General features: G+C 45.9%; 40 protein-coding genes (1 of these 40 only partly in view). 27 read left to right on the forward strand and 13 right to left on the reverse strand.

What is annotated here, in order from left to right; genetic code table 11:
• Window positions 1–715: 715 nt before the first annotated feature.
• The 4 genes from GKS34_RS15320 to GKS34_RS15335 all read left to right on the forward strand — a co-directional run bounded on the left by GKS34_RS15320 (window position 716) and on the right by GKS34_RS15335 (window position 4374).
• On the forward strand, window positions 716–1045 hold the full coding sequence (locus tag GKS34_RS15320; RefSeq protein ID WP_163385859.1) for a hypothetical protein: 330 nt from the start codon (window positions 716–718) through the stop codon (window positions 1043–1045).
• A gap of 288 nt (window positions 1046–1333) precedes the next feature.
• The gene (locus GKS34_RS15325; protein ID WP_163385860.1) at window positions 1334–1549 is read left to right on the forward strand and encodes a hypothetical protein; all 216 of its coding nucleotides are present in this window, start codon (window positions 1334–1336) and stop codon (window positions 1547–1549) included.
• Between the two features lie 140 nt (window positions 1550–1689).
• Window positions 1690–1992 (forward strand): hypothetical protein, encoded by a 303-nt coding sequence (locus GKS34_RS15330; RefSeq protein ID WP_163385861.1) that lies wholly within the window; start codon window positions 1690–1692, stop codon window positions 1990–1992.
• Window positions 1993–2478: 486 nt separating this feature from the next.
• Entirely contained in the window at window positions 2479–4374 is a 1896-nt protein-coding gene (locus GKS34_RS15335) for a beta-N-acetylhexosaminidase (RefSeq protein ID WP_163385862.1), read from the forward strand.
• Between the two features lie 464 nt (window positions 4375–4838).
• Here the strand turns inward: GKS34_RS15335 and GKS34_RS15340 are convergent, their stop codons facing one another.
• From GKS34_RS15340 to GKS34_RS15350, 3 genes are all read right to left on the reverse strand, one after another.
• Window positions 4839–5432, reverse strand: a complete 594-nt coding sequence (locus GKS34_RS15340; RefSeq protein WP_163385863.1) for a CPBP family intramembrane glutamic endopeptidase — start codon at window positions 5430–5432, stop codon at window positions 4839–4841.
• A gap of 94 nt (window positions 5433–5526) precedes the next feature.
• Entirely contained in the window at window positions 5527–5964 is a 438-nt protein-coding gene (locus tag GKS34_RS15345; RefSeq protein ID WP_163385864.1) for an OsmC family protein, read from the reverse strand.
• Window positions 5965–6228: 264 nt separating this feature from the next.
• Window positions 6229–8103: a TIGR00341 family protein gene (locus GKS34_RS15350; protein WP_163385865.1), complete on the reverse strand. Its 1875-nt coding sequence runs from the start codon at window positions 8101–8103 to the stop codon at window positions 6229–6231.
• Between the two features lie 460 nt (window positions 8104–8563).
• Between GKS34_RS15350 and dnaA the strand changes: the two genes are divergently transcribed.
• The gene (gene dnaA / locus GKS34_RS15355) at window positions 8564–9991 is read left to right on the forward strand and encodes a chromosomal replication initiator protein DnaA (protein WP_163385866.1); all 1428 of its coding nucleotides are present in this window, start codon (window positions 8564–8566) and stop codon (window positions 9989–9991) included.
• 413 nt (window positions 9992–10404) lie between these two features.
• Here dnaA and GKS34_RS15360 read toward each other — a convergent pair whose 3' ends face one another.
• Complete coding sequence (locus GKS34_RS15360; RefSeq protein ID WP_205602087.1) at window positions 10405–12567, reverse strand: glutamine synthetase III family protein; 2163 nt, start codon at window positions 12565–12567, stop codon at window positions 10405–10407.
• Window positions 12568–12801: 234 nt separating this feature from the next.
• Here GKS34_RS15360 and mtaB point away from each other — a divergent pair, with 234 nt between their 5' ends.
• Window positions 12802–14121: a tRNA (N(6)-L-threonylcarbamoyladenosine(37)-C(2))-methylthiotransferase MtaB gene (gene mtaB, locus GKS34_RS15365; protein ID WP_163385867.1), complete on the forward strand. Its 1320-nt coding sequence runs from the start codon at window positions 12802–12804 to the stop codon at window positions 14119–14121.
• A gap of 297 nt (window positions 14122–14418) precedes the next feature.
• Here the strand turns inward: mtaB and GKS34_RS15370 are convergent, their stop codons facing one another.
• From GKS34_RS15370 to GKS34_RS15390, 5 genes are all read right to left on the reverse strand, one after another.
• Complete coding sequence (locus GKS34_RS15370; protein ID WP_163385868.1) at window positions 14419–17139, reverse strand: DUF6797 domain-containing protein; 2721 nt, start codon at window positions 17137–17139, stop codon at window positions 14419–14421.
• 69 nt (window positions 17140–17208) lie between these two features.
• Entirely contained in the window at window positions 17209–18762 is a 1554-nt protein-coding gene (locus GKS34_RS15375) for a sulfatase family protein (protein ID WP_163385869.1), read from the reverse strand.
• Between the two features lie 173 nt (window positions 18763–18935).
• On the reverse strand, window positions 18936–20699 hold the full coding sequence (locus GKS34_RS15380) for a hypothetical protein (protein ID WP_240459317.1): 1764 nt from the start codon (window positions 20697–20699) through the stop codon (window positions 18936–18938).
• 83 nt (window positions 20700–20782) lie between these two features.
• Window positions 20783–22261, reverse strand: a complete 1479-nt coding sequence (locus GKS34_RS15385; RefSeq protein WP_163385870.1) for a SusD/RagB family nutrient-binding outer membrane lipoprotein — start codon at window positions 22259–22261, stop codon at window positions 20783–20785.
• 52 nt (window positions 22262–22313) lie between these two features.
• Window positions 22314–25514 carry a SusC/RagA family TonB-linked outer membrane protein gene (locus tag GKS34_RS15390; protein WP_163385871.1) on the reverse strand — a complete coding sequence of 1067 codons (3201 nt, stop codon included), beginning with the start codon at window positions 25512–25514 and terminating at the stop codon, window positions 22314–22316.
• A 288-nt stretch (window positions 25515–25802) separates the two neighbouring features.
• Between GKS34_RS15390 and GKS34_RS15395 the strand changes: the two genes are divergently transcribed.
• Window positions 25803–26696 carry a DMT family transporter gene (locus GKS34_RS15395; RefSeq protein WP_163385872.1) on the forward strand — a complete coding sequence of 298 codons (894 nt, stop codon included), beginning with the start codon at window positions 25803–25805 and terminating at the stop codon, window positions 26694–26696.
• A 124-nt stretch (window positions 26697–26820) separates the two neighbouring features.
• On the opposite strand, the gene GKS34_RS15400 is transcribed toward GKS34_RS15395, so the two are convergent.
• Window positions 26821–28113 (reverse strand): APC family permease, encoded by a 1293-nt coding sequence (locus tag GKS34_RS15400; protein ID WP_317167983.1) that lies wholly within the window; start codon window positions 28111–28113, stop codon window positions 26821–26823.
• A gap of 653 nt (window positions 28114–28766) precedes the next feature.
• On the opposite strand from GKS34_RS15400, the gene GKS34_RS15405 reads away from it, so the two are divergent.
• The 6 genes from GKS34_RS15405 (at window position 28767) to GKS34_RS15430 (ending at window position 36006) form a co-directional block, all read left to right on the forward strand.
• Complete coding sequence (locus GKS34_RS15405) at window positions 28767–30119, forward strand: sodium/glutamate symporter (RefSeq protein ID WP_163385874.1); 1353 nt, start codon at window positions 28767–28769, stop codon at window positions 30117–30119.
• A gap of 232 nt (window positions 30120–30351) precedes the next feature.
• Window positions 30352–30699: a DUF1622 domain-containing protein gene (locus GKS34_RS15410; protein WP_163385875.1), complete on the forward strand. Its 348-nt coding sequence runs from the start codon at window positions 30352–30354 to the stop codon at window positions 30697–30699.
• A 250-nt stretch (window positions 30700–30949) separates the two neighbouring features.
• The gene (locus GKS34_RS15415) at window positions 30950–32212 is read left to right on the forward strand and encodes an alpha/beta hydrolase family protein (protein ID WP_163385876.1); all 1263 of its coding nucleotides are present in this window, start codon (window positions 30950–30952) and stop codon (window positions 32210–32212) included.
• A gap of 164 nt (window positions 32213–32376) precedes the next feature.
• Window positions 32377–33714: an aminotransferase class V-fold PLP-dependent enzyme gene (locus GKS34_RS15420; protein WP_163385877.1), complete on the forward strand. Its 1338-nt coding sequence runs from the start codon at window positions 32377–32379 to the stop codon at window positions 33712–33714.
• 437 nt (window positions 33715–34151) lie between these two features.
• Window positions 34152–34814: a hypothetical protein gene (locus GKS34_RS15425; protein WP_163385878.1), complete on the forward strand. Its 663-nt coding sequence runs from the start codon at window positions 34152–34154 to the stop codon at window positions 34812–34814.
• Between the two features lie 31 nt (window positions 34815–34845).
• Window positions 34846–36006, forward strand: coding sequence for a serine hydrolase domain-containing protein (locus GKS34_RS15430; protein WP_163385879.1), 1161 nt, complete (start codon window positions 34846–34848; stop codon window positions 36004–36006).
• A 317-nt stretch (window positions 36007–36323) separates the two neighbouring features.
• Here GKS34_RS15430 and GKS34_RS15435 read toward each other — a convergent pair whose 3' ends face one another.
• Window positions 36324–36521, reverse strand: coding sequence for a hypothetical protein (locus tag GKS34_RS15435; RefSeq protein ID WP_163385880.1), 198 nt, complete (start codon window positions 36519–36521; stop codon window positions 36324–36326).
• 66 nt (window positions 36522–36587) lie between these two features.
• On the opposite strand from GKS34_RS15435, the gene GKS34_RS15440 reads away from it, so the two are divergent.
• From GKS34_RS15440 to GKS34_RS15465, 6 genes are all read left to right on the forward strand, one after another.
• The gene (locus GKS34_RS15440; protein WP_163385881.1) at window positions 36588–38141 is read left to right on the forward strand and encodes a sulfatase; all 1554 of its coding nucleotides are present in this window, start codon (window positions 36588–36590) and stop codon (window positions 38139–38141) included.
• 81 nt (window positions 38142–38222) lie between these two features.
• A complete protein-coding gene (locus GKS34_RS15445; RefSeq protein ID WP_163385882.1) occupies window positions 38223–38387 on the forward strand; it encodes a hypothetical protein in 165 nt (54 codons plus the stop codon).
• A 505-nt stretch (window positions 38388–38892) separates the two neighbouring features.
• A complete protein-coding gene (locus tag GKS34_RS15450) occupies window positions 38893–39831 on the forward strand; it encodes an NAD-dependent epimerase/dehydratase family protein (protein ID WP_163385883.1) in 939 nt (312 codons plus the stop codon).
• A 412-nt stretch (window positions 39832–40243) separates the two neighbouring features.
• Complete coding sequence (locus GKS34_RS15455) at window positions 40244–41683, forward strand: pectate lyase (protein ID WP_163385884.1); 1440 nt, start codon at window positions 40244–40246, stop codon at window positions 41681–41683.
• Between the two features lie 392 nt (window positions 41684–42075).
• Window positions 42076–43275, forward strand: a complete 1200-nt coding sequence (locus GKS34_RS15460) for a Gfo/Idh/MocA family protein (protein WP_163385885.1) — start codon at window positions 42076–42078, stop codon at window positions 43273–43275.
• Window positions 43276–43434: 159 nt separating this feature from the next.
• Window positions 43435–44190 carry a DUF5995 family protein gene (locus GKS34_RS15465; RefSeq protein WP_163385886.1) on the forward strand — a complete coding sequence of 252 codons (756 nt, stop codon included), beginning with the start codon at window positions 43435–43437 and terminating at the stop codon, window positions 44188–44190.
• 135 nt (window positions 44191–44325) lie between these two features.
• On the opposite strand, the gene GKS34_RS15470 is transcribed toward GKS34_RS15465, so the two are convergent.
• On the reverse strand, window positions 44326–44940 hold the full coding sequence (locus tag GKS34_RS15470; RefSeq protein WP_163385887.1) for a DUF2911 domain-containing protein: 615 nt from the start codon (window positions 44938–44940) through the stop codon (window positions 44326–44328).
• A gap of 207 nt (window positions 44941–45147) precedes the next feature.
• Between GKS34_RS15470 and GKS34_RS15475 the strand changes: the two genes are divergently transcribed.
• From GKS34_RS15475 to GKS34_RS23460, 8 genes are all read left to right on the forward strand, one after another.
• Window positions 45148–47613: a TonB-dependent receptor gene (locus GKS34_RS15475; RefSeq protein ID WP_163385888.1), complete on the forward strand. Its 2466-nt coding sequence runs from the start codon at window positions 45148–45150 to the stop codon at window positions 47611–47613.
• Window positions 47614–47629: 16 nt separating this feature from the next.
• Entirely contained in the window at window positions 47630–48922 is a 1293-nt protein-coding gene (locus GKS34_RS15480; protein WP_163385889.1) for a PepSY-associated TM helix domain-containing protein, read from the forward strand.
• 194 nt (window positions 48923–49116) lie between these two features.
• Window positions 49117–49353, forward strand: coding sequence for a (4Fe-4S)-binding protein (locus GKS34_RS23765; RefSeq protein ID WP_353960099.1), 237 nt, complete (start codon window positions 49117–49119; stop codon window positions 49351–49353).
• A complete protein-coding gene (locus tag GKS34_RS15490) occupies window positions 49350–50276 on the forward strand; it encodes a DUF5996 family protein (protein ID WP_163385890.1) in 927 nt (308 codons plus the stop codon). The genes GKS34_RS23765 and GKS34_RS15490 overlap by 4 nt, the downstream gene beginning before the upstream one ends.
• Before the next feature lie 197 nt (window positions 50277–50473).
• Window positions 50474–50872: a hypothetical protein gene (locus GKS34_RS15495; RefSeq protein ID WP_163385891.1), complete on the forward strand. Its 399-nt coding sequence runs from the start codon at window positions 50474–50476 to the stop codon at window positions 50870–50872.
• A gap of 68 nt (window positions 50873–50940) precedes the next feature.
• Window positions 50941–53430: a YbcC family protein gene (locus GKS34_RS15500; protein ID WP_163385892.1), complete on the forward strand. Its 2490-nt coding sequence runs from the start codon at window positions 50941–50943 to the stop codon at window positions 53428–53430.
• Window positions 53431–53434: 4 nt separating this feature from the next.
• Window positions 53435–55312 (forward strand): proton-conducting transporter transmembrane domain-containing protein, encoded by a 1878-nt coding sequence (locus tag GKS34_RS15505; RefSeq protein ID WP_163385893.1) that lies wholly within the window; start codon window positions 53435–53437, stop codon window positions 55310–55312.
• Window positions 55313–55436: 124 nt separating this feature from the next.
• On the forward strand, window positions 55437–55865 hold the full coding sequence (locus GKS34_RS23460) for a hypothetical protein (RefSeq protein ID WP_240459318.1): 429 nt from the start codon (window positions 55437–55439) through the stop codon (window positions 55863–55865).
• Between the two features lie 289 nt (window positions 55866–56154).
• Here GKS34_RS23460 and GKS34_RS15515 read toward each other — a convergent pair whose 3' ends face one another.
• On the reverse strand, window positions 56155–57671 hold the 3' portion of the coding sequence (locus GKS34_RS15515) for a plastocyanin/azurin family copper-binding protein (protein WP_240459319.1). The gene runs 469 nt beyond the window's last position; the window shows 1517 of its 1986 coding nt (coding positions 470–1986); its start codon lies beyond the right edge, outside the window — the gene reads right to left on this strand; its stop codon occupies window positions 56155–56157.

Consider the following 57671-nt stretch of genomic DNA (forward strand, 5'->3'; position numbering starts at 1 on the left):
CGCTCCCTCTCTCTTAGTCTCCTGGTCCCGTCCCCCTTCGTCTATTCCCAAAAACTCCCTGCCCTTTGCGTCCTCTCTGTGTACTTTGTGACAAACTTTTGTTTGAAAGCATATCCACCCACCCTATTCTATTACGGTACTTTTTTTTTGTCACTAAGGCCTCAAAGAACCACAAAGAACTCAAAGGTTTTATTTTCTCTAGGTCTCTATATCTTCCCTACACTTCGCCGCTTAGTCTTAACTCGAATTCAGCTGTGTTGGTTAGGGGTTAAAACGGTTCGATACGGGATAGGCTTTAGGCTCTGACCTGTTTGCATTTGGTGGGATGGTCTTTTTTTCAGGAACCGATTTTCGAAGCATCCACTAGTTTTGATAGCCTGTCAACAGAAAAGCAAAGCGGGCAGGTCGGCACAAAACCGGGCCGTGCGGAAGGATTGCGGGGAGAAGGATTTTTGTGCCTTGATCTTTTGGTACTTTTGGATCAAGCCAAAAGTACAGAAGGAACAGGCATTTACTACCACCATCAGCCTTCGCCCTGCCATCTGCGTTAACCTGAAATGGAACCAGTCCGGGCATTGGCGGAAACCTGGTTTCTCTTTTTAGCGGCTGGATAGCCAATGCAGGGAGCGAAAGGCTCCCACCACCCCGGGCTGCGCCTCGTGCCTTGGCTTACCCGGGGTTAATGGTATTTCGCCCCTTCGGGGCTTGGAATATAATGGCTATTAGTAGCCCGAGGTGTGGGGTTGCGCTTTATAGAGCATCTAGTAGCATTGACAGAACTTCTACGGATGGAAAAAGCGGGCAGGCTGGCGCAAAACCGGGGGTGCGGGAGGATTGCGGGGGGAAGGATTTTTGTGCCTTGATCTTTTGGTACTTTTGGATCAAGCCAAAAGTACGAAAGGAATTGGCGGTAAAAAGAGAAAACCACGATTGTCCTTCCATGTCCTTTGATAAAAGCAAAGCGGTTGGTCCGGGCAGAGGTGTAGTTGTGGGCAAATTGGCAGCAAAGGAGGTATTGGCTTCAGCCGTGTTGGTTAAGGGTTAATATAGCATTCATGGCTTGTCTCCCACTCCTGTTTCAGGAGGGGGGCCGGGGGGTGGTCACAAACGTGCCCGGGCATTGGCGGAAACCTGGTTTCACATTTTAGCGGCTGGATGGCCAATTTAGGAAACGCAAGCCCCCAATTACCCCGGGCTGCGCCTCCTTTGTCGGCTTACCCGGGGCTAGCGGTATTTTGCCTCTTCGGGGCTTGGAATAGGATGGCAATTAGTAGCCCGAGGTGTGGGGTTGCGCTTTATAGAGCATCTAGTAGCATTGACAGAACTTCTACGGATGAAAAAAGCGGGCAGGTCGGCACAAAACCGGGCGGTGCGGGAGGTATGCGGGGGGAAGGATTTTTGTGCCTTGATCTTTTGGTACTTTTGGATCAAGCCAAAAGTACAGAAGGAACAGGCATTTACTACCACCATCAGCCTTCGCCCTGCCATCTGCGTCAACCTGAAATGGAACCAGCCCGGGCATTGGCGGAAACCTGGTTTCTCTTTTTAGCGGCTGGATGGCCAATTTAGGAAACGCAAGACCCCAATTACCCCAGGCTGCGCCTCGTGCCTTGGCTTACCCGGGGTTAATGGTATTTCACCCCTCCGGGGCTTGGAATATAATGGCTATTAGTAGCCCGAGGTGTGGGGTTGCGCTTTAATAGAGCATCTAGTAGCATTGACAGAACTTCTACGGATGGAAAAAGCGGGCAGGCTGGCACAAAACCGGGGGTGCGGGAGGATCGCGGGGGGAAGGATTTTTGTGCCTTGATCTTTTGGTACTTTTGGATCAAGCCAAAAGTACGAAAGAAATTGGCGGTAAAAAGAGAAAACCACGATTGTCCTTCCATGTCCTTTGATAAAAGCAAAGCGGTTGGTCCGGGCAGAGGTGTAGTTGTGGGCAAATTGGCAGCAAAGGAGGTATTGGCTTCAGCCGTGTTGGTTAAGGGTTAATATAGCATTCATGGCTTGTCTCCCACTCCTGTTTCAGGAGGGGGGCCGGGGGGTGGTCACAAACGTGCCCGGGCTTGGAATCTGATGGCAATTAGTAGCCTGACGGGTGGAAATAGACTTTTAGGCAGTTTCCCTGGTCTTCGATTCAATCGTAGTGGTTAATTCGTCCACTTATTTGGCTGAGCCTGTCGAAGCCCGACTCCGCTCCCTTCGACTCCGCTCAGGGACCGGATTCGGTTCACTCTTTCTCCATCTCCTAGTCCGATCGTCTCTTCGTCCCTATGTCTCCCAGTCACCAAGTCTCCCAGTCCCTAAGTCCGTCCGTCCCTAAGTCTCCAACTCTCCCCCTCTCTCAGTCCCCAAGCCCCTCCCACAACGTCTTCTGTTTTAATTATTATTTTTTATAATTACATTTGATTCTTATTAAATTTTTTTACCAAACAACTATTGCAAACAGGTCTTCTGGCCGCAACAAAAAATGCATCCATGAATAAAAATCTCCTTTTAGCCGGACTACTCTTACTACTTAGCCAGGTAACGCTCCTTGCTCAAACCAACCACCTGCTCCCGCAACCTCAAACGGTAGTTGCCCGGGAAGGGGAATGGATCCTAGAGCCGGGTACGCCTCTGATAGCCGAAAGCGCAGCAGCCAGGAAATCCGCCGCCTTGTTTAATGCCCTGTTGGAAACCAAAACCGGTTTTCAATTACCGATTCTAATGCATCCGCCTGCTTTGGGACCATTGATTACGTTGGAGGAAAGCATGGTCGCAAACAATCCTGAAGCCTATACCCTGGAAGTTAACGGCGAAGGGGTAATAATCCAAGGGGCTGATAGCGGCTTGTTTTACGGATTGCAGTCGCTGTTTCAGTTGGTGGAAATACAGGGAATAAGTGCTGTGGTACCTCAGGTGGAAATTGCCGATGCGCCCGCCTTCGGCTACCGGGGCATTATGCTGGATGTATCCAGGCATTTTTTTAGCACCGCTCAGGTCAAAAAAATACTGGACCTGATGTCTCAGCTTAAATTCAATACCCTTCACTGGCACCTGACGGACGATCAGGGTTGGCGCCTGGAGATCAAAAAATACCCCAAGCTTACCGAAATCGGAGCTTGGAGAGATTCCACCATTATCGGGCAATATTACGATTATCAGCCTTTCATTTACGATAACGAAAAACACGGGGGCTACTATACGCAGGAGGAAGCAAGGGAAATCGTGCGCTACGCTGCTGAGCGAAAGATTACCGTCATACCGGAAATTGAATTGCCCGGCCATAGCTCTGCCGTACTTGCTGCTTACCCGGAATTCGGTAGCTTTGAAATAAAAGAAGGAACAGCGAAAGGCACGATTCCTGCCGTGAATGACAAGGGTGATCCATTAAATAATGAGATCAGCAAGCAATTACCTGGTTATTGGGGCGTGCATTACAATATTTATGGTCCAACCCCAGCTGCTTTCAGCTTTTTGGAAGATGTGCTTACCGAGGTAATGGACATCTTTCCCTCGAAGTACATTCATATAGGCGGGGATGAAGTGCCCAAAGATCATTGGGAAACCTCCGCCATTGCTCAGAAAGTTATCAAAAAAGAAAAACTGGAAGATGAACATGAACTTCAGAGTTATTTTATCCAACGCATCGAAGAATTTTTGAATGAAAACGGTCGGAAAATGATCGGTTGGGATGAAATCCTGGAAGGTGGCCTGGCCCCCAATGCTACGGTCATGAGCTGGCGAGGGGAAAAAGGTGGCATCGCCGCTGCCAAAATGGGGCACGACGTAATCATGACGCCAAACAGTCATTTGTATTTTGATCATTATCAGGCAGAAGACAAAACCACAGAACCGCTGGCCATTGGCGGTTTTCTTCCCCTGGAAAAAGTATACAGCTACTCACCGGTACCAGACGCGTTGAGCGAGGAAGAAGCAGTACATGTATTGGGGGTTCAGGCAAATCTTTGGACGGAATACATTCCTACCAACCAAAAGATGGAATATTTTCTGTTTCCCAGGGCCCTTGCCTTGGCTGAAGTGGCCTGGAAGCCAAAGGAGGAAAAAGATTACCAATCCTTTCTCCGGGATCGGTTGCCTGCAAGCTTGTTGTCACTGGAAAAACAGGGGGTGTTTTTCCGTATCCCTGAAGCAATCGTGGACATCAGTAAGGAATCCGGCAGGCATTTGATCCGAATCCAGCCCCTGGTGGCAGGTGCAAAGGTATATTACACGGTGGACGGCCATAAGGCAGATCAAACCGCCCGCTTGTACACGGGACCGATTGTTGCCCCCAATCCAGGCAGCGACCAGGAATCCCTGGTTTTGCGCTATGTGACCATCACGCCCGGCGGCAGGAGTAGCAATGAGTTTCAGGTTCCTATTGAATAATGGCGAATTTGAATTCCTGCTTATCAGTACGCTATGGGGATTATAAATCCCAAGGCACCGCTGTTCGGAATTTGTAATTCCGAACCCGGATAACTCAGGATTTGTAATCCTGCTGGCGTGCACGTCACAGGGATTACAAATCCCCCTTTATCTGAACCGCGGAATTGCAAATTCCGCGGAGCGGGGTTGGTTTTTTTTTGCTGTCATCCGGATTTTTGCGTCTTTTTTAAATGTTAAGTCTCGAGCTACGGGCAAGTCAGCCCATCCCTCCGACTCCGCTCAGGTTCCGGATTCGGTTCACTCTTTCCCCATCTCCTAGTCCCTCATTCTCTTCGTCTCTAAGTCCCCACGTCCCCACTTCCCAAAGTCTCCCACTCTCTAAGTCCCTAGGTCAATAAACCTCCGTACCTTCGTGTCCTCTTTGTGTCCTCTGTGACTAAAAATTTCTGTACGCCCTCCCTCTTTTAGTCACTTTGTACCTCAGTCTCAGCCTCTCTCAGTCCTTCCGTCCCTTCCTCACCAGACGTCAGCCAAAACAAAAGCACCGCATCAAACGCCGAATGCGCCAGAATGGCCGCTACTATACCTACCTGTTGGAACAAGTATCCGAAAAATGCAATCAGTCCCACCATAAGGATTCCGTATACACTGATCCGCCAATTGAAGGGATTTAAATAACCATGCAGCAGCACGAATAGTATGGCCGTTGTCCAGAGTCCCAGCAATGGCTGCAATCCTGCACGAAAAAACAGTTCCTCGCCAATACCAGCACAAAGAGATATAAAAACGATCCCTGCAGGCGTCCAGGACCACTGATTAATCAGGTTGCGATATTTTACTTTCTCTTTTTCAAAAAACGATCGAAGGATTACCCATCTCGCAAGAAAGCCGGAAACCGTTCCTGCCAGCAGCCCGAGAAGTACCTGAATCCAAAGGGGCCAATGTCCGGCCAGCAGTTCCCTAACCGGAGTTTCCTGAAAAAAATACACCAGTGCAAGCCCTGCGAGTCCAAAACCTAAAAGGGTGCCCCAACCCAATAAGCGCATTTGTTGATTCATATTCTGCGCAATCTAAGGAATGTTACCTAGAAATGGATTAATAAAAAATGCCAGAGAAAAATCCCTGGCACTTACTATTATTTCCTGTATCAAATCAGGAACTAAAAGAGATATTTAGGCTGATCGGGACAGAACTAAGGGCCTTGCTGATCGGGCAATTTTCCTTGGCCACTTCGGCCAATTCTTTAAATTGCGCCTCATCCATACCTGGAACTTTGCCTTTCAGATCCAGTACTATTCCGGTAATGGAAAATCCGGCATCTCCTTTTTCCAAGGATACGGAAGCTGTGGTTTTCAATTCTTCGGCAGTAAATTCTTTTCCCGCAATTTGAAAACTAAGTGCCATGTTAAAACAGCCTGCATGCGCTGCGGCAATCATTTCTTCCGGGTTGGTTCCTTGAGTGCCGTCCTCGTTTTCAAATCTGGTTTTAGCACTATAGGGAGAATTATCAAAAAACCCGCTTGGCGATGATAGCGTTCCGCTACCCTCCTTGCCTGTTCCTTTCCAAATTGCTGTTGCTTTTCTTTTCATGTGTTAGTAATTGTTTTTTAATTGTCACATGGAATCTCGCACGCTTGAAAATCATCCCACTGTATGTGAGGTTATCGTCATGCTCGATTTCATGAATTAATTATGTTTTTGGATTAATATCTTATCAAGGTATCAATAAATTACCAAAATACCCAAAACTACGTCAGACAATCCATCGACAATTAATAACTAACACCTAATTAAGTATTTGACACAAGCGAACTCAATTTTTATGGGGATTCCCCAATCTCACACCGGATTTTTTCAAAAAACGGTCACCCCCATGGTAACCTCCAGCTCTACCTCCTCTCCCAGCAGCTGTTCGATCTCGTTTTTGATGGCTTGCAACTGGCTTTCGTTAAGACTTCTTTCTGCCACAATTTTCACAGCCAGTCGAACGGGCTTTATACCCCGGACGGTAATGTCTCGCAGTACCGCCCCCTCTACCCGGTATCCATCCAATTTGGAAATGACATCTTTTTCCCGGACCATGTCCATAAAACCAAAAAACAAGGGCAGACTTACCAGTCCGACAACGATAAGCGAATAGGCAATTCCTTTTCTGGCCAAACGGAACGGGCTAAAGCCTAACAATAAAAAAGTCAGGGCCGCTGCCATCACCATGCCAGCCAGGTTGGTCATTAATAATAATAAAGCTCCCTGAAAAATACTCCAGTCCATCCAGCCAAGACCTATTCCCGATACGGCCAGGGGCGGTACCAAAGCTACCGCAATGGCGACACCGGCCAATGTTTTGGCGATCTCTTCCTTGGCGCTGGCATAAGCTCCGGCAATGCCCGATCCGACCGCTATCCCCAAGTCCAGTAAATTGGGGCGGACCCGGGCCATGATTTCATCGTTCGATAAGTTAAGGGGAGTGAGCCAGGTGATGACCATTGCGCAAAGGTACCCCAGAAGCATGCCCCAGCCGATGGCTTTGGAGCTATTGATGATCAGGTTTTTATCCTGACGTAAAACACCCATGGCCAGGGATATGATTGGAGCCATCAGAGGGGCCAGAATCATCGCCCCGATAATTACCGGAGAGGAGTTTCCAAAAAGTCCCAGGGTGGCAATTAAGGTAGACAAAACCATCAATACCAAATAACTGCTGCTGGTCCGGGAACTTGAACGTAAGTTGGAAAATAATTCTTTGAATTCCTCGGTAGTGGCGTGGTTGATTAAAGGGAGTTTCCTTTTCAGTAATTCATCCCGCACCTCTCCTCGTGGAAGTACCCGGACCTTGAAAATATCTTCCTCAGAACCTTGTCCTTCCAAATCCAGGTACTTACCAGGTACCATTTTCAAGGCCTTTGGTTTGATTTCCAATTCCAGTCTTTTCGAACTCAGCAAGGCTCCATCAAGGGAATAATTGATGGATTCCTCGCTGGAAATACACAAGGAAGACGTCTTGATATGTGCCGCAAAAGGAGGCAGCCTGCTTTTTCCTTTTTTCCGGAAAAAACTGTCCAACCCAAACCAAAACAAACCGGAAATGCTCTTTGGTGAAAGGATCATGGCATGCAACTTACCATCGTTGATATAGGAGTTTTCAAAAACCTTCCTGCTGAGCAAATTGCTCTTACCGTGCTGGACGATGACCATACCGATGGCGGCGGTGTCCAGTTTTTCCTTTTCATTCGCTTCCAGGGTATACGGGTGCGATCTTGCCACCCAGAATAGCTTGAAAAAATAGCTGAATTTTTTCCAAAAACGCTTCCAGCTATTATTGGCCACGGAGCCTGTCATCAGGCTCAATGATTCCCCTATCACTACGCTATTAAAAACGGGCCTGCCATTCAGGGTAAGCAAGTCCACACGTTCGGTGTCCTCAGTGTCCATGACCTGATCCATACAATCCTCCAGGTCGCTATCCACTCCAAACCCCTGCCTGCCATGTAAAAGCTCAGGATGGGGAAGCAGGGCGATGCGCCACTCCTGGTTCAGGGCCAAGGGTAATAATTCCTTCAATTGATCATCTGACAAATACGTAACCACAAAATCCTCCTTTCCCAGTTCGGCAGTAAGTTCATTGGTAAACGGGAGCTTGAGTTTCAGATCTGCACCAAATCGCGGAACAATACTGGTTTCCACCTCTTCTACCATTTTAGGATCAAATAAAAGGATTATGCTTTTCATCTGTTTATAATTGTCTTTAAGCGGCCATATGGAATCTCGCATGCTTTATAATCATCCCTCTGTGTGTCGATTGCGTCATGCTCAATTTCATGGCAGTTATGATAAATGTGTCGGGTAAAGAATTAGAATCTGGCCGTACGAAACTGAGATAACCAACAGTAGTCAAAGAATCAGTCCTGTATACAGTTGGGGGATGGAAAAACCCTCCACGTACTTTCCAAAAATAACTTTTTATCGGTCCCAAACCAAAAAGGCAACGGGGATAAACGGTGGTATAATCGGGTCCCAATTTGATTTTTAAAATAAAAAAAAAATAAAAACCGCCTGAACAAACTTGTTTCCCATAAAGTAAAAAAGTCAAGTAAAAACCCATTTTTTATTTAAGATAATTTTCCACATTTTTGTTTCCCCTTGTAAAGGAGTAAACACAATTTTTCCACTCTCGGTTAAAATAAATTGGATGAATTCAGAGGCGATAGCTATATGGACTGAATGCTTGCGGGTAATTGAAAAACATGTCAATGAACAAAGTTTTTCTACCTGGTTTAAGCCCATACAACCGGCAAGGATTGATGGATCGGTTCTGACCATCCAGGTTCCTAGCCAGTTTTTTTATGAGTGGCTGGAAGACAACTATGTGGATGTGCTCAAGCTGGCCATAAAGACCGTCATCGGAGCCAATGGGCGCCTGGAATATGCCGTGGTAGTGGACAAGGGAAATTCAAACAACCAACCTTACATGGTGAGCTATCCTCAGGGGGTAAGCAATCCTGTAGCAAAAAAGAAAAAGGAGACGTTGGCTGCCGCAGCCCACAGTCCTTTTGATCTGTCCAGCCTGGATGAACAAACCACCCTGCAGTCTAACCTTAGTTCTACCTACACCTTCAATTCCTTTATTGAAGGTGATTGCAACCGCCTGGCACGTTCGGCAGGATTTGCCGTTGCCAATAAACCCGGCATAACTTCTTTCAACCCACTGATGGTCTATGGAGGGGTTGGATTGGGTAAAACACACCTGGTGCAGGCTATTGGCAACGAAATCAAAAACGGCCCTGACGATAAATTCGTACTATACGTTTCTTCGGAAAAGTTTGTGAACCAATTTATGGATGGTATCAAAGATGGCAATATCAAGTCTTTTACCAATTTCTACATGCAGGTAGATGTACTCATTATTGACGACATTCAGTTCCTGGCTGGTAAAGGAAGAACCCAGGAAATGTTTTTCCATATATTTAACCACCTTCACCAAAACAAGCGACAAATCATCATGACCTCCGATTGTGCCCCTAAAGACCTTATGGGATTGGAGGAAAGGCTTCTTTCCCGCTTTAAATGGGGTTTGACCGCCGACTTGCAGATGCCGGATTTTGAAACGAGGATAGCCATTATCCAGAAAAAAATGCAGTCGGAAGGCATTCACATACCGGATAATGTCATCGAGTACCTTGCCTATACCGTCGATACCAATGTCCGGGAATTGGAAGGTGTCCTTATTTCGCTCATCGCGCATGCTTCCCTAAACCGGGTTGAAATCAGTCTGGACCTGGCCAAATCCATCATGAAGAACATTGTGAAGGATATTGAGACGGAGGTCAGCATTGAATACATTCAAAAATCTTGCGCTGAATTTTACGGAATAAAGGTAGAAGAACTAAAGGCCAAGACGCGTAAAAAGGAAATTGTAATTGCCCGACAGGTGGCGATGTATTTCAGCAAGGAATTTACCAACCATTCCCTGAAATCCATAGGATATCACTTCGGAGGAAGGGATCACAGCACGGTGATTCACGCCGTACAATCTGTAAACGACCTTATGGAGACGGATACTTCCTTCCGTAACGCGGTACAGGAGCAAAAAAAACAGCTCAAAATCAGGTCGTATTGATCGGTAGGCTTTTTTAGGAAATCGAGAAGAAAAGAGCGAAATCATTGAGCCGGCAGCAAAAATGCTTCGATACCGCTCAGGCACCGATCAACCTATCCTCACACCATCAAATCATTACCCTTCATTCCCCATATCAGCTGCCTTATTTCTTTTCATCTGTTTATATTTTTTTCCAGCGGTCACATGGAATCTCGCAGGATTTATAATCATCCCTCCGTGGGTCATTTGCGTCATGCTCGATTTCATGTGTTTTAATTGTATTTTAGTGGTCACATGGAATCTCGCAGGATTTATAATCATCCCTCCGTGGGTCATTTACATCATGCTCGATTTCTCATACTTTCTTCCTGCTATAAAACAAAAAAACCCGGAAAATCCGGGTTTTTTATTCGTTAGGAAATACCTAAAATTACTTATTTCAGAAACAGCATTTCCCTGTATTTCACTAATGGCCAATATTCGTCGTCCACCACCAATTCTAGTTTATCTACTGCATACCTGATTTTATCAAAGTAGGCGTCTTTAACGTCCGAACTGTATAGCTTGGCTTTCTCCGTAATATCTTCCACCTTATTGACCCTTTTTCTGGCCTCCGTCATGTTGCTGACATTGGATTTCAGGGCTTCTATATGTTTGGAAATTTCCTCGATGGTATCTATAGCGGCCCGGTGATCAAGACCCAAACCTTTCAAACCATTCGCATTGACTATCAGTTTATTTTGGTACAAAATAGCTGTAGGAATGATGTGATTAAGCGCCAGATCACCCATTACTCGGGATTCGATCTGTACTTTCATGACGTAATTTTCAAGCCTGATTTCGTGACGGGCATGCAGTTCTTTTTCATTCAAGACGTTGTGCCTCTTGTAAAGATCTGTTACTTGCTTGGATAGCAATACATCCAACGATTCGGCAGTACTCTTAAGATTGGAAAGTCCACGCTTTTCAGCTTCTTTTTCCCATTCTTCGGAATAACCATCTCCTTCGAACCTGATTTTTTTACTTTCCTTGATGTATTTTCTCAACACATCCACGATGGCCAACTTCTTTTCCTTGCCGCTGTCGATTTCTTTATCGATATCCTTCTTCAATTCTTTCAACACATCGGCAACAATCACATTCAGCGCGGTCATCGGTCCGGCCGGATTGGCACTGGATCCTACAGCACGGAATTCAAACTTGTTTCCGGTGAAGGCAAAAGGAGAAGTTCGGTTACGGTCGGTATTGTCCAATATGATTTCCGGGATTTTTGAAATTCCCAGCTTCATATACATATTGTCTCCCTTTTCAATCTTAATGTTTCCATTTTTCTCCAATTCATCCAGGATCCCGGTAAGGGTAGATCCAAGGAATATGGAGATAATTGCAGGAGGCGCTTCATTTGCACCCAGACGGAAATCATTTCCGGCAGAGGCAATGCTTGCTCTTAGCAAGTCTGCATTTTTATAAACTGCCTTGATCGTCGCCACCAGGAAGCATAGGAATTGCAAATTTTCCCTGGCAGAGTTGCTTGGCTGAAATAGGTTTACACCAGTATCTGTAATCAGGGACCAGTTGTTGTGTTTTCCACTTCCGTTCAGTCCTGCGAATGGCTTTTCGTGGAACAAGACTTTGAGTCCATGCTTTTCTGCCACTTTTTCCATCACATCCATCAGCAGCAAGTTATGATCCGTCGCTTTGTTGATGTCTTCAAACAAGGGAGCTACTTCGAACTGGCCCGGGGCCACCTCATTGTGTCTGGTAGAAACAGGAATACCCAATTTCAGGGCTTCAATTTCAAAATCCTTCATGTATTCTTTGACACGGGAAGGGATGGATCCGAAGTAGTGGTCATCCAACTGCTGTCCTCTGGCAGGGTTATGCCCAAAAACGGTCCTTCCGGCCATCACCAAATCAGGACGGGTAGCGTACAGTGCACGGTCGATGACAAAATACTCCTGTTCCACACCAAGGGATGGGGTTACTTTCTTTACGTTACGATCGAAATACTGACAGATATCAACCGCCGCATTGTTGATCGATTCGGTAGATCGGATAAGTGGTGTTTTAAAATCAAGTGCTTCGCCCGTGAACGATACAAAAATGGTAGGAATACAAAGCGTTTGATCAAAAATAAAAATGGGCGAACTGGGATCCCATGCGGTGTATCCTCGCGCCTCGAAAGTGGTACGGATTCCTCCACTTGGGAATGAAGAAGCATCCGGTTCCTGCTGCACCAGGGCACTTCCTTTGAATTTTTCCATGCCTGACATGGCATCGAAGAACGTATCGTGTTTCTCGGCAGTGGATCCGGTCAACGGTTGAAACCAGTGCGTGTAATGCGTGGCTCCTTTGCCCAATGCCCAGCTTTTAACAGCTGTTGCGACCTCGTCAGCGGTTGACATGTCGATTTTGGTTCCTTTTTCTATTGCTGTGCTGACTTTCTTAAATACAGGGGAAGCCAGGGTTTCCTGCATTTCTTTCAAGCCAAACACCTGCGATCCAAAATAATCGGAAATTTTTAAAGAGGGAGCAACGGCTGCAACCTTTGGTCTGCCCTGCACCTTCATTAATGCTTTTTGTCTTAGTGTTGCCATTGTTAGAGTTTATGGTTTAAAAACTACTTACAAATGTAGGAAAATAAATGAAATTTTAACAAAAATGGTAAAAATTAGAGGGCATCAACTCAATTTTTACACTATTGGCAAGAAAATACGGCCCATTATCGATTGAATCTGCCAAAAAACCTTCCATTCACGATATTTTTTACAGAAATGGAAAAGCCAAACCTATTCACTAAATTTGCACTTTGGGAAAAAAACACCTTCGGTTTGAAAAAAGTAGCATTTTATACACTCGGCTGTAAATTAAATTATGCCGAAACCTCCACCATCAGCAGGATGTTTGAGCAAAAGGGGTATCTCAAGGTCTCCTTTGCGGACAACCCGGATATTTTTATTATCAATACTTGCTCGGTTACCGAGAATGCTGATAAGAAATGTAAGAAGATCGTTCGGGAGGCCAAAAAGATTTCTCCCAAGGGATTTGTGGCTATTATTGGTTGCTATGCCCAGCTCAAACCCAGGGAGATTTCTGAAATCAAGGGAGTGGATGCTGTATTGGGTGCTGCCGAAAAATTCAGACTACTGGAGTTGCTGGATGATTTTGCCGTGCAGCAGGAGGCTCGCGTTTTTGCTTCCGAGATTCAGGAAGCCCAGGAATTCCATCATGCTTTTAGCATGCACGACCGTACCCGCACCTTTCTGAAGGTCCAGGATGGCTGCAACTATGGATGTGCTTTCTGTACCATTCCCCTGGCCAGAGGCAAAAGTCGAAGTGAAACGATAGCCAATATCCTTCAATCGGCGGAAGAGATCGCTGAAACAGATGTTAAAGAGGTGGTCCTTACAGGAGTGAATATCGGTGATTTCGGTATTCAGGGGGGCAAGCGAAAGGAAAAGTTCATAGACCTGATTCAGGCGCTGGACGGTATCAGCGGCATTGACCGCTTTCGAATCTCCTCCATCGAGCCGAACCTCCTGACAAACGAAGCCATCACCTTTGTGTCCCAATCGGCACGGTTTGTTCCCCATTTTCACATTCCACTGCAATCAGGCAGCAATGCCATGCTGCGCAAAATGGGTCGCCGGTATCTGAGGGAATTGTACCGGGACCGGGTTGAAAAAATAAAAACCCTAATGCCTCACTGCTGCATAGGAGCAGATGTTATCGTCGGATTTCCGGGAGAAACGGAAGCGCATTTTCTGGAAACGTATGCGTTTTTAAATGAGCTACCCGTTTCCTATTTGCACGTCTTTACCTATTCGGAGCGTGCCAATACCCGGGCGGCTGAAATGGATGAGGTGGTGCCCATGAAAATCAGGAACCAGCGTTCCCGTATGCTGCGGATTCTCTCGGAAAAAAAGCGGAGGGCTTTTTATGAAGAAAACCTGGGGAAAACCTTTCAGGTACTATTTGAGGAAGACGTGGAAGCTGGCTACATGCAGGGCTTTACTGAAAATTACATTCGGGTGAGTGCCAAATACGATCCGGTACTGATCAATGAAATCAAAACCGTCACCTTGACAGAAATTAACGAAAAAGGAACGGTAGAGGTGTGGGAACCAGAAAATTTGATTTCAGCCCACTGATGCGCGGATGGGGATCCTGGTAACCTTTTTGGCGGAACTCCTTTTGGGTAAAGATTTATGGTTTAATTTAATTGGTAACACAGGTACGCTAGTCTGCTCTTTTCATAGGTTTATTATTGTCTTTTAGAGGTCATATGGAATCTTTGGCGATTAAAATAATCATTGCCTGTGTGTTTAATGATGATTTTAATCGTGTCGATTTCTGGAAGCGAAACAATGTTTTCGATGATCTTTATGTCCCGATTTTCTTTGAAATCCGCACGCCTATGACCTTTTGAATTTTTGCGGTTTACGTAATTAAATCCCACCCAACTGATGAATGGTGTTCTGAATCAGGCCTTCCACGGTCTCCCCTCCTTCACTTTCCAATTGGTACTTGATTTCCATCACCCAGGTTGGTTCGATTTCGGGTATTTTTAGTTTGATGGATTTTTGGTCTGGTCCCAGTTCGGCCGCAGTAATCGTCAATTCCTTCTCATTGTAATGTTTAGAACCGTATTTTCTGGACCGCAGCAAATCCCAGGTTGCCACGGTATAATTGGCCAGGTTTTGTACGCTACTTTCATCCAGTTTTTCCGTAAAGGTCAGTAACATCCCATCCTTATGTGCCTGGATTCCTACCGGAAGGTTCACGGGTTCGCCGGTCATCCGTATCCGGTATAATCCTCCCAATTGGGGTTGAGTAGATCCCCAGGCGGAAAGGCCGCAAAGGTACAAATGACCATCTTCCGGGTTGAACCGACCGCGCATCACACCTGTGGCAAAACGGGGTAGGGGCAGTTCCACAATACCTCCCTGAACCTGCCCGTCAATTTTTTCAAAAGGCACCAGGTATACCTTACCATATCCGTAGGAAAAATTCAGTAGTTTCCCGTTTAAAGGACCCCATTTTTCACTGTCCACCCAAAGCAGTTCGGAAGGAGAGCGGTCCCGCTCTCTTTCCACCCAGACCAGGGGCTGCTCCATGCCGGAATCGGTGCTATCTGCCGGTGGGTTAAAGCCAAACATGTTGCCATAAAAACCTCCCTCTTCGACCCAATTAATGCGGTTCATGGGATTCCAGTGTCCTTCCTGGTCCGTCACAATAAATGTCCCATCCGGATTGATGCATACGCCATTGGCCGCCCGAAAGCCGGTGGCAATAATGTCCGTACGTTTTCCATCAGGACTGACCTTTAATAAGGTACCATGCTGGGGAACCAGCGCTTCCCGCGCATGCCGGGCACTTTTGGCATAATAGAGGTTCCCCTCCGCATCGGCCTGTAAGCCCATGGCAAATTCATGGAAATGATCGGTTACCTGATGGTCGTTATTGAAACTTTCGTAAAAATCCGCTTCCCGGTCCCCGTTAAAATCATGTAAGCGGACGATCTGATCCCGGCAGGTGACAAAAATCTCCTCGTCGATTACCTTTATTCCGAGGGGCTGAAATAATCCGGAAGCGATCCGCTGCCAGGTCAGGCTTTGTTCATTTTCGGTAAATCCCTCTACCAGCCATACATCTCCGTCCGTGGCACAAACCACGGCTTTGTTTGGGTCTTTGAAAAAGTCCAATCCACTCAAGCGCAATTGGTTCTTCCAGGGACTGTTAAAGGGAGGATTCAGGATATCTACCTGAAATGCTCCCTCCTGCTGTCCTGGTAAAATACTTGTTTCCAGCCTTTGAGGATAACGAGCAGGACCTCCTTTGGTAAAAGCTGCCAGGGATTCAGCAGGAGCAGAAGATCTTGCATGGGCATCCAAACCCGTAACTCCGGGAGCCGCCATAAATAACTTGACCTTACCTGGCTCGTTGGGAGTCACATTTATTACCAGGAAGTCGTCTTCTACTTCCAACAAGGCCCCGTCGCCTGTCAGAGCCACGGTTGTTCCAACCGGAGCTACCCGCATTTTAAGCAGGTCATCCGAAGCCGTGGTATTCAACGTGCGGGTGAAAACCGGTTGATCTCCCAGAATCTCCAATCCAAACGTTTCCAGAATTTCAGTTTTACCCACCGTATATGAGATGATAAGACGGTCTTCAAACGGATAAAGGCCTTTAAAATGTGCCCAATCCCGGGGAAGGGGCCCAAACCTTCTTCCGTCCCTGGCCATAAGCCGGGGATCTTCATAAGTACCAGTCTCAGGATGTGCCCAGCCTGGACCTGTCTCGTTTTCAAAGTGAAGATCACCGACGGTCCTTGGCGAAATGTTGTGTTTTTCATTAAATAAAATGGCTTCCCAGTCGATGAATCCTTCTCCTGTCCATGCGCCGGCTACCCGCATCAGATCGTGGTCGAACATCATCCATGCATTCCCGGCAGCCACTCCGCCGGCGCCGGGATCCAGCCTCACCGCAATGCCTTTGTAGGCAAAATTCGCATCACCAAAATCTTCATCGGGAAGGGGTTGAACCGGCCCGGTGGACCTTTCCCTGGGAGGAGCGTCCGCATCTACCAGCTCATAGGTGTTGATCAAAAAATTACCGTAATCCATCTCCGCCCAAGGTTTGTATTCCCTGGGAGCCGGCCCCTCGCTGGTACCAGCCGGCAAACCCGCCAGATAATCGTCATTGATGTCAAAATACTGCGTGGGATTTTCCTTCGAGACAAATGTCTCGCGGATGTAATGAATGACATCATACTTTTCCACCGGAGTCAGGTTTACCTGAGGCGGCATGGCTCCATGGCCACGTGTCAGGGTTTGGTAGATCGCATAGGGATCGTTGCCTACCTTAAAAGTATCCGCCCAAAATTTAAAGGCCGTGGGTAGGGAACCCTCCTGTTCCGGATCTCCGTGGCAGGTAATGCAGGTATTGGTATAGATATGCTCCCCTGTCCGCATGGATTCCCCATGCCTGTCTCCCAGAGCCTCCAGCAGTCCCTTATGGTCAATGTTTTCTTCATATTCGGGCAAGTCGGATTCCTGAAGGATAAATCCAGCGGATTCCTTCAGGGATTGCTTTTCAGATTTGCTTTGGCAGGCAAAGGCAATGAAAAGGATTAAGATCGTTTGCCAGGCATCAAATTTCAACTTCATATTATTTGCAAGAATTCAATTTTGAAAATATAATTCAAATACATGTAATAAAAAACAAATGCGATTAGTTTAATCGGATAGCCTCCCCCACCAGGGACCTTCGTCCCGGATATCCAGCCAAAGCTGCTGCATTTTGGGAATTAATTTCAGGAAGGTTGCGTATTCCTGCCGGGAAATGTCTGTGGTTTGCCCCAGATCTTTTTTGATATTGTACAGTTCAAAAGAATCTGGTATGGCTGTTTTTAGCCAATCCACGGCAGGAAAGGTGCCTTCCGTAGGGTTTCCGGTAAAATTTTCCCGCTTGGGTCCCAATCGACCTACCAGCACATAGTCCTGATACCGCATGGCCATTTGAGCCATTCCAGGCATGTGGGAGGCGTTTAACAGAAAAAACCAGATGGGTAAGACTTCTCGTTGGTATTCTTTGCCCAGAAAGGCATTGAACGCATCCGTACCATCGATGACCCTATCCACCGGGACGGTAGCTCCGGCCAGTTTGCAAAGGGTGGGTAGAAAATCCGTTCCGTTAAAGAGCTGGTCGCTGGTACTGCCGGCAGGAATATATCCCGGCCAGCGTATCAATCCCGGTACCCGGTGACCACCTTCGTAGGGATACCGCTTCATTCCCCGTAGCTTGCCGGGAGTACCGAAACATTTATCCCGAATGGGGTCTTCCCATTCCCCATGCGATTCTTCCAGGGTAACCGGATATTCCGGACCGTTGTCACTGGTGAAAATAACCAGGGTAGTATCCCTTAATCCCTGATCGTCGATAAATTGCATGAAGGTGCCAAAGGAATCGTCTAACTGCGATACGGTACCGTAATATTCCTTTGCATGCTGGGATATATTCTTTTCTGGCCGGCTTACCCCACCGTAGGAAACCTCTTGGACCGTCTCCATGACTTCCTCTGTGTCGTATAGTTGAGCAAAATTCGTTGGAGGATCTATGGGGGTATGCGGCTCATTAGTGGAAATAATCAGAAAAAACGGTTTTTCCATATCTCGTTTTTCGGCAATCCAATCTGCTGCCTCACGGGTAACAATGTCCACGTACCAGCCTTCCATCGGTCCTTCGGGTACTCCGTTCCTAAGAAATTTATCTGGGTTTTTGGGTCCGGTACCAAAGGCATTGACCGAAGTGGCCAGGGAGTAGTCGAAACCCATTTCGTTTACCGAGACTTCATTCGGGGACTCCAACTTAGATAGGTGCCATTTTCCAAAAAAGGCCGTTTCATAACCCTCTTCCTGAAGCAATTGGGGAAGTGTGATTTCCTTTTTATCCAAAGTGGTTCCAAAGAAACCAGCGATATTGTAAAAACCGCTTCTGTACCCGTTTCTTCCGGTAAGAATAGCCGCTCTGGAGGGAGAACAAACCGCCGCCGCGGAATGCATATCGGTCATGCGAACCCCTTCGCTGGCAAAGCGGTCGAGGTGTGGCGTTTTAATTATGGGGTGCCCGTAGCAGCCAAGATCACCGTACCCCAAATCATCCGTTAGAAAAATAATGATATTGGGTCGAGGCGGGTCCTTGGTAGTAGCTAAGGAATTCAGGGGAGAAAAACACCAAAGAAAAATAAATCCGAGTATCCATTTATCTGTAAAACATAAAATTTGGCTCATCTTCGAAGTAGTTCGTAGGGCAGCGTTCTGATTCTTACCCGAATTCTTATTTAAATAAAACCCAAAAGCTACCTGCGTCTTTTGGGTTTGTGTTGGTGATTGTAGTAACTGATAAGACGGGTGATTAAGCAACTTATCAGTAAACAGGTAGTACTCTTAATACTGGACTTTTTCTATAAATCAGCTAATGGAAGCTTCATTGGATTTTCAGCGGCAAGCATCTTTTTTTCCTGCCGGACCACAAAGGGAACGTAACCTACTTCCATCCCCGAGGGAGGTGTCAGGATCAGGGCTGGGTCAACGACCACCAGTTCCCCTGTTGTGGGAGGAGCCATGTAGGTTTTGTCAATGGTCCAGCTTTGATGGATCTTTTCTACCAATTGCTGCAAGGCCTCTTTTTCGGCCTGACTCCAGTCAAATTGCTGGAAGGAGGGTTGATCTATAAACCGGTACCATTTGTAGGTAACAGTAGAGCCATCCTTTAAGTCGATGGTATAGGCCTTGGATGCGGGACCCGGACGAGTCCAGGCTCCTGATTCCGGAGTAGAATAGGGTAGGCTTTTATCAATTATGAAATTTCCGGGAACGATCTCGTTTCCATCCCTCCAATTGACATACTCTTTCTCCGTCCCTGCCAGGGCAAAGGTGCTGGATTTTAATTCTGCGGGAACGTCTTCTTCTGAAACCGGGATGCGCTCCTCTCCTACCTGTTTGAAATATTGTGGAAATAGGCCCTCAGACCCATATGGGTTTTCCTGCCATTGCAAACCAAACGCATTGGATTCGTTGACGATGGTTTCCACCACGCTTTCCAGTCCTCCCAACCGGGTACCTCCGGCATTTAACTGGGCTCCCTGATCCAGGGAAATTTTTCGGGGACTGATGGACGGCTTCCAGGAATAGGCTTCGCTAAATGCTCCGGAAACGGCCTCTCCACCATTCTTCCATGCTTTTACTGGGTTAAATAAGGCATCTTTGGAATAATAGGTCACGTCCTGAACCAGAAGAGAGCGGCCATTTTCATCTACCGGAAATTGCAACTGCGGGATTTTGATGAACAATTCTCCCTGCTCCGTTTTCATTTCAAACGAAGGCACGGTATTGATTTCCATGGCGCCTCCCCCACCCATGGTACCTTCGCGGGCATCAAGCCCCATACCCTCAATGGCAGGGTACTCTTTTGAAAGCCGGCTCCACATTTCCGGTATGTAGTAGGCTACGGGTCCCTTAAAATTAGCTGCATTGAGAAATAAGGTCCAGCTTTGATCCCCCGTGGGGGGTGGGCCCTCCCGTTTTTCGGTCAAGGGAAGCATCATGTGAGTATAGCCCAGAAATTTGCCCTCCAGATCTTCCACAAAGGTAATCCCATCTGGGGGTACCACTATCCGGTTACTCAACTGAGCGATTCCCAGTTCATCCTCAGGCAAAGCTTCGGCCCGGTAAAAGAAAGGCCAACCCGGAGAGGCTATTTCTGAATTGTAGCAATTGGGCACCCCGTTCATACTGAATTTGGGTGGACCGTAATGGTAGCGGTTTCCCCGCCAATAACCCAATCCACCTTCCTGGGTTTGAAACACGCTGGCCCAGGTCGGGCCCCGTGGCTCCCAGGTTCGGGCAATGGTTCCTTCCGGGCAACAGGGCATGTCTTTGTTGTCCGGATTATCCGGAATGATCCAATTTCCTGGTAGCCCAATCTGAAAACCGGCAAGAGGTTTTTCCACCAAGGGCCAAACCGCAGTATAAAACCCAATGCCCGCGCCATACCCCTCGGGGCGCTTCGGAGAACTGTAACCGATATAGCCGTGGAGTCCGTTTGCCTGTTGGGAAATTTCGTACTCGGATGGAGAGGATTTATCTATGGTTCCTGGGTTGGACACATGGATAACCAGGCCACTGATGCCCACCAACAATCCACTTACTAAAATTCGTATATACATATTTTCTTTTGGGTTAAGCTGCTATCATCGCGGCTTTGTTTGCATCTATATTATTTCCTGGATCGGTCATTTACCTGCCCCTTTTACTCAACCCCGGTCCGGGTATCCCACCAAACTTGAATTCCATAGAAAATATCTTCCTCTACTATATCAGACGGAAAGCTTTGATTGTGAGCGATTTCATTGGCAGGATAGGCCATTCGTAGAGGTGGCCGGTTGTGATTCGCAGCGTAATCGTTGGAAACATCATCCAGCAGGGGTACATCGGTTCTGCGCACCTCTGCCCAGGCCTCTACACTTTGCTTGAACAATGCAATCCAATTCTGCAGCCGGATTTTTTCCAGGTTGGTAGTGGAACCCGAATCCCAGGCTACTCCGGGGTTTTGAAGGTACTGGTTGATCATTTCCTGAGAAATACCGTTTTCTTCCAGGGAAACAGTAATCCCCGTTTCATAGGCTTCCTGGCTATTGCCTCCGGAAACCAGGTTTCGTTCGAACGCTTCGGCCTTGATAAACCATACCTGAGCGGCATTCATAAAGGGAGAAAAACCCATGTCATCGTACCCAAACCGGTCTCCGATATGGGACACGTTGGCTTGGGTATTCATGGGGTCGCTGGTCTGTCCGATTCCCATTTTGTAACCGTTAAAAACCCCATTTTCATTCTCATCCGCATAGACAGGAAGGCGAGGATCGTCCAGGTCTTTCAGGGTTTGGATCAATTCGTTATTAGTACGGTATTGGTCCGTTTTATTGGTAGGCACTCCTAATCGTTGCCGCCAGGGTTCGATATTGGAGCTTACCCCTGGCCAGTACAAATAGGCATTGTCTTCATGATCCTCAAACACGGGATAGGTTGCCGGGTTTTCAATTATCTGATTCAACACCGCGGCGGCTTCCTGAGGCGCTACGGAGGACATGCGCATAGCCACCCTCAGTCGAATGGAATTGGCAAACTTTTTCCAGCTTTGTATATCGCCATGATAAATGAAATCCCCCACTCCCAGTGCTCCTCCATCTGGGTCGAGCATGGTATTGGCTTCTTCCAATTCTGCCAGAATCTTTTCGTACACTTCTGCCTGGGAATCAAATTTGGGGCTTAAAATCCCCTCTTCGTCCAACAAAAAAGCCTCGGTATAAGGAATATCTCCCCACATATCCGTTACCTGATGTGCCGTATAGGCTTTCATGATCTGGGCAACGGCCTCCAGATTTTGGTTACCCTCTTCTCTGGCAATTTCAGCGGCATCCACAAAATAGGCCATGCCCCGATACAAGTTGTCCCATTGGCTGTTATTGATATCTACCCGAAATTCGTAATCTCCTGCTCCTATGGCTGCCAGCTGCCCGGACCAGGTACCGGCGTAATAGATACCTATACGCTCTCCAAATAACTGACCGGCCACTACCGTCATTCCGGCTCCCAGCACATTGCTGGCCGGCACTTCAGATGGCTGGTTTGGGTTCGTATTCATTTCGTTCCAATCTTCCGTACAGGAGGCAAAAAGCACTGCGGAAGCTGCCAGTAGCCCGAAGAATTTGTATGTGATTTTATGTTTCATTTTTTGTATGTTTTAGCGAAGTAACCTATTTCCTTTCCAGCAGGAATAACCATTAAAGGGCAATCCGCAGATTAAATCCATAGGATCGGTTAGTCGGAGGCATGAAGTTTTCAAACCCGGTACCTGCTTCCCCTCCGCCCATTTGAGAGGCTGATTCGGGATCAAGTCCCAACTCCTTTGCCTTCGCGCTGCGGTGCAGGATGGCGAGATTCCGACCAAATACAGAGAAGCGGACATTTTGCAATTTCCAGATGTTGAATCGGTATCCGAATGTTAATTCCCGAAGTTTTACGTAAGAACCATCGATAATGGAATATTCGTGGTTGTTCCATACCCAGGACCCATTGTAATAATCCTGCGCGGAGATGCGAATATCGTTTGGAGAGCCATCACCCTGAACGCCTTCTACCACAATACCTTCGGCTCTCACATCATTTTGCACGCTGTTTTCAAAGGCACCGGTGGGATAGGAATGCCAGTAAGTGGTACTAAAAAAGTCCCCTCCCATACGGAAATCAAGCAAGCCGCCAAAGCTGAAATTACGGTATTGGAAACTATTTTGAATGCCTCCGATCCAGTCTGGAGTGACGTTCCCCAATATAACCTGCTGATTGGTAGTCATGGGCGTACCGTTGGGATTGATCATAATATTGCCTTCGTCATCCCTCACATAAGGTAACCCGCTTAGGTCACCCCAAGGCTGCCCGGGAGTACCTACCAGGCGTACGCCGCCAAAACCCGAACTGATGGTGATGTTTTCCAACCCTTCATACAAAGATACCACCGTACTGGTGTTTTTTGCCCAGTTAACCGTAGCATCCCAGGAAAAATCTCCTCTCCGCATCAAGCTGCCTCTTAAGATCAGTTCAATTCCATTGTTTTCGATCTCCGCTGCATTGATAAGCTGCGAAGCATAACCGGTAGACCGCGCCGTCGGCACTTGCAAAATCATATTCTCGGTCACCTGCCGGTAATAGGTCGCATCTAGTGATAGGCGGTCCGAGAAAAACCTGAGGTCGGCACCCACTTCAAAGGAAGTGGTCATCTCGGGCAAAAGATTGGTCGGTGGCTTTACAGCCGTGGGAGTAAATAGGGAAATGTTATTAAAAGTGGTCGTGCCATAGGTTCCCATGAGTTGGTAAGGGTCCGTATCCGAACCCACCTGCGCCAAACTGGCCCGCACCTGAGCATGGCTGAAAATAGTTGAATTCATATCCAGGGCATCCGAAAGTGTAAGGGCCATGTTTACCGAAGGGTAGAAATACGATCGGTTTTCCTCAGGCAGGGTGGAACTCCAATCGTTTCTGCCCGTAGCACCCAGAAACAGGTACCCTTTATATCCCAGGGTTGCCGAAGAATACAAACTGTATGTTTCGCGCTGGCTTTCAGACATCCCGGTTCCGGGGGTTCCTCTGACATTGGAAATATTGAACAGGTCGGGAACCGCGAGATCCGGGGCACTCAAAGACAAGAAATCAGAAGTATTTTGTCTGAAATTTCCTCCAACCAAAGCCACCAGGGAAAAATCGTTCATGAACTGCTTATTGATATTCAATCGGATATCGCTGTTAAACTCCTGCCGGCTCAGATTGGTAAGCGAAAACTGCCCACCCCGGTTATTGTTAATATTGGCCCGGGTGCGGGAAAGGGTAATGGATTCTCTTTCCTCATTATAGTAATCCAAACCGGTGACCATATTGGCAGATAGCCAGTCGGTAAGCTCGTAATCCAAGTTGATATTACCAAAAAATCGCTTCCTGTCCATGCTGTTGGTATTCTCCAACTCGTAGTAGAAATTATTGGCATTCATATTATAGCCGCTTCCCATTTCGTTTCCATGTTCCTCATATACTTTCCTTACCTCGTCCAGGGGAATGTTCCGGAAAGCACCCCAGGCCAGCTTGGTCATGGAACCATAAGAAACCACCGGAATATTATCGCTGTAACGATTGACATAATTAAAGTCCGTACTCACTTTCAATTTATCGGTTGGCAATAGGGTCAGACTCGCATTGAAGGTATTGACGGTCTGGTCCGTATTGAAAAAGGTACCGTTCATTTGCCTGTTGGAAAAGGCGACCCGACCGTAAGCTTCCTTGCCCCGGGCCGTCACGGCCACCTGATTGATAAAGTTCTTTCCGGTCTGGAAGTAGTGATCCTGTATGTTATTGGGAATCGATTCCCAGGGACTGTTCGGTCCCTTTACCCATTGGTCCAATAGCAAACCCGCATCATATCGTGGCCCCCAGGAAGTGGCGTTTTCGTTGACACCTCCCCCGATGCCGTTAACATAATTGTAACTGTTTTGCTTGGCATATTCGTTGTAGCTCAGATTGGATCCGGGATTATTTTCCAGGTATTGTTGCCAGTCGTATTCTCCTCCCCGCTGTCCGGGACCGTATTCATTCTGAAAATCCATAAAAAAGCTGGGCACGTCAAAAACCATGGAAGAATTGAGCTCCACTCCTAATCCAGGTTTTGCCTGCCGGCCTTTTTTGGTTTCGATTAATATGACTCCATGCGTAGCCCGGTTGCCATACAAGGCAGCTGCATTGGCCCCTTTCAGGACTGTCAGGGAGGCAATGTTTTCCGGGTCAATATCCGCGGCAGTATTGCCATAATCCAGTCCGCCGGCTCCTCCCAGGTTACTGCTGGAATTATCGATGGGGATTCCGTCTACCACAAACAAGGGCTGGTTTCCTGAAAAGGAAGCATTTCCCCGGATTACAATTCGGGAAGAGGCGCCTACCTGAGAACCGCTATTGGTTACCTGCACACCGGCGATTTTCCCGCTCAGAGAATTGACCAGGTTAAAGTCATTGGCAGTGGTCAGATCTTCCGGCTTCAGGGCCTGCACGGTATAGCCCAGTTCTTTTCGCTCGCGCTGTACGCCAAAGGCCGTTACGACGACTTCTCCCAGATCCTGTGAATCTTCCTGCATCACCACATCCAGGCTGCTGCGGCCATTGACCTCCAGGGTCTGAGACTCAAAACCGATAAAGGAAAAGGCAAGCCTTTGGGAGCCTTCGGGAACGGTGAGGACATACTGTCCTTCAATATCCGTCACGGTGCCTATGGTGGTGCCCACCACTAATATACTCACTCCAGGCAGGGGCTCATTAAACTCGTTACGAACCGTACCGCTAACCCGGGTCTGCGCGTATGCCTCAGAGGACACCAGCCCCAGAAGCAGCATTGCCCCCATATACAGTAACGTTCTGTGAATTAGGGGGTGTAGGGTAATATTTTTCATATGCGTTGGTTAGATGTGAATGGATAGGCTAATTTAGAATACTGTTTGGCGAAACCTATGCTACATCTTAGCCAAAAAATATGGTATCTTATCACAAATGGAGATTGTTGCTAGAAAAGCAAACTCCTTTAAACATCAAAAATATTCCCACACCGAAAATGGTGGCATTAATAGCCTTTCTCGTTTTTTCCGGATACGATAATCAATAACATAGTGGAGGGAAATTGAAATAAAGTTTTTTTCTTTGGTTTAGATTGGTATTTAGAAGAAAAAATAGGATCGGCTTTGATGAAAAGAACCACACTTATTATCGCTGCGGGATTTGTTCTCTTATGGAATTCCGGATTTATAGGAGCCGTATATGGGCTTCCGTACACCGGACCTTTCACATTGGTTTTTTGGCGATACCTGGCGTTAACTTTGGTTATCGTTTTGTACTTGCTGCTAAGACAGCGTTTTCGATGGGTCGGCTGGAAAGTGGCATCTCCCCATATGCTGATTGGTATTTTGGCTCACGGCCTGTGGCTTACTTGCGTATTGCTGGCACTGGATAACCAGGTTCCGGCGGGTATTGTGGCTTTAATAGTGGCATTACAGCCGCTGGCAACGGGTGCACTTTCCGGTTTGGTTGTGGCCGGCGAACAAGCAAATTCCTACCAATGGTTGGGATTGGTTTTGGGTTTTTTTGGCGTTGTTCTTACTGTAGCCTTTCGAATTGATTTTGGGAGCTATACATCCGTTTTTGGATATCTTATTCCTCTGGGATCCGTTATAGGTATGACTGCAGCCAGTCTGATACAGCGACGGATGGAAGTAAAAAAAGAAAGTAAAAAATTACCAGTTGACCTGGCCTTGTTTTATCAAAGCCTGGCAACAACTTTAACCTTGGCTTTACCCGCTATTTTCATTGAAAAATTATCCACCCGATGGGAACCAGAGTTTATCTATGCCCTGATTTGGCTAATTTTTGCTGTTTCCTTGGGTGCGTATGTCCTGATGTGGCTGTTAATCGAACGAATTGAAGCTACCCGAGTGGCCAGTTTGTTTTACCTGGGCCCCCCTGTAACCATGCTTATGGCCTGGCTTGCTTTTGGAGACATGGTCCAACCAATGGATATTGCCGGTCTTGCTATCGTTTTTGTTGGTGTATTCTTATCTCAAGTTAACACGAAGAATCCGTGATCAAATGACCTGTATTCTGGGTTAAATAAGTTCAGGTGATTGGCCTAAGAGTAAAAAGCCTCCGACTGGGTGATCAACTGCTGGCGGCAGCTTGTTCCTCTCTGTGAACTGCCTCATGTGTTGCTCACCTTAATTCTTTCTTCTGCTGAAAAAACCACTCATATATAAAACAGAGCAGGATTAAGCCAAGAAAAACAGATATAGAGAGGCTGCCTTTTTGCCATTGGTAATAAAATAGAGCACCAAAAGCAAAGGTAGTACCTGAAATTCCCAGCATTACCAGCCAAATTTTACTTTTAGTTTGATGTCGCAGTTTAAAATTGGCAATATTCACAGCAGTATAAATCATCAAAAACACCAAGCTCCCTACCTCTGCAATCGATTCTAAATTTAAGGTATTAGTGATCAGCAGTACAATTCCTCCTGTTATCAAAAGTGCTATACCGGACTGGTGTCCAAAAAGATCTTTCGTAAAGAAATAGGGTAACTGGTTGGCTTTAGACGTCTCCTGGACCATGTTTACTGGACCATAGATTGTGGCATTTATGGCCGATGCAGTCGAAAATAAAGCCGCAATAGCCATTATCTCAAACCCTAAACTCCCCAACAAAGGCCTGGCGGCTTCTGCCAGCACGTACTCTTTAGCGTTTTCTATTTCAGGTAGAGAAAGGTTGCCCACCACAACCACTGTGGCGAAAATATAAATAAGCATGACAATGCCAACACTTAAAAACAACGCTATTGGGAGATTTTTAGATGGTTTTCTTAAATCTTCAGCTGTATTTGCCACAAGGCCGAAACCCTCGTAGGACATGAAAATTACTCCACTGGCGAACACGACATCTGAAAAACGAAATGATGTTGCTGCCATCAGCTCTTCGGTCTGAACTGTAGTTAAGCCAACTGCACAAAACAACAGTAGAACCCCGGTTTTGACCAATACGGTAACTAATTCCGATTTACCTACCAATGAGGCACCAATAAAATTTATAAAAACAAACAAAATCACAATGGAACTACTCAAAATGGGTAACAGGAATGAACTATCCTCCATTCCTAAAAGCGCAGTCCCGTATTCGCCAAAGGCTTTGGCATAGAGAGAGGTTACAATCAGGTAACCCAACCACATCGCGATATTCAAACCTCCTGCAAATGTACCTTTACCATAGGCCTTGTTTAAATATTCAACGGGCCCGCCTTTACTGGGAAATTTTACCGCAAGTCTGGACACCGAATAGCTGGTTAAGGCAGCAATTATTCCGGCTACTATAAATGAGAGATAGGCAAATTTTCCTGCAATTTGAACGGCAATGCCCATGAGGGCAAAAATCCCTGCTCCGATCATTGCACCTACTCCGATCGAGGTGGCTGTCCATAGGCCCATCGCTTTTTTATCATCCTTTTGCCTGTGTTGCATTTCTAAAAAAGGTTTACTATTAAATCGGTAAAGTCTGCGCTTGTTTCTAAAAGGTTTTTAGCTTACTATGCGTTTCGTTTTGATAATTGGAAACTTTCTTTCTAACGCGAAAGCGGTCCACACGTTTTAGTATTATTGAGCACTTATTTCATTTTATAACTGTATCAGGTTTTTATGTCGGGACCATTAGATTATGGAAAACCCTCACGGCTTTTTTCTATTCTGTCAGAATATGCCTGAAGACCTAAGCTCGCGCCAACTTAACCTTATTGCCAGATTTTTACAAACCTGTCCAATGCCTGATCAACAAAGACCTTAATAATAATAAATATTAAAGCCGTACAAAACACAAAAAAAACCACTTTTGAAAAAATAAAAATCTGGATAAATATAGAAAACCAAAATTTGCATAAAGTTGGTTTTATCTCAGTCTGGTCGAAGCATTGCCGTTTACAGAGAAACTTTTCCTACCTTAGAGCATATTAAGGTACTTTCTATTGTTTACTCAAAATCGTTTTGATCCATTAGGTTGAAAGAAAGCTCAGCATTTGCGTTGAAATAAACCAATTGAAACGTGTTAAATAATTGAATCAGCAAAGAGCTTTAATTAAAGCAATTATTTTGTTAAGTATGACATACAAATAAGTGTTTTTATGCATGAATCCATACCAATTTATTTTAAAGCTTTATTTCTCGCAACGGTTTTTGCACTATTAGCAGAATTCATTTTAGGTTTTGTTCCTATTCTAAAAAAATATCACATTCCAAGGGCGTTTCTGGGAGGATTAATCGCACTTATCACTGGTCCTCAGGTTTTTGGGCAAACTCTCGATTTAAATTTTATATCTCAGGACATACAAGACTCATGGAATGAGTTGGCATTGTTTTTTGTCAATATAGTCTTTGCATGCATTTTTTTGGGAAGAAAAATTCCCAATTTTAAAACTTCAATGAAGTTGGCAATCCCACAAGCTTCATTGGGACAGACGCTCGCTTGGGGGCAGTATTTAATAGGAGGTTTACTCACATTATTTGTATTGATTCCCTTTTTTGACCTGGACCCAAGTGTTGCTAGTTTTATTGAGATAAGTTTTCAGGGAGGAGTGGGAGTTGCCGTAGGCATGGATGAGACATTTAAGTCTATTGGTCTAACTGACGCAAAGTCTATAACAGTAGCTCTTGCGCCGTTGGCTATGTTAACCGGAATCTTAAGCGGTATTTTTTTAATTAATTTTAAAAATCAAGATAAAATAATTCGCCTTGAACAGCAGGAAAGTAATAAAGAAGTAATAAAAATTAGCAGGTTTCAAAACACTTTCATTATACAACTGGCTATCATCGGAATCGCCATATTATTGGGTCAGTTGTTATTGGACTCCCTTTACTATATCGAAAGTACGGTATTATTAAAGTTTTTATATAATACCGAATTTGTAAAGTACATTCCATTTTTTCCGTTGGCCTTACTTGGAGGGGCCATTCTACAATTATTAATTAATAGATTTATTTCCATTGAAATAGTTAATAGAAGAACTGTAAAGCAAATTCAAACCTTTTCTCTGGATGCTGTCATCATTATGGCCATTGGGACCATAAACTTAACGGTTATAAAGGATAACATTATTTTAGTCTTTGTTTTGCTGGTTGCCGGTTTTTTATGGAATATATCTTGCTTTCTATTAACATATAGAGTTCTTATTCCGAACTACGCGTTCGAAAGGGGCGTCGCTGATTATGGGCAGTCGATGGGGACCACATCTATTGGCTTAATGTTTCAATCTATTGTTGACAAAAACAATAAAAGTAACGGTAAAGAAGCATTTGCATTAAAACAGCTTTTATTTGAACCTTTTGTCGGAGGTGGTTTAATTACAGGGCTTTCTCCACTTATTATCCACAAGATGGGGCTTATTTATTTTACGGGTATCTCTTTTGCTCTTACGCTTACTTTTTTTCTTACAGGCTATTTTTACAATAAAAAAAATAAGTCACAACAAGTAGATTGATATAAAGAAAATTTTTAAAACAAGTCAGCTAAAAGGAGAAAGCAACAACCGCTTCAAATTGTGGGGAAGAACGCTAAAAACATTTAGATAGTAATACGGACCCCAACTCCGCCAAGGCAACCAATACTCAGTTTTCCCACGCATTCCAGGGTTTTTACATCATCTCGGACTTTTCACCCATTGGAACGGTCAACATTTTGGCTTATATTTATACTAAAAGCAAAGCAAATCAATGCAAGAAGCTAGGATATACATCGAATATTCCGCACGAGCGTTGGAGATATTGGGCATCGCAACGATTATTGTCGGAACTATTCTGGCGATGGTGAAATTCATCTTCGGTACACAACTAGTAAAACCGCGCTCGTATAAGATTTTGCGTCAGGAACTTGGAAAAGCAATTTTGTTAGGTCTGGAAATATTGGTTGCTGGAGACATTATTGCAACCGTTGTTACTGATCCAACACTCGAAGGTGTAACTATTTTAGCAATTATAGTTTTAATCAGAACATTCCTGAGTTTATCAATCCAACTTGAAATAGAAGGTAAGTTTCCCTGGCAAAAAGATAGTCCCAAATAGCAATTATCCCACTGTCGATCAAGCCGTAAGCCTAAACTCAAAGCATTCGCAGCCTTTAGAATTGAAACACAAATCTGGCCACATTTAGCAAACTTTTTCAATGATGGTTTGGCTTTTTTTTTATAGCTTATCCGCCAAATCAAATGATCGGACTAGCCGCCAAAATCGATTGATTCATTTGATTCTCTGAATCAGAAAGTTTCGGCCATCAAAATTGATAAAACCACCACCACCCATCTAAGACAAAAAAATGAAGCCTATTTTACTATTTTTATTTATTGCATCGGCATTAGTTGGTTGCAGTAAAAATGAAGCATCTTCCAATGAGTTACGTCACCATTTAGAGGCATGGTTAGCTAAACCATTATCCGAGCGGGAGCCATTAGAAGACCTGGAATTCGCAAAAGAACCATTAACAAAGGAAGATGCTGAGGTTTTCACCGCCATGCTCTTTCAGGACAAACAAAACCAATTAATAACCAATTTTGAGGAACAATGGAAATCCCGTGAAATAAGGTACAAGGGCTTAAAAATGCCCTTCTATTTCCAAAAATTTGGCAATACGCCTTCTGATGGCAGCAGTTTATTTATATCCCTACACGGCGGTGGAAACACACGTCCAGAGGTAAACGATCAACAATATGAAAATCAAAAGCACTTGTACGATCAAACCATGGACACGCTTGAGGGCATCTACCTGGCACCTAGAGCCCCCACCAATACCTGGAATTTATGGCATGAAAATCATGTAGATGATTTATTTAATATCCTCATCCAACTGTCGGTAGCGCTGGAAAACGTGAATCCCAATAAAGTGTATCTATTGGGCTATTCGGCTGGCGGCGATGGGGTATATCAACTGGCACCACGTATGGCAGATCGATGGGCAGCCGCGGCAATGATGGCGGGACACCCGAATGAAACCTCTCCTTTAGGGCTGAAGAACACCCCTTTCGCACTTCATGTCGGCGGATTAGATGCAGCCTATGACAGAAATCAAATAGCAACCGAATGGAAAACCGTGCTGGATAGCCTGGAGAACAATGCGCCTGGAACCTACATTCATGAGGTTACTATTCATGAAGGATTGGGCCATTGGATGAACCTGGAAGATGCCATCGCATTATCCTGGATGGCAACGTTCAAACGCGATCCCATTCCGGAAGAAGTTGTCTGGAAACAGGATGACCGGCATCATGCAAATTTTTATTGGTTAGGAGTTCCTGAGGATTTAATCGAAACAGGAGGGCTAATTCGTGTCGAATACAACACCTCACGGAATGAGATAAACATTGTTAACAATTACAGTAGTACGCTTAAAATATACCTGAACGATGAAATGGTAGATTTGGATGAACCCATTTCCGTCAAATACAAGGGCAAAACCCTTGCTAAAATGAGAGTCAAACGATCGATTTCAATAATTTACAATAGCCTTTCTACTAAAGGAGATCCTGAATTGTCATTCCCTGCCGTACTAACAGTAATTGATAACGAAGCCATCAGGGAATGAAAAAGATGCATCAAAACGGTCGTCCTATCGGAGGTAGCTGTTGGCACTAAAATCGTAAAGGATCAAAATAAAACCATTATTTTCCGGTGAAACCTTGATCAAATGGTGCTTTTGGCCTATTTTTAATTTCATATATTTCCTAACCACTAATAGAATCTTTTGAAATGAGTACAAAATCCGATAGACGTTCTTTTTTGAAAAATGCCACGCTTCTGGCGGGCGGAGCTTTTTCGGCCCAAAGTATTTTCAACCAGGCCTATGGAGCTATTTTCGAGGATTTATCTGCCAAATACAATGCTTTTTCACCCAGTGAATTGGCAGTTCAGGAAGATTATTGGTCAACGATACAACAGGCCTATTCTGCCAGCTCCGCCCCTGTGCTCAACCTCAACAATGGGGGGGTGTCCCCCTCTCCGATGCTGGTACAGCAGGCGGTGGAAAGGTACAACCAGCTTTCTAATCAGGGGCCTTCCTATTATATGTGGCGAATTTTAGACCAGGGAAGAGAGCCCCTAAGGGAACGGCTCGCTGCTTTGGCTGGAGCAGACCCTGAAGAAATCGCCATCAACCGTAATGCCACGGAAGCCTTAAACACCGTAATTTACGGTTTGGATTTGTCCAGTGGAGACGAGGTAATCGGTTGCCATTATGATTATGGCAATATGATGCAAGCCTGGCGGCAAAGACAGGAGCGGGAAGGAATCGTGTATAAGCAACTTGACTTTGAGTTTCCTATAGAGGATGATGATTTCATCGTGCAGGCTTACAAGGAGGCCATCACCGATAAGACCAAAATCATCCATGTCACCCACGTGATCAACTGGATAGGGCAGATCATGCCGGTACAGAAGATTTGCCGCATGGCCCACGAGCACGGGATCGAAGTAATCGTGGATGGCGCCCATTCCTTCGGACTATTGGATTTTAAGATCCCCGATCTGGAAGGGGATTATTTTGGCACTTCCCTTCACAAGTACCTTTCGGCGCCCATAGGTAGCGGGATGCTGTGGATCAAGAAGGAAAAGATCAGCAAGGTCTGGCCACTGCTCTGCAACGGGCAGCCGAAGAGTGAAAACATCCGTAAATTTGAAAGCCTGGGAACGAGAAGCTTTCCCATTGAACAAGGCATCGGCGAAGCACTTAATTTCCATAATGGCATCGGTGCAAAACGCAAGGAGGAAAGGGTACGATACCTCAAGAACTATTGGGCCGAAAAAGCCCTGAAAATACCAGGAGTAAAGGTACATACCTCCCTGAAAGCCCCCTACAGTTGTGCCATAGCCGGGGTATCGGTTGCCGGAATGACGCCCAAAGATTTGGAAACCAATCTTTTTTCCCGGTTTCAAATTCATACCGTCGCCATTCCGTACCGAAGCCTGAGCTGTGTGAGGGTTTCTCCTCATGTGTACACGCGCCCCTCGGACCTGGACAAATTTGTACGGGCCCTGGGAATATTGGCAGCAGAACATGCAACACAAAATATGGAAGAAAAGGGAGCCTAAAGCACAATAGAAAGAAAAAACATGCCCGATATGCTGCCGGAGCACCAAGCAAAGGACCAGTCAGGTTTGCGTGCCGGGATATGGGCAGGCATGGGTGACAAAAGACCAGTTGACAAGGGCTTATTTGTTACTAACGCAGGACTTCCTGGCCTGAATTTGGGAAAATGGTACTCATAAGCAAATTTTTGACCCCTCCTAAACAAGGTGCAGTTGAGGCGATCAATTTTCTACGCTTTTTTAAATAAAATTAGGTGTCGTCAAGCGCATTTGAAAAAATGTGATTAAATTAGGTTTAACGAATCAAGGTCTGAAAATTGACTAATTATGGGGCTTTAATTTTTTGCGCGTCTGACGTTCACTACCGAAACACCCCCTAAATAGCCACGGGAAATCGAGTCTGTTAATTTATTGAATCATTCATCAAAAAATTAGCTGAAATGAAAACAAAAGGCAACGCCATGGGCACAATAGGATTTGTGATAAAGTTAGGTCTAATATTCCTGGTGCTACTTTCCGCCTCTGAGGCTATTGCGCAGGAACCTACCCCGAAGGAGAGGCACCTTTTGCTCTCTGTGTTCAACTCGGGTACACAACTTCCCGGCAACTTTATTACCTTGCCGATACATCCCGGAGTATCTGCGGGGATCGAATTTGCTCATAACCGAAGTACAATTAACCGCTGGTTTCAAACTGCTAAACTAGGCCTACTGCATCATCAGTATTCGCAAACCGCCGTCCAACTTTATTCCGAGGCAGGATTCAGACGTTTCGTTTGGCGAGGTCTATCTGCCGAATTTCGTGTAGGGATCGGCTATTTGCACTCCTTTACAGACGTTCCTATATTCAAGCTTAATTCCGAAGGTACCTACAGGCAGGTTTCAAAGTTTGGTCGCCCCCAGTTTATGGCAAGCGGTGCATTTGGTATGGGATATACTTTTTTAAAGTCAGCTCACCCGTGGAGACTGCAGGTGGATTATCAGTTTTATGTGCAAACTCCCTTTATCAACGAATATGTACCCTTACTGCCCGTAAACGTATTGCATTTAGGAGGTACCATCCCATTTTCGGTTTTCAATAAAAAAAATCCGGCAAACAATTGATTTTTTTTATCCATCCAGAATTTCAAACACTATGAAAAACGCACCTGTAACATTCGCCGTTCTGCTGTTGCTTTCCTGCCAAGATATTGATTTAGGCCCAACTACCTCCTGTATACCAACCGTACCTCCAGCACATCCAAAATCCATGGTATATCAGAACATTTTGGACACGTTCTCGGCAAAAGGTCTCCCGGGTATCTCCATCCTCATCCGGGATGATGCAGGCACTTGGTGGGGATCTTCAGGAAAAGCAGATATTTTAGAGAACATAGACATGAATACTTGCACTGTCTCCAAGGCAGCCAGCATCACAAAAACATTTGTTGCGGCGCTCACCATGATGCTCGCAGAAGAAGGCTTTTTCGATCTTGATGATCCCCTTGAGAAATGGCTCCCGGAGCAGGTGCTAAATAAAGTTGCAAATATACGTGCGTGTACGATACGTCAACTAATGAACCATACAACGGGTATCCCGGATTTGATTGACAATGATGACTTTTACCTCGGAGTACTGAACGACCCTGACCGGAAATGGAAGCCCGAAGAACTCATTCCTTATGTGTATGGCGTTGCTCCGATTTTCCAGCCTAGCGAAAATGTCTCTTATTCCAATACAAACTACTTGTTACTTGCCATGGTCATCAACAAAGCTACTGGCAAAAACCACGCATATTTATTGAGAGAGCGCGTCATTCTCCCCCTTAACTTGGGAAACACCTTTTATTACTGGCATGACAACATGCAAACAGTAGCGCAGGGATACTTTGATCTGTTCAACAATGGATCAATATTGAACGTCACAAACTACAATACCGGCAGCGGAAACGGATATGGAGGTTTGTATTCCAACGTATTTGACTTGCAAACATTTATTGAAACCCTTGTCAGAGAGCGAGCGCTGCTATCAGAGGCCAGTTTGGGACAGATGCTCACTTTTACCAAAGAGGAATCGGGAGCGAACCGGGCAAATGGACTAGGTATTTTTAAAGATTTCCTCGAACGTCCGGCTGACCAGTTTGCCTATGGCCACCGAGGCAGGGACCTGGGATATACCGCCGATATGTTTTGGTTTCCCAATCAAGATTATACGCTAACCTATCTTATCAACTACGGGACTGACGCCAACAGCAGTCTGCGACCCGTTTTTTTTGAATTCAGGACAGCCATTGTGGATGCCATCATGGAAAATTGAGAACCCGTTGCTGCTTAGCCTTCTCATATTAGATTTCTGTCTATGCTGAATGGGCCAGTTGGAGTAAAGCTCATTATGATGAATCAGATGATGCGTCATTCGAAAGGAATTCGCCAATTCTCCGAATTTTACGTTAAAATGAAAATGTCATCTCAGTAGTTACCCTTCCTGATATCAAAATCCGCAATCCAAGAGAAAAGAAATCACGATTGACCAAAGAATAATCGCTCAAAAGCTCTCCAATAATGGAGCACTGAAACTTCAACTTAACACCAAGAAAACCCCCAGCAATATTTAAAATAAGAGCCGTTCCCCTCCTATTCATTATCATACCCATCCAGGTCATCGTCTTTCATCGCCCGGAAGCTGGTAATTAATGCAACTTTATCCGATGCGGAACAGGCTCCCTGAACTCCAATGCAGCTTGCTTCCCACGCACTACTTCCTGACTTGATATCTCTTTCCCGGCGGGAACTACCCTCCCAATTAATTCCTTTTTGCTTCTTGCTAAGCATAGTTGAGTTGCATTGCTTATCATTTTAATCTACCTTACCTTAACCAAAAACCCACGAAAAGCTCCCATGAGAACCTTATCCCCAACCAGCCTTTCCAAGTTGGCAACATTGGTCCTGCTGCTCCATGCCTGCAGCCCACCAGAGGAAACAACGGAAGCGAAGCAAAACATTTTGTTTATCGCAGTAGACGATATGAATGATTGGGCGGGATTTTTGGCCGGACACAGCGGTATGAAAATCCATACGCCTAATATCGATCGGCTTGCCACTGTTTCCATGGTATTTACCAATGCCCACACCCCTGCTCCAGCCTGTGCGCCCACACGCGCGGCGATTCTTACCGGGGTACACCATGCGCGCTCAGGAGCAGAAAATGTGTATTGGGGTGATGGCCCGAAATGGCGGGAATTCGAGGCATTAAAAGGAGTAGTAACCCTGGAGCAATTCTTTCAGAAAAATGACTATAAAACACTGGGCGCGGGCAAAATTTACCACAGCCAGGCACCTCCCTGGACGCCGACCAGCCAGGTTGAACCGGCAAACTGGGATTTTTACTACCCCAGTCCCTATATTTCCCACCCCTTCCAAATCCGAGCCCCGGACGAAGTCATCTATCCCGAGGACGTGGACAACGAAAACCGGCCCGGCGGCGGGGCAGACGGATGGTGGACCTGGGGTGCCATCCCCGTTCCGGATGAAAAAATGGCCGACTACCACATCGTAGACTGGGCAAGTTACCAACTCCAACAGCCACACGAAAAGCCTTTCTTCCTGGCTGCGGGTATGTGGAAACCCCACGATCCCTGGGAGGTTCCCCAAAAATACTTCGATATGTATCCATTGGAAGACATTGTCCTGCCCGAGCGGCGAAAAGACGACCTGGAAGATGCCTTCGATCATGGCCGCCGCTATATCATGGAATGGGTGCTGGAAAACGAGCAATGGGAAAAAATCATCCAGTCCTACGCCGCCTCCGTCACGTTTTCCGATGCCATGGTGGGCCGCTTGCTGGATGCCCTGGAACAATCGGCCTATGCCGATAACACCATCGTGGTGTTGTGGTCCGACCATGGTATGCACATGGGCGAAAAAGACAACATTGAAAAATTCACCCTATGGGAACGGTCCACGCGGGTGCCGCTGCTCATTTCCGTTCCCGGTATGGAGCAGGCAGGCAGCCGCTGTGACCAACCCGTGAGCCTTATGGACCTGTACCCTACCCTGGTGGAGCTGACCGGCTTTGAGCAGCCTCCCCACCTGGACGGAGAAAGCCTGCTGCCCCAACTAAACGACCCCAGTACCGAGAGGGCTCCGGTCATATCCAGTTATAAATTTCCCAACCCCAAACCCAATGGGGTCACGGGTCATGCCGTGAGAAGCATGCGGTACCGCTACATTTACTATCCGGAGATCAACCTGGAAGAGCTTTATGATCATGCGAATGATCCCAATGAGTGGGATAACATTGCCTATAAAAAAGAAAACCGGCAGGTCATCGAAGAACACCGAAATGTGCTGCTGGACATGTTGCCTGAATTGACCTGGAAAGAAGGTCCCCCGGAGGGCTATTCCATCGACAGCAACGGATTGGTAAAGAAGAATAACTTTGAATCGTTTTAAAAGCCAAAATGGATCAGATTCCCTGTTGGTAAAAAATTGGCGGTGAATGCGTGGAACGTTTTTTGCCAACCCGCAAAAACGATGGTAAAGGCGGTTTCTTTTAATCATGGTTCCGTTACTAACATTCTGCATCAATTTTCCATCAATCTGACGGGTAAACAACTCAACCAGCTGGGTGCCGAAGCCCGTGCGTTTAGCTTTTTCTACCGCAGGTTTGCCCACCCCATTATCACTGATTTTAACTAATTAAAAATCTTCCTTCAGAAAATAATTCCAATCATTGGGAAAGTATTTTACCCCTTTCGCCCTAAGCCTGGGCAGTGGAAACGTTGAATTAATTAAATTATCGGAGGCATCAAAAATGGATCCTACAAATAATGGAGTGGATGAGCACCCATGTGCAAAAAGGCGGGAGCGTCACTACTGATGGAAGTCACCTATCCCAATATGATGATGCTGAAGGCTATTTCCACGGATTGATAATATTTATAAAAGACGTCGATCAAGGTGATTTTAATTGATATGAATGTAAAACTGGTTTGGAGGAGCAATCCAATTCAATACCCAACAGCAACCGAAAAAAATAACCAACTGAAATAACAAGAATTAAAACGGGAAAGCCAATGACCGAACCAATTTGGCATCAAAACAAATTAATTAGTCATGAAATCGAGCATGACGAGAACGTCACACAGTGGGATGATTATCGTAGCGAGATTCCATGTGACCTTTAAAAAACAATTATAAACACATGAAAAAAGTAGGCATCATCGGAGGTTCAGGCTTTATTGGAAGCTACAACACTCAAAAGTTCTTAAATGAAGGATACAAGGTAAAAGTATCAGCCACAGACCTTTCCAAAAAAGAAAAGTATGAACATCTACTCAGCCTCAAAAATGCTGAGAATCTGGAAATCGTTCAACTTGATGTCGAAAATAAGCAAGAGCTTATGGATTTTCTTAAAGACTGTGAAGTGGTAATTCATGGAGGAACCCCCTTCCAATTGGATGTGAAAGACCTTCAGAAAGACCTGTTTGACCCGACCATCAAGGGAACGGAAAATTTTCTTGAAGCAGTTCTTAAGATTCCCGGAATTGAAAAAGTCATTTTTATTGCATCTGTTGCTGCTTACAACACCAACTTTCCATTTTTACCTGCAGGAAAAACTGAAGGAGACCAAATCACTGAAAATGATCAACCTTTTATGAGCGAAGAAGGCATTCCTTATGCCCAAGCAAAGTTTATCGCCAATCAGACCGTCAATAAATTCATCGCTGACCACCCCAAGCTAAGTTTTGAAATTACCTCTGTTTCGCCTGTGGGAGTAATGGGGAAATCACTCTCTAACAGACAAGATTCTACCTCAACGGGAATACAATTTCTGTTTAAAAATAAAATTGCGCCCAACCCATTCATACAAATGATCTATGACGTGGATGTTTTGTGGGCACTGGTAGATGTAGAAGATGTTGCCGAGGCGATTTACAAAGCGGCTATAATCAAAAACATACATGGGAAAAACTATCTCTTGTCAGGGGAAAGTTACAGGGTTTCAGATGTTACAATGATGCTCAACAATCAACCTCCGGTAGGAAAACCTGAAATCGTTTATAGTTCAGAATTGGCAATAAAGGATTTGGGAATAGGCTTTAAACCAGTAAGCATCCCCTTGAATAATTATTCCTCATAAAAACCGTGACGGAAGAAAGAGAAAAAACCATCAAAGAGTTTGTGAAAAGGGACGACTAATCCATTTCTCCCGGTCCCGACCCTTTTCGGTAAGACGCTTTTCCGTTTACGTTGAACAACCGGGCTTTTTGACGATCAACCGATCTCATCCGATTTCCAGACTTGGGGGCAAAAAACCCCAATGGGCACCGTAAAAAAGAGCGCCCAGGTGCAAATCCTGAAAAGCGACCGATACGGAGAATACAGCTTATGCCGGCTAACATCACCCGAACACGCACCCGCAAGAAATGGAACGATCGTTCTAATACAGGCAGCGTAGAAAAATCAAAGCGAGTAATGCCATTTTGGCCGGATTTACGTATTTTCAAACAGCAAAATCCGTACTACCTGTTTTCAACAACAACCCCATATAAATGATATTCTACCGGAAGGAATTGATGATTTACGCGATCGTTTTTGGTTTGCTGCCGACTGTATTGTCGATTTCTGCGCAGGCCCAACTGCCCGTATCCGGGCGGAACGACTTAGTACAGCGGACTGATGCGGCCTTGAAAAAAGGACTGGCATTTTTTCACTCTCTGAATACCGAAGGAGGCTATGTCTACTACGTAACTCCTGACTTATCGATGCGGTGGGGAGAAAGTCCTGCGGATACGCATACCATTGAGGTTCAGCCTCCGGGTACCCCCGCCGTAGGCCAATCCTTTTTGCGTGCCTATCGGGTCACTTCCGACACTCAGGCATTGGCATTCGCCAAAGAGGCAGCACATGCATTGATTCGGGGACAAAACAAACACGGCGGATGGGATCATACGATCGATTTTACTAATTTGAACAACGAAGTAGTAAGTTTCGACGATAATCAAAGCCAATCGGCCGTTAGCTTTTTGATGGCGTTGGATCAGCTAGTAGACGATCCTCTGTTGACTGCGGCCACCCAAAAAGCGATACACATGATGCTAAAAACCCAGCTGGACAATGGGGGTTGGCCTCACAAGTACCCCGAACAAGGGAATTACCACGATTACGCCACTTTCAATGATGGCGGGATTAACGATTGCATTCGCGTCATGCTGGAGGCCTACCGGTACTACCCGGGGGACGAGGCAATTGAAAAAAGTCTGCGCAAGGCTGCCCGGTTCCTGATGATCTCCCAACTGCCCCCACCCCAACCGGGTTGGGCGCAACAGTACAACGAGTATCTTCAGCCGGCTTGGGCACGCACCTTCGAACCACCAGCGGTATGCCCGACCGTTACCGTCAAGAACATCAATACCCTGATTGATTTGTACCTCATTCTCGGTACCGAGACCTTGCTGGAACCCATTCCTGATGCCTTGCGATGGGTTCGGGAAGTAAGGATGGAAAACGGCATGTGGGCCCGCTTTATAGAACTCGGAACAAACAAAGCACTTTACTACGATAGACCCCGAATTCGTGTAGAAAGACTGGAGGATCTACACCCAGAGCGCCGAACCGGATATGCGTATCAGACAGACCTGCAAGTACCCCTTGAGAAAAGTATACTCCGGTATGAAAAAGCCCTTGAAATGGGCAACGAAGCATTGTGGAAAGCAGAACAGTACATTGACTCAAAAGAAGCATTGGTGCGGCGTATAGAGGATATTACCGGGGATGTGGTGCGCATACTGGACGAACAAGAAGAATCCGGAGCCTGGGTAACAAAAAACGATCGATTTAAAAAGAATATGCCACGAGGGGAACGCTGGAATGGCCAATACCTTACCATGGATCGCATAAGCAGTAGCGTTTTTAATAAAAATGTAGCCACGCTGAGTGAATTCCTGGAATTGAACAATCAACTAGAAAAATTTTCGGAAATGACCAATTAAGGGGAATTTGGAAGAATTCCTGCCTGCGAAAAGCCCGCGTACTTTTTGGGATGTGAGTCCGATGGGGTGACCGATAGATTTCCTTGCCCTAATGCGGTAGGGGCCATGGGCTAGCTGCTGTGATTCCCAGCAGGAACAACACCGGAAATTCTACAGGTAAGAAGCAACGCACCTTTCGTGCCTGGAAAGAAGCATATAAACCTCGCGCTGGGCTTTTGTTTCGGCGCCGGTACGGGGTGGTAACCCGGATTTCGGCATAGAGCTGCGGCAGCCCGATACTTTTAAATCCACCGAAATTCTGCTAGCTTCGCATCATTCGGTTGGTCGTGACCCAAAATCATTTGGCCGCCGAGTACACCAGTAGAAAAAACTGCTAAAAATCGCTGTACCAGATGATGAAAAAAACACTGGGAATAGGAATGGTCGGTGCTCGTTATGGGGCACGCATGCATTTGGCAAACTACCGAAACCTACCACCCGGACTGGTGGAAGTCAGAGGTGTTTGTTCCCTGACCGAGGAAAGTGCCTCCGCTTTTGCCCGGGATGCAGGGATTTCCTTTTCAACGACTGATTTGAATCGTTTGCTCGCGCGGGAAGACATCGACATCATCGACATTTGCACGCCTCCGGCTTCCCATCACGAGATCGCCATCAAAGCTGCCGAAGCAGGGAAGCACCTGATCATGGAAAAACCGCTAACCGGTTACTTTGGCGAGCCAGGAGACCCCGAACCCATCGGACTGCGGGTTCCTCGTGCGAAAATGAGAGCCGGAGCGCGAAGGAATGCGGAAGCGGTGCGCGATGCCGTACGGGCAAACAAGGTGATCTTCTGCTATGCCGAAAATTGGGTATATGCGCCACCCATTGTCAAAATGCGTCGATTGATCGCTGCCTCCAGTGGCTCCATTCTTGAGCTTCGGGCAGAAGAAAATCACTCTGGGTCGAATTCTGTGTTTTCCAAAGAATGGAAATACATGGGAGGAGGAGCATTGCTCAGAATGGGCGCGCATGCAGTGGGTGCCTGCCTCTACCTCAAACAATGGGAAGGCGAACAGCGGAGGGGAAAACGAATACTCCCGGTTTCGGTAATGGCCGATACCGCAGACCTGATCCATACCGAGGCCTCCGATCGGGCAAGAAAAGCGCAGGCGCATCAGTGGATAAGTTCCGATCCAACGGATGTGGAAAACTGGGCCAATGTGGTAATTCGCTTCGATGACGGATCCCGGGCCACCGTACTGGTCAGTGACGTGGGCTTAGGAGGGCTCAACACACGCGTCACGGCCTACATGACCGACGGGCTCATCAAGGCCAACATGACGGCCAACGACGTGATCGAAACCTATGCGGTAGATCCGGCTACTTTTGCAAGTGAGAATTTTACTGAAAAACTGGAAACCAAAGCGGGATGGAACCGGCCCAGCTGTGACGAAGACTGGTTTCGCGGATTTTCTACCGAGATCGCAGATTTCATACAGGCCATTGGGGAGCGCCGGGAGCCACTTGCCGGCATTGATTTGGCTGTAGACTGCGTGAACGTCATCTATGCAGCCTACCAATCGGCGGAAGAAGGCCGCACCATTCAGCTTTAGCAAACCTGCCTATGCTGTTGATTTGCGTATTAATCCCGAGGCCGGTTTCGCGTTCCGGCATGCCCTGCCCAGGGATTTTTACTCGGATGGGCAGCGCGAGGAAGCCTGACCCTGACTGCTTTAGTAAGTATTAGTAAGTATACGAATACCTGAAACACCATGCCCAATCCCACCACCATTCAAGAGGTCCTGAAGGAGCTGGATCACATCATCGAGGAGAGTATCGCAAGCAATAGCCGCATTGGTTTGTTTGCCTACGTTTACCGGCGTACGACCGATGAGATCGCTACCGAAATCGCCCAGGGAAATTTTGAGGACAACGAACGGCTCGAAAAATTTGACGTGGTATTTGCCCGGCTATACCTGGATGCGTATGAGGCGTATAAAAACAATCGGGAAGTCAGCGGCGCCTGGGCCTATGCCTTTGACCAGGTGGACAAGCCCCTGACAATCGTTCAACATGTTATGTTGGGAATGAATGCGCATATCAACCTGGATCTCGCTGTGGCAGCGGCAAAGGTAATGTCTGGTCAGGAAATCCATGCCCTTGAAAATGATTTCAATAAAGTGAACGATATTCTTTTTCAGATCACCAATGAGTTGCAGGACCGCCTCAGCCGGGTATCGCCTTTAATGTTTATGCTCGACGTAATAGGTAAAAACAAAGACGAAAAGGTGATCAACTTTAGTATGCGCAAAGCTCGTCAACAATCGTGGAATGCAGCACAGCGCCTATGGTCATTGGGAGAGGAGGAACGAAAACGTGCCAAAAATAGGATAGATTGGATGGTACTGCTACTTAGCAAACACATTAGGTCACCAAAATCACTGACCGTATGGTTGTTTCTTAAAATTATTCAAGCGTTTGAAACGAAAGAAGTCAGCGTCGTCATTTCCAAACTTAGAGCAGATTAATCCGGAAAGGCAAAGGAGTGAGTAGGGTCTCTTTAGAACTATTCTTCACAAAAAAACCTCCGCTTGGAGGTTTTTTTGGTCATTTTTCTGTTCAAATTCCATTGAAAAAAAGTGCCCAAATGCGGCACCTTTCTGTTAATTAAATGCAGCCTTGAAGGACTCCATTTTCTGGTCCACCTGAGTGTCCACCTTAAATGAAAACATTACATCATCCCATTCAAACACCACCTCTGCGACTTTATTATCTGCGGCCGATATGGTATAAGAAAGTCTTTCCTTTTGCTTTCCGGTCAATAACGGACTCACGCTGATGGCAACCGCATCGTCTTTCGACAGCGCGGCAGTATCTACGGTATCACCCTCCATGTAAGCGTAAATAGCATTTCCCTTACTGTTGAAGTGAAGGGTCCAATCTCCTGAAACGGCGGGGGTAATGAATACAGTGTATTTTCCAGGACCCAGCGTTGTGCCCCCAACGCTGACTGCGGTGCTGAATTCAATGGTCGTCGGAGCATTGGCCCCCGCTCTCCAGGGAACACCATAGGGAACGAGGTCTCCGAATACCATCCTGCCTTTTACGCCCGGGGAAGAATAGTCAATGCTGATAGTAGTAAAACCCACGTTTTGTGATACAGAAGCTGCCGGACTGGGAGCAGGGGCCTGAATCTGAGCATGGGATTGGTAAAAGGCTGAAAAAACCAGCATAATGGTAAACGCTGTCGCCACTGTAAGGAATCTCGAATTTTTCATATAATGGAGTGTTTTAAGGGTTCGAAGCACGAAAGATACAAAAGGCCAGGCAATATCCCGTGTTCAGTCGATAGAATATTGGCATCGGATTATTAGGTAATAAAAGTCATAGAAAAAATCAATCTAGATTTAGTCTAAATAACTTTTACAAATCGGTTCTAAGTAGCATTTTTGTTTTTGTTTAAAGTCAATCTAAATAAAAATACTATGAAAAGATATCTACTTCTCCTGTTTTCTTTACCCCTATTATTGCCGGTAAACGTCCTGACGGCACAAACAGGCAGTCTTAGCGGGGCAATAACCACCACTTCAGACGAACCTGTTCCCTATGCAACGGTTGTTTTGGATGGTACCACCCGAGGAGGGATTTCGGATGCTGATGGTCGTTTTTTTATTGACAATCTGGAACCCGGTTCGTTTACCTTGCTGGTTTCTTCCATAGGCTATGAAACACAGCGCAGGGAAATTTTTATTTCTGCCAGCCGGCAAACCGAGCTAAAAGTAGTTTTAAGCCAAGGGCTGATCGGTTTGCAAACCGTGGAAATAACCGGCAGGAGAGAAATAGGGTATGACAATAAACAGACCTTTTCTGCTACCAAAACAGCCTCTTTAATTAAAGATGTCCCTTCAACGATCAATTTTGTTACCAAAGAACTAATGCTAGATCAGGTAGCCTTTACAGTCAATGACGTAGTAAAAAACGTAGCCGGCGTAAATCAGTTTAGCTTTTACAACGATATCTCCATTCGGGGATTCCGGGTGCAGGGACAACGAAATTCAGGCACCTTATTGAACGGCATGCGGACGTTTACCAGCTTTTGGAAACCCCAACTGGTTCCTCATATTGAGCGGGTGGAGGTGATTAAAGGTCCTGCTTCTGCCCTGTTTGGCAATGCATCCCCAGGCGGATCCATCAATCGCGTAACCAAAAAACCACTTGCAGAATCCCGAAAATCCATATCCACCACCGTCGGTAGCTTCAATACCCTCCGAACCCTTGCCGATTTTACAGGTACCATGTCGGAAGATGAAAAACTGCTTTACCGCCTTAATATCGGGTTTGAAAATACCGACGGGTTCAGGGACCTGCAATTCAGCAGAAACCTGGTAATTGCCCCTTCCTTCGCCTTTCTTCCATCGGATAATACCAGCTTGAATTTTGATATCGTCTATCAGGACTCAAAGGGCAGATTAGATAGAGGACAAGCCGCCTTCGGAAATCGGGACCTGTTCTCCACGCCCATTACGACTTCGTTGAGTGCCATCAACGATTACCTGGATGAAACCACGATCAATGCCACGGTTTCTTTACGCCATCAATTTTCTCAGGTAATAAGCTTTAATAGCAGCTACCAATTGTCGAGTTACAACGAAGACCTGCTGGAACATCGTACTTCCAATCGGTTTGCTTCCCTTGGAGACGGCTCATTTGATGAAACCAAAGTGGCAATGCGTGTCTTTATTCGTAAGCGATCATGGAATAATAACTCTCTAAACAATTACCTAAACGTGGATTACAAATTGGGAGGCATAGGCAATACCCTATTAGTTGGTCACGATTATTTCAGGCAGGAACAACTTCCCGGTGGATCTCAACTCGAGGCAAGATCCTACTTGTTGCAGAATGGCTCGGCGACGAACGTTTACAATCCGGCCAATGCTGCCAATTACGTGCTGGACGCAGATGGAAATCCAGCCACCAACGTAGCCCATTTTGACCTCAACTCCCCTACTTCCAACGGAATGCGGGACATGAGCAAATATGTATATGACCAACGAACGTTCAATCAATTTTTGCAACAATCACATGGTATTTATATTCAAAACCAGTCAGAAATTGGTCCCTTGAAAGTTTTACTGGGACTTCGACAGGAATATTTCACCGATTACCTGAATTACAACAGCCCCGATGAGGCGACGGTGGATCAGCAGGCAGTATTGCCTCGAATAGGATTGGTCTACAGCATCCACCCTACAACCAACCTGTACGGAACATGGGTTCAGGGATACCAGCCACAAACCGCCGCTGACTTTATCAACCCGGAGGCCGGCGGACCTTTTGATCCCCTTACCAGCGAAATGGTGGAGTTTGGTTCCAAATCAGAGTTGTTTAATAATCGGTTAAGCGCAACCCTGTCCTTTTACCAAATAGTAGAGCGAGGTGGGTTGTACAATGCAAACGACCCGAACAATCCAGAAAGACTGATCCAATTGGGGGAAGAGGAATCTAAAGGCGTTGAATTGAATGTAAGCGGGAATATTTTACCAAGCTGGTCCGTCGTCGCTGGCTATGCCTTTAACGAGGCAACGATCACGCAGGCAGATGAGGAAGAAGTAATCGGCCGGCAAAAACCAAACGCGCCCCGTAACACAGCAAACCTCTGGACGAAATACCTTTTTGAAAAGGGCTCTTTCAAAGACCTGGGGATTGGATTGGGCTATAATTATGTATCCGATCGGTTTGGTTCCATTGTTTCGGCCGATCAACCTGACGTATTCCCGTCCTACGGAATAGTTGACGCGGCTGTGTACTATAAATTGAACAAAGTACAGTTCCAGATAAATATCAATAACGTATTCGACCAAACGCATTGGGTAGGCGGATACGATGTGATCCGTGCATTTCCGGGAAGTCCCCGAACCATTATGACTACCGTTTCCTATATCTTTTAAGCAACGACGATTAAAAGTGAAGCTGAATAAAAAAACGCTTTTTCAGATCCATAGCTGGATAGGTATCAAGTTGAGCATACTGTTTTTTATTGTATGCTTTTCAGGTACCCTTGCTACCCTGAGCAATGAGATGGATTGGCTTTTTTATCCGGGCATACGTGCTTCGGGTTCCGGGGAAAGGGTTTCGTATAATAAAATGGTGGATGAAGTCCAGAAAACCTACCCTAATGGGTCCATCACCTACTGGGTGATGCCCAAAGAGCCGTATTTAAATGACATTGTTTATGTCAATAAGGATGGGCAGCGGCACTATGTATTTGTGGATCCCTATTCAGGGCAGGTAAAAGGTACAACTACGGTTACCTTTCAGCGGTTTTTCCGTGATTTTCATTATTACCTTTTCATGCCTTTTTACCAGATCGGCTATTTCATGGTTTTGGTATTTGCCTTTTTACTAGCTATATCTTTAACTACCGCCCTGATTTTCTACAAAAAATGGTGGCGAAAACTCTTTGAACTAAAGAGCAGCAATGGAAAACTCGTACTCTTCCGCAGTCTGCACCGGCTTGTGGGGCTTTGGGCCATTCCCTTTCTTCTGGTGTTCTCCCTGACAGGCATTTGGTACTTTGTGGAGCGCACCAATCTGGGTGGAGTTTCCGATACCTCCAACCCGGTTGCCCCAACATTGGAAAATGAAAAGTCTGGAATTGCAGAGACGGTTCCTTTGTCCTACCATTTGGATTACGACAAAGCTGCTCAAATGGCTCAGGAGGCCATCCCCGGATTACAGATAAAAGGAATTGTCCCGACTAACCAAGCCAGCAATCCGGTTTATATCCGAGGAACAAGCCATGTCCCCCTGGTAAGGAACAGAGCCAATCGGGTTTACCTGGATCCTTTATCCTATCAGCCGGTAATGGTGCAAAAAGCAGAAGAGATCCCCTTGGTGATGTATTTTAATGACATTGCTGATCCCATTCATTTTGGCAATTGGGGAGGTTTGGCCACCAAAATCACCTGGTTTTTCGGCGGGTTGGCACTTTCCGGGCTTGTTCTTTCAGGTATCTGGATCGCACTTAAGCGACAGGTCAAAAAAATGGCAGCAAACCAAATAGCGCCTTTGGGGGCCTGGAAATACATTAACTGGCTGCTGGTACTGGCTATTATCGGTTTTATGTATTATTTTATGATTTTCAGGTATTCGCTATCCTGGGGGCCTCTGGTTCTGGTTGGAACAATTCTCGGATTGACCGTATGCCTTACCTGGTACGTTTTCGTTTACAAGTTGCAGCAGGCGCCGAAAGGATAAAACTCCCTTCCAACCCCGAAATGTTTTTTGAATGTCCCAATAATTCAATAACCTTCATTACAGTTTCTGAAGTCGCATGCGATCAATTTAATGTGCCTGACTTCGCATTGGAATTTCCCCTCGTTTTTGGATCAATCCGCTTTTTGTCCTATCTTCCCTAGTCAGCACAGAGACTTGATTCCTAGAGGTATATGATGTTTGTCTATCATTTAAACGAACTATTTCAAATCACCATCCATTGGGAACCCAATCTCTGTCAACATGCAGGAATTTATGTAATAACACCACCTCAAGTTTATAATCCAAAGGCCTCCCCCGGGATTGCCCTCGAAAACGCCTCCACGGAAGCCTTAAAACCCAAATCAATGCCTGCCCTTCGGGAGCACTGCGCTTTACCCTCAACAAAAAACGTTAAAAACGGAAACTTATGAAATCAAAAGATACTACGATGGCATGGCCCATTTTGGATTTCGGAGAAATCCAGGACACTTTAGAAACGCTTCACCAGTGGATTCAAATTGTAGGGAAAATTCGCCTACAAACCATGCCCTGGCAAAATCACTCCTGGCATACGACCTTGTACCTGAGTCCTCACGGATACACGACCCAGGCCATTCCCTATCAGGACCGGATTTTCCAGATCGACTTTGATTTTGAGCATCACAAGCTATTTATTGATTGCATGCATGAAGAGACCCATTCCATGGATCTTCGCCCGATGACAGTAGCTGATTTCTATGGTGAGCTATTCGAAGCGCTTTCCAGTCTTGGAATTAATGTGAACATTCATGGAAGTCCTAATGAATTAGAACCAGCCATTCCTTTTCAGGAAAACACCCTCAATAAATCGTATGATCCCAAAGCCGCCAACAATCTATGGCAGGCCATGGTAAAGGTGCACGCAGTCTTCAGTAAATTCAGAGGAGAATTTATTGGTAAATGTAGCCCTGTCCACCTGTTTTGGGGAGCTTTTGACCTGGCCGTTACGCGCTTTTCCGGAAAGCCCGCACCTCAGCACCCAGGCGGAGTACCTAATATGTCATTGGACGTAATGCAGGAAGCCTATTCCAAAGAGCTAAGCAGTGCCGGTTTTTGGCCTGGATCGAAAGATTTTCCTTCACCCGCTTTTTATTCCTATGCCTATCCGGCAGATCCGCTTTTTGGCGAACAAGAAGTCCTTCCGTCAGAAGCGTTTTACAGTGCAGACATGGGTGAATTTTTTCTTAAGTACGAGGATGTTCAACAATCGGAGGATCCGGAAGGCATGCTTTTGGATTTTCTGCAGAGCACCTACAGGGCCGCTGCGATCACCTCAAAATGGGATCGGGGCGCATTGGAAAAGAATGCTGGTTGATCCAAAAATTGCAATTGGCAATGATTCGGCAATTTATCTGTCCTGCGCTGCTTTGCCAGCGATTTTAAATGGACACCAGATCCTTATGTGACGAAAATCACCACCAATTCATGCGGCCTGGTTTACTTTTACTTTTCGAATAAAAAGAAAACTTGCCCGAACTTATTTAATTTACTTTTGGATTTTAACGTTTAGCGATGTCCAACAAACTTCAAAAAGAGACAAATTATTGGAAATTCCCTGTGCACGGAACTTTCATGAGTCTGCTTTTTTTAGTTTTCTTAGGTTTCCAACTAACTAGCAAGGTGGTGGAAGGCGGAGGCGTTTCACATCCAACCGAGGTTTCTGCCGCTGATCCGCAGAAAACCTCCGGAAAAACAGCGGATTTCTTTGTTGAGGAAGCCGAAGAAAAAGAGGAAGAGAATCAGGAAGAAAAATCTTCTAAACGTTCCCTGGGTACCGGAAGTACCCCATTTGGATTCCATGGACTGAAACCGTTCTTGATTGTAAAATCCTTTGTTAGTCCTGCCATTGGTATTTATCCCAAGATATCCTTATACCTGCTTTTTCAAAACCTCCGGTTAGACCTGTCCTAAAAGAAAGTCGAAAACTGATTTTTTATCAGTACATTTAATCTACTCTTCTACCTTTATTTCCGTTACTTATGGCGCATCGCGTGTCATCGGGCATGGATCATGTCATCCACGAATTGGCCCATTACCTTCCTGCACAATCGCCGCTAAAGGATTTTGTGCATCACAATACTTTGCATGCATTCCAGCGGTTGCCTTTTCATGAAGCCTTGCATGAAGCCGCAGAAAACTTCGGTTTCAAAGTCTATTGGAACCTTGAAAAATACCGGGCGCAGTTTCACGAAAAGAAAATCAATGCCGAAATTCTGAGGAGGGTAATCATCGCACACAAAGGTGCAGATGATCTGGCCCATTGGACTAACCGCTTGCTGCATCAACCCCTTTCTGACTATGCCGAACCCCGAGTAGGCCAAATCCGAAAACTATGGAGAAAGGCCTATAACCTCAATTTGGACAAGGAGGTCCATCAAACGTTATTTCGATTGGTAAGTTCCTACCTGGATCAGGGAATTGCCATCTGGAAATTCCCTGCCAAAACCAACGGACTTTTAGCAGCTGTCAGGGAATTGGAAAAAAACAGTTACTGTACCTTTATCAAAAGTGAGCGGGCAAGAAAACTCCTCCTGAACACCCATACCCAATTGGAGGATTTGCTGCAGCTATTGGTAGGCAATGACAAATACCATGGCCAGTACCTTTTCGACCAGCAATTTGCCCACCCGGGTTGGTCGGGGATGGTGGCAGTATTGGAGCAAAATGAAAGCAGCCTGCTGGACAAAAGAAAGATTTGTCTCAAAGACCTGATTTTTCTGGAGTGTCTGCTGGAAATCGATGCCTTGGACAGAAGAAGGGGGGATCAATGGGGCGCTTTGGCAGACTGGATTCCGACAGATTTACCCCTTTTATTTGAAAAATCCAGGTATTCGGAATTTTTTGAAGTACATAAATTATGGCAAGAGGCATTGGAATGGACTTATTACGACCAGGTCATCAGGGGACTACAGCTTAGCCACGAGGCAGATTTTAAAAAAACCGCTGCTTTTCAGGCGATGTTTTGCATAGATGACAGGTGTTGTTCCATCCGACGCTATGTGGAACGGTTTGAACCAGAGGCGCAAACCTTCGGTACTGCTGGCTTCTTTAACCTCCCTTTCTACTTTCGGCCCGAACATGGAAAGTTCATGACTAAAGTGTGTCCCGCACCAGTCACGCCCAGACACCTGATCAAAGAAACCGAATCCAAAATCCGACATGAAAAAGATGCCCATTTCAGTAAGCACACCAAGGGGATCTTCGGCGGATGGGCCATCAGTCAGACCATGGGATTTTGGTCCGCGTTGAAAATGGTCAAAAGCATCTTTTTCCCCTCGGAAACACCTGCCATGGTCTCTTCATTCAAGCACATGGACCCTAAAGGTAAACTTAGTGTAGCCTGCAACAATCCAAAAAAGCTACATCAAGGCCTTCAGGTCGGCTTTACCTTAGAAGAGATGGCCGATGCAATTGAAGGCCTGTTGAAAAGTATAGGTTTGGTGAAGGATTTCGCTCCCTTGATCTATATCATCGGCCATGGGGCGAGTTCGGTTAACAATACCCATTATGCCGGATATGACTGTGGAGCTTGTAGCGGACGGTCCGGTTCGGTGAATGCCCGCGTTGCTGCTTCGATTGGGAACAATCCGGAAGTTAGGAAAATGCTTACCGAAAGGGGAATTATTATTCCCGAAACGACTCAATTTGTAGGAGGGCTGCATGACACTACCAAGGATGAAATGGAATTTTATGATGAAGAGCTGCTGCTCAAAGTTAACATACTCTTACACGAAAGAAATAGACAGACCTTCGATACGGCATTGGATTACAATGCCAAAGAAAGGTCCCGAAGATTTCATACTGTCGACTCTAGTCAGGATGCCAGGAAGGTCCATGAAAAGGTGAAAAAAAGAGCCATGTCGCTTTTTGTAACCCGGCCGGAATGGAATCATGCTACGAATGCGCTCTGCGTTATCGGAAAACGGGAAAATAATCGCCATTTGTTTTTAGATAAGCGCGCCTTCCTGAATTCATATGACCACCGCATTGATCCGGAGGGAAGTTACCTGTTTGGCATACTCAAAGCAGTAGCGCCTGTATGCGGAGGAATTAATTTGGAGTATTACTTCTCCAAAGTAGATAACGATAGGTTGGGTGCAGGTAGTAAGCTACCGCATAACGTTATGGGCCTGATCGGTGTAGCCAATGGGATGGATGGGGACTTACGAACAGGATTGCCATTGCAAATGGTCAATATCCACGACCCGCTTCGGATTTTGATCACCGTGGAGCATTATCCCGACGTCGTCCTGAAAACCATCAAAATCCATGAGCAAACCTATGAGTGGTTTTTCAACGATTGGGTTAAGCTGGTTTGCATCCATCCGGATAGCAAAAAGGCCTTTGTTTACAAGGAAGGAGCATTTGCCGAATACCATCCGGTTACACAAACGATCGAAGCCATTCACAACCTGGATGCGCTCCTCGCCAGCACTGCTGAAAACCTGCCCGTTTACCAGATATCTTGATACCATGGAAGATCAAATAATGATTAGTTTTTTCGTCTTGTTGCCATTAGTAGCTTTTCTTTTATCCCTGCTAATTCCAGAAGGTCATGAAACCAGCTTTTCCAGGTTAGCGTTTACATCAGTAAGTTTGCAGCTACTGGGAGTTACGGGCTATATTCTCTATTGGGTTTCCAGTGGAATGCACCCGGTGAATATCCGGGAGTTGGAAATCTACAATAATGGTAATTACCAGTTTTTGCTGGATTTCTATTTTGACACCCTTACAGGGGTTTACCTCTGGGTAGGTGCATTTATTACATTTCTGATAACCCGGTACAGCCGGTTTTACATGCACCTGGAAGAAGGGTACAAGCGGTACTTCAATACCCTGCTCTTTTTCTACCTGGCTTACAACGTTACCGTGGTAGCTGGGAATTTCGAAACCTTATTCATAGGATGGGAAATGCTGGGAATCGCTTCCTTCCTGTTAATCGCTTTTTACCGGGACCGCTATTTACCAGTAAGGAATGCGGTAAAGGTTTTCTCCATCTACCGGATTGGGGATATAGGCATTATCCTCGCTATGTGGGCTAGTCATCATCTATGGCACGAAAACATCACGTTCATCAAATTATTGGATGGGGATCTGGTTTCCGAACAAATGAGCGCTCACGGGGGTATCGGGTTGTTCATTGCTGTTTGTTTGGGAATTGCGGCTGCTGCCAAATCTGCTCAGTTTCCGTTTTCTTCCTGGTTGCCGCGAGCCATGGAAGGTCCGACACCCTCTTCGGCCATATTTTATGGCTCCCTTTCGGTACATTTTGGGGTTTTTCTCCTGCTTCGAACGTTCCCCTTTTGGGAGCATCACCTGATGGCTCGAATATTAATTGCTGGTTTGGGTCTGCTGACAGCCTTGCTTGCCTATCCTATTGCCAGGGTGCAAACGACCATTAAAACCCAGATTGCCTACGCATCCATCGCTCAGATAGGGATCATGTTTATCGAGATAGCCTTAGGGTTACAGACGCTGGTATTGATTCACTTTGCTGGAAATGCCTTCCTCAGAACCTACCAGCTTTTGGTCTCTCCTTCGGTAGTTGCCTATATGATCAGGGATCAGTTTTACCATTTCAAGCCCAAACCAATCCGCCTGGAGGATTCTATCTCCAAAAGATTGGCTTACAGCCTATATATCCTATCTCTCAAAGAATGGAATTTGGATACGATGCTGAACGTGCTGGTCTTCAAACCGATCAAAAGGCTGGGAAGAAAACTTGATTTCCTTACACCCAAAAATCTGTTGCAGTATTTTTTACCCTTCTATCTACTCGGTTTGGTACTGTATTTCAATCAGGGTGTTATTCCTGAAATAATTCAGTACTACATTCCCGGGCTTTTTGGGTTTTTAGGTTTGATGATGGTATTCAAAGCGTTTTCGGAGAGAAATCACCCCAGGTTGGCTTTAATGCTGGTAATGGCCAATCATTTCTGGATAGCCCTGGCAGTGTCCTTTAATGAAACCTTCGATTACAACCAGACCCTGATTTACCTTAGTGGAGTGGTGCTGGCGGGAGGCACGGGATATTGGATATTAAATCGCCTTAGGAAAAAGGAAAAGGATTATTTTGACCTCAATCAATACTATGGGCATGTGTACGAGCATCCCAGACTCGCACTGATTTTTTTACTGGCGGCACTGGGACTGATGGGTTTTCCCATCAGTCCTACCTTCATCGGAGTAGATTTACTATTCAGCCATATCGATGAAAACCAGTACGTCCTGGCGGCATTTAATGCCATCAGCTTCATTTTCGGCGGCATTGCCCTTATCCGGATCTATGCCCGGCTTTTCCTTGGCCCGCATATCAAAAATTATCATACCACCGCTTTAAAATCTTCTTAAAACTAGCATCGGGAAAATCGTCTATTGGAAGTTCCGAAGTCCGGATCAGCCGGACTTCATAAAAAACTGGAAATCAGACCTGGTATCGGGATTTCTGATATTCCTTATTGCATTACCGCTTAGTTTGGGCATCTCCCTGGCCTCCCGCTTTCCACCGATGGCGGGGATTTTTTCCGCGGTCACCGGTGGACTGCTGGTGACCCTCCTGGGAGGTTCTCACCTGAACATCAAAGGACCTGCTGCCGGATTGATCATCATCGCTATCGGGTCCGTTTCCGATTTAGGCCAGGGCGATGCCCTATTGGGATACCGGTTGACCTTAGCGGTTATTGTGGTTGCCATCCCCATGGGGATCTATTTTGACCTGGAACACAAACATAAGTACCTGTTTCTGGATGGACACGAATACAGCATCGGTCCAAAATTTCTGGTTACGTTGCCAGAAAATAGGTTGTCAGCAGTGACCTTTCCTGACTTCTCACAGGTATTGACCATGATTTCAGAAATTGTGAGAAGCTCGGCAAATTTCAACAACGGAGCAAAAACCCCCTAGTCGAATTTCTTCCATAAGGAAAAAGTATTCGGATTGATTTTACAAATGCCAATTTGATAGACCATACGGTGATGGAAAACCTACACCAATACCAGCATGAGTATCAGCACGGTCAAGGGAAATTCACCCTTTGTGGCATGAGCCACTTGCAGCAACGATCCGATCACCATCTGTCTGGCAGGAAAATGCAAAAAATAAAAAATGGAATTCAAAAAAAAGCCCCGAATAATTGGGGCTTTTTTCGTTTTTTCCTGGTTGGATGATTCCAAAGCCACAGCCATGCTCCATTTTATTCGCTTACCCTCATAATCCCCTGCATCACGTAAGCATGTCCTGGAAAGGTACACACATAGGTATAATCTCCAGGAACAGAAGGAGCTTCAAAATAGATGGTTTCAGAAGTTTCCGGGGAAAGAATATTTGTGTGATACAGTACCTTGTCGGAGTTAGGAATATAGTCTTTTTGTGAACCTTCCAATCCCATCTTTAACGCCATCTCTCCTACTTCGATGGCGGTATTGGGCATTACGATCACCAGATTATGCAGCATATCGTCGTTGTTATTGAAAGTGATTTTCACCTTACTGCCTGCCTTCACTTCAAAATTCTCCAAATCGTATTTCAACCCCGGCTTTGTTCCCATCACAATAGTTTGATCAGGTCCGTTTGACCAACCATCTGGCATCACCGTCATTCTTTTTGGGGAATTTTCAGTAGTTGACGGCGCTGATGTGGGGACGTTTGTCTCATTGGATGCAGGACCACTGGTTTTTTGGTGGTCCTGATGCGGGTTGGCGGGTGTTATCTCGATTTCCGAAAGATTCACTTTTTCACCATCCGGAATTTGATTGAGGGTATAATAACCAGCGGCATGCAATAAATCCATACCCGTTTTGGATTTAATCCCCGCTGCATTTATTTCGTGAATATACCCCTCTTTTAGGCCATCTATCACCAACCTTACTGTCATCCCATCCTCAGCAACGATTGCCCCTTTCACCGCAAGCTTCTCCAATTCGATTACGGGACTTCCGTAATTATGGTGGTACTTGTAGTTAAAACTGGATAGTTGATAAGAGTCCGGGTCTTTAGCCACCGATTCATTGACCGGCATGGTGAATTCCAACTCGAACCCGTCCGGTTGTGCTTTTACGGTTTTAATTTCAAAAGGTACCTTACCTGTCCAAACCAACCTTTGTAATCCAAACGGGGCCTTGCCCGTGGAACCCCAGCCTCTGCTCGTCATGCCCACAAATAAGGAAGCATCCTTGCCCCATACCATTCGCAGGATACCGGAAGAAAAACCTTCTCTAAAGGGGAAAGCCACTCCCTGGTAGACGCCGTTTACTTTTTCGAGGTATATCCTTACAATCTTGCTATGCCCCTGATCTCCAACAAAAAGTTGGTCGGTAAAAGGCCCAAATTCTCCTCCGGATTTATCTGCAATTATGGCGGAGGTGGAAATCCCCATAAGCCCGTGAGGAAGCCAAACGGCAGGAGTCTTGAATCCAGGGATATCGGCAGCTACTTTAGACATGGGTTTTCCCGTGTCTGGTATATCTTCGGGTTTCAATTTGACTGGTGATTCTTCCAGATGACTCCAAACCAGGCCTTCCGGATTTCCTACAAAATCGCCCTTCTCTACGTGGGTAATGCGGCCGGATCCCACCCAGTCCCCTTGATTTTCAGTATAAAAAACATCCCCTTCTGCATTGTAGCCAAAGCCTGCAGGAGATCTCATTCCCGATGCTATGGGAGTCATCTTACCATCCGGAGAGACTTTCATCATCCAACCACGCCATTTTG

It is taken from the genome of Cyclobacterium jeungdonense, assembly GCF_010994275.1.
In the GTDB taxonomy this organism is placed as follows: domain Bacteria; phylum Bacteroidota; class Bacteroidia; order Cytophagales; family Cyclobacteriaceae; genus Cyclobacterium; species Cyclobacterium jeungdonense.

Coding starts and splice junctions, on each gene's coding strand:
- GKS34_RS15320 (WP_163385859.1), top strand. CDS start 716: ATGGCTATTAGTAGCCCGAGGTGTGGGGTTGCGCTTTATAGAGCATCT.
- GKS34_RS15325 (WP_163385860.1), top strand. CDS start 1,334: ATGAAAAAAGCGGGCAGGTCGGCACAAAACCGGGCGGTGCGGGAGGTA.
- GKS34_RS15335 (WP_163385862.1), top strand. CDS start 2,479: ATGAATAAAAATCTCCTTTTAGCCGGACTACTCTTACTACTTAGCCAG.
- GKS34_RS15340 (WP_163385863.1), bottom strand. CDS start 5,432: ATGAATCAACAAATGCGCTTATTGGGTTGGGGCACCCTTTTAGGTTTT.
- GKS34_RS15345 (WP_163385864.1), bottom strand. CDS start 5,964: ATGAAAAGAAAAGCAACAGCAATTTGGAAAGGAACAGGCAAGGAGGGT.
- GKS34_RS15350 (WP_163385865.1), bottom strand. CDS start 8,103: ATGAAAAGCATAATCCTTTTATTTGATCCTAAAATGGTAGAAGAGGTG.
- dnaA (WP_163385866.1), top strand. CDS start 8,564: ATGAATTCAGAGGCGATAGCTATATGGACTGAATGCTTGCGGGTAATT.
- GKS34_RS15360 (WP_205602087.1), bottom strand. CDS start 12,567: ATGGCAACACTAAGACAAAAAGCATTAATGAAGGTGCAGGGCAGACCA.
- GKS34_RS15370 (WP_163385868.1), bottom strand. CDS start 17,139: ATGAAGTTGAAATTTGATGCCTGGCAAACGATCTTAATCCTTTTCATT.
- GKS34_RS15375 (WP_163385869.1), bottom strand. CDS start 18,762: ATGAGCCAAATTTTATGTTTTACAGATAAATGGATACTCGGATTTATT.
- GKS34_RS15380 (WP_240459317.1), bottom strand. CDS start 20,699: ATGTATATACGAATTTTAGTAAGTGGATTGTTGGTGGGCATCAGTGGC.
- GKS34_RS15385 (WP_163385870.1), bottom strand. CDS start 22,261: ATGAAACATAAAATCACATACAAATTCTTCGGGCTACTGGCAGCTTCC.
- GKS34_RS15390 (WP_163385871.1), bottom strand. CDS start 25,514: ATGAAAAATATTACCCTACACCCCCTAATTCACAGAACGTTACTGTAT.
- GKS34_RS15395 (WP_163385872.1), top strand. CDS start 25,803: ATGAAAAGAACCACACTTATTATCGCTGCGGGATTTGTTCTCTTATGG.
- GKS34_RS15400 (WP_317167983.1), bottom strand. CDS start 28,113: ATGCAACACAGGCAAAAGGATGATAAAAAAGCGATGGGCCTATGGACA.
- GKS34_RS15405 (WP_163385874.1), top strand. CDS start 28,767: ATGCATGAATCCATACCAATTTATTTTAAAGCTTTATTTCTCGCAACG.
- GKS34_RS15410 (WP_163385875.1), top strand. CDS start 30,352: ATGCAAGAAGCTAGGATATACATCGAATATTCCGCACGAGCGTTGGAG.
- GKS34_RS15415 (WP_163385876.1), top strand. CDS start 30,950: ATGAAGCCTATTTTACTATTTTTATTTATTGCATCGGCATTAGTTGGT.
- GKS34_RS15420 (WP_163385877.1), top strand. CDS start 32,377: ATGAGTACAAAATCCGATAGACGTTCTTTTTTGAAAAATGCCACGCTT.
- GKS34_RS15425 (WP_163385878.1), top strand. CDS start 34,152: ATGAAAACAAAAGGCAACGCCATGGGCACAATAGGATTTGTGATAAAG.
- GKS34_RS15430 (WP_163385879.1), top strand. CDS start 34,846: ATGAAAAACGCACCTGTAACATTCGCCGTTCTGCTGTTGCTTTCCTGC.
- GKS34_RS15435 (WP_163385880.1), bottom strand. CDS start 36,521: ATGCTTAGCAAGAAGCAAAAAGGAATTAATTGGGAGGGTAGTTCCCGC.
- GKS34_RS15440 (WP_163385881.1), top strand. CDS start 36,588: ATGAGAACCTTATCCCCAACCAGCCTTTCCAAGTTGGCAACATTGGTC.
- GKS34_RS15445 (WP_163385882.1), top strand. CDS start 38,223: ATGGTAAAGGCGGTTTCTTTTAATCATGGTTCCGTTACTAACATTCTG.
- GKS34_RS15450 (WP_163385883.1), top strand. CDS start 38,893: ATGAAAAAAGTAGGCATCATCGGAGGTTCAGGCTTTATTGGAAGCTAC.
- GKS34_RS15455 (WP_163385884.1), top strand. CDS start 40,244: ATGATATTCTACCGGAAGGAATTGATGATTTACGCGATCGTTTTTGGT.
- GKS34_RS15460 (WP_163385885.1), top strand. CDS start 42,076: ATGATGAAAAAAACACTGGGAATAGGAATGGTCGGTGCTCGTTATGGG.
- GKS34_RS15465 (WP_163385886.1), top strand. CDS start 43,435: ATGCCCAATCCCACCACCATTCAAGAGGTCCTGAAGGAGCTGGATCAC.
- GKS34_RS15470 (WP_163385887.1), bottom strand. CDS start 44,940: ATGAAAAATTCGAGATTCCTTACAGTGGCGACAGCGTTTACCATTATG.
- GKS34_RS15475 (WP_163385888.1), top strand. CDS start 45,148: ATGAAAAGATATCTACTTCTCCTGTTTTCTTTACCCCTATTATTGCCG.
- GKS34_RS23765 (WP_353960099.1), top strand. CDS start 49,117: ATGTTTGTCTATCATTTAAACGAACTATTTCAAATCACCATCCATTGG.
- GKS34_RS15490 (WP_163385890.1), top strand. CDS start 49,350: ATGAAATCAAAAGATACTACGATGGCATGGCCCATTTTGGATTTCGGA.
- GKS34_RS15495 (WP_163385891.1), top strand. CDS start 50,474: ATGTCCAACAAACTTCAAAAAGAGACAAATTATTGGAAATTCCCTGTG.
- GKS34_RS15500 (WP_163385892.1), top strand. CDS start 50,941: ATGGCGCATCGCGTGTCATCGGGCATGGATCATGTCATCCACGAATTG.
- GKS34_RS15505 (WP_163385893.1), top strand. CDS start 53,435: ATGGAAGATCAAATAATGATTAGTTTTTTCGTCTTGTTGCCATTAGTA.